This is a genomic window from Nocardiopsis sp. NPDC007018, from assembly GCF_040635075.1.
Taxonomy (GTDB): Bacteria; Actinomycetota; Actinomycetes; order Streptosporangiales; family Streptosporangiaceae; genus Nocardiopsis.
The window spans coordinates 166,726-208,493 of record NZ_JBEYHA010000001.1 but is presented as its reverse complement, the minus strand read 5'-3'; the positions used below and the strand labels follow the sequence as shown (position 1 = coordinate 208,493).

39 protein-coding genes, 3 pseudogenes and 1 riboswitch (1 of these 43 running past the window's edge) are annotated in these 41,768 nt (G+C 71.2%); of the genes and pseudogenes, 15 read left to right on the top strand and 27 right to left on the bottom strand.

All coding sequences use genetic code 11. The features are described 5' to 3' along the window. Positions 1-566, top strand: a pseudogene (locus ABZ635_RS01030) (glucose-6-phosphate dehydrogenase); the annotation flags it as partial. A 110-nt stretch (positions 567-676) separates the two neighbouring features. Here the strand turns inward: ABZ635_RS01030 and groL are convergent. From groL to thrC, 6 genes are all read right to left on the bottom strand, one after another. Then, positions 677-2,308, bottom strand: coding sequence for a chaperonin GroEL (gene groL, locus ABZ635_RS01025; protein ID WP_357756906.1), 1,632 nt, complete (start codon positions 2,306-2,308; stop codon positions 677-679). 346 nt (positions 2,309-2,654) lie between these two features. Next, the gene (locus ABZ635_RS01020) at positions 2,655-3,470 is read right to left on the bottom strand and encodes an ABC transporter permease (RefSeq protein ID WP_357756903.1); all 816 of its coding nucleotides are present in this window, start codon (positions 3,468-3,470) and stop codon (positions 2,655-2,657) included. Next, positions 3,467-4,438: an ATP-binding cassette domain-containing protein gene (locus ABZ635_RS01015; RefSeq protein WP_357756900.1), complete on the bottom strand. Its 972-nt coding sequence runs from the start codon at positions 4,436-4,438 to the stop codon at positions 3,467-3,469. The genes ABZ635_RS01020 and ABZ635_RS01015 overlap by 4 nt, the downstream gene beginning before the upstream one ends. 141 nt (positions 4,439-4,579) lie before the next feature. Further along, positions 4,580-5,173 carry a PadR family transcriptional regulator gene (locus ABZ635_RS01010; protein ID WP_357756930.1) on the bottom strand — a complete coding sequence of 198 codons (594 nt, stop codon included), beginning with the start codon at positions 5,171-5,173 and terminating at the stop codon, positions 4,580-4,582. A gap of 108 nt (positions 5,174-5,281) precedes the next feature. After that, the gene (locus ABZ635_RS01005) at positions 5,282-5,560 is read right to left on the bottom strand and encodes a ubiquitin-like small modifier protein 1 (RefSeq protein ID WP_357756897.1); all 279 of its coding nucleotides are present in this window, start codon (positions 5,558-5,560) and stop codon (positions 5,282-5,284) included. A 64-nt stretch (positions 5,561-5,624) separates the two neighbouring features. Continuing rightward, entirely contained in the window at positions 5,625-6,884 is a 1,260-nt protein-coding gene (gene thrC / locus ABZ635_RS01000; RefSeq protein ID WP_357756894.1) for a threonine synthase, read from the bottom strand. A gap of 13 nt (positions 6,885-6,897) precedes the next feature. Next, a riboswitch (SAM riboswitch) is annotated at positions 6,898-7,038 on the bottom strand. Positions 7,039-7,325: 287 nt separating this feature from the next. Between thrC and ABZ635_RS00995 the strand changes: the two genes are divergently transcribed. Beyond that, positions 7,326-8,774: a trehalose-6-phosphate synthase gene (locus ABZ635_RS00995; protein ID WP_357756891.1), complete on the top strand. Its 1,449-nt coding sequence runs from the start codon at positions 7,326-7,328 to the stop codon at positions 8,772-8,774. Between the two features lie 246 nt (positions 8,775-9,020). Here the strand turns inward: ABZ635_RS00995 and ABZ635_RS00990 are convergent, their stop codons facing one another. The 3 genes from ABZ635_RS00990 to ABZ635_RS00980 form a co-directional block, all read right to left on the bottom strand. After that, positions 9,021-9,626 (bottom strand): GrpB family protein, encoded by a 606-nt coding sequence (locus ABZ635_RS00990; protein WP_357756889.1) that lies wholly within the window; start codon positions 9,624-9,626, stop codon positions 9,021-9,023. Positions 9,627-9,739: 113 nt separating this feature from the next. After that, positions 9,740-10,531 (bottom strand): class I SAM-dependent methyltransferase, encoded by a 792-nt coding sequence (locus tag ABZ635_RS00985; protein ID WP_357756886.1) that lies wholly within the window; start codon positions 10,529-10,531, stop codon positions 9,740-9,742. Between the two features lie 231 nt (positions 10,532-10,762). Next, positions 10,763-11,983 carry a S8 family serine peptidase gene (locus ABZ635_RS00980; RefSeq protein WP_357756884.1) on the bottom strand — a complete coding sequence of 407 codons (1,221 nt, stop codon included), beginning with the start codon at positions 11,981-11,983 and terminating at the stop codon, positions 10,763-10,765. A 275-nt stretch (positions 11,984-12,258) separates the two neighbouring features. On the opposite strand from ABZ635_RS00980, the gene ABZ635_RS00975 reads away from it, so the two are divergent. Both ABZ635_RS00975 and otsB read left to right on the top strand, forming a co-directional pair. After that, positions 12,259-12,543 carry a DUF3263 domain-containing protein gene (locus ABZ635_RS00975; RefSeq protein ID WP_017544090.1) on the top strand — a complete coding sequence of 95 codons (285 nt, stop codon included), beginning with the start codon at positions 12,259-12,261 and terminating at the stop codon, positions 12,541-12,543. Between the two features lie 151 nt (positions 12,544-12,694). Next, the gene (gene otsB / locus ABZ635_RS00970; protein WP_357756880.1) at positions 12,695-13,540 is read left to right on the top strand and encodes a trehalose-phosphatase; all 846 of its coding nucleotides are present in this window, start codon (positions 12,695-12,697) and stop codon (positions 13,538-13,540) included. Here the strand turns inward: otsB and ABZ635_RS00965 are convergent. Then, positions 13,509-14,480: a serine hydrolase domain-containing protein gene (locus ABZ635_RS00965; protein WP_357756877.1), complete on the bottom strand. Its 972-nt coding sequence runs from the start codon at positions 14,478-14,480 to the stop codon at positions 13,509-13,511. The two genes, otsB and ABZ635_RS00965, sit on opposite strands and share 32 nt — an antisense overlap. 288 nt (positions 14,481-14,768) lie before the next feature. On the opposite strand from ABZ635_RS00965, the gene argJ reads away from it, so the two are divergent. Beyond that, entirely contained in the window at positions 14,769-15,929 is a 1,161-nt protein-coding gene (gene argJ, locus ABZ635_RS00960) for a bifunctional glutamate N-acetyltransferase/amino-acid acetyltransferase ArgJ (RefSeq protein ID WP_357756873.1), read from the top strand. Positions 15,930-16,004: 75 nt separating this feature from the next. Here argJ and ABZ635_RS00955 read toward each other — a convergent pair whose 3' ends face one another. Then, positions 16,005-17,612 (bottom strand): MFS transporter, encoded by a 1,608-nt coding sequence (locus ABZ635_RS00955; protein WP_357756871.1) that lies wholly within the window; start codon positions 17,610-17,612, stop codon positions 16,005-16,007. Between the two features lie 169 nt (positions 17,613-17,781). On the opposite strand from ABZ635_RS00955, the gene ABZ635_RS00950 reads away from it, so the two are divergent. After that, positions 17,782-18,414: a TetR family transcriptional regulator gene (locus tag ABZ635_RS00950; RefSeq protein WP_357756868.1), complete on the top strand. Its 633-nt coding sequence runs from the start codon at positions 17,782-17,784 to the stop codon at positions 18,412-18,414. Next, positions 18,411-18,752, top strand: coding sequence for a glyoxalase superfamily protein (locus ABZ635_RS00945; protein WP_357756866.1), 342 nt, complete (start codon positions 18,411-18,413; stop codon positions 18,750-18,752). Before ABZ635_RS00950 ends, ABZ635_RS00945 begins: the two co-directional genes overlap by 4 nt. A gap of 206 nt (positions 18,753-18,958) precedes the next feature. Here ABZ635_RS00945 and ABZ635_RS00940 read toward each other — a convergent pair whose 3' ends face one another. Together ABZ635_RS00940 and ABZ635_RS00935 are read right to left on the bottom strand one after the other, a co-directional pair. Next, positions 18,959-19,207, bottom strand: a complete 249-nt coding sequence (locus tag ABZ635_RS00940; RefSeq protein ID WP_357756863.1) for a hypothetical protein — start codon at positions 19,205-19,207, stop codon at positions 18,959-18,961. Further along, positions 19,201-19,386: pseudogene (locus tag ABZ635_RS00935) on the bottom strand (colicin E3/pyocin S6 family cytotoxin); the annotation flags it as partial. The gene ABZ635_RS00940 and the pseudogene ABZ635_RS00935, both read right to left, overlap by 7 nt. Positions 19,387-19,458: 72 nt before the next feature. On the opposite strand from ABZ635_RS00935, the pseudogene ABZ635_RS00930 reads away from it, so the two are divergent. Beyond that, positions 19,459-19,656: pseudogene (locus tag ABZ635_RS00930) on the top strand (hypothetical protein); the annotation flags it as partial. 364 nt (positions 19,657-20,020) lie between these two features. Here ABZ635_RS00930 and ABZ635_RS00925 read toward each other — a convergent pair. The 8 genes from ABZ635_RS00925 to ABZ635_RS00890 form a co-directional block, all read right to left on the bottom strand. Beyond that, a complete protein-coding gene (locus tag ABZ635_RS00925; protein WP_357756860.1) occupies positions 20,021-20,209 on the bottom strand; it encodes a DUF397 domain-containing protein in 189 nt (62 codons plus the stop codon). A gap of 10 nt (positions 20,210-20,219) precedes the next feature. Next, complete coding sequence (locus tag ABZ635_RS00920) at positions 20,220-20,426, bottom strand: Scr1 family TA system antitoxin-like transcriptional regulator (RefSeq protein WP_357756857.1); 207 nt, start codon at positions 20,424-20,426, stop codon at positions 20,220-20,222. Between the two features lie 264 nt (positions 20,427-20,690). Then, entirely contained in the window at positions 20,691-22,367 is a 1,677-nt protein-coding gene (ptsP, locus tag ABZ635_RS00915; protein ID WP_357756854.1) for a phosphoenolpyruvate--protein phosphotransferase, read from the bottom strand. A 93-nt stretch (positions 22,368-22,460) separates the two neighbouring features. Next, entirely contained in the window at positions 22,461-23,501 is a 1,041-nt protein-coding gene (locus tag ABZ635_RS00910) for a zinc-dependent dehydrogenase (protein ID WP_357756851.1), read from the bottom strand. An 80-nt stretch (positions 23,502-23,581) separates the two neighbouring features. Then, the gene (locus ABZ635_RS00905) at positions 23,582-24,016 is read right to left on the bottom strand and encodes a PTS sugar transporter subunit IIA (protein ID WP_357756849.1); all 435 of its coding nucleotides are present in this window, start codon (positions 24,014-24,016) and stop codon (positions 23,582-23,584) included. Further along, positions 24,006-24,314, bottom strand: a complete 309-nt coding sequence (locus ABZ635_RS00900) for a PTS lactose transporter subunit IIB (RefSeq protein ID WP_357756846.1) — start codon at positions 24,312-24,314, stop codon at positions 24,006-24,008. Before ABZ635_RS00900 ends, ABZ635_RS00905 begins: the two co-directional genes overlap by 11 nt. A gap of 96 nt (positions 24,315-24,410) precedes the next feature. Then, on the bottom strand, positions 24,411-25,493 hold the full coding sequence (locus ABZ635_RS00895) for a PTS mannitol transporter subunit IICB (protein ID WP_357756843.1): 1,083 nt from the start codon (positions 25,491-25,493) through the stop codon (positions 24,411-24,413). Positions 25,494-25,562: 69 nt separating this feature from the next. Continuing rightward, on the bottom strand, positions 25,563-26,324 hold the full coding sequence (locus ABZ635_RS00890) for a DeoR/GlpR family DNA-binding transcription regulator (protein ID WP_357756841.1): 762 nt from the start codon (positions 26,322-26,324) through the stop codon (positions 25,563-25,565). A 358-nt stretch (positions 26,325-26,682) separates the two neighbouring features. On the opposite strand from ABZ635_RS00890, the gene pfkB reads away from it, so the two are divergent. Both pfkB and ABZ635_RS00880 read left to right on the top strand, forming a co-directional pair. Further along, a complete protein-coding gene (gene pfkB / locus ABZ635_RS00885) occupies positions 26,683-27,624 on the top strand; it encodes a 1-phosphofructokinase (RefSeq protein WP_357756838.1) in 942 nt (313 codons plus the stop codon). Positions 27,625-27,702: 78 nt separating this feature from the next. After that, positions 27,703-27,972 carry an HPr family phosphocarrier protein gene (locus ABZ635_RS00880; protein WP_357756835.1) on the top strand — a complete coding sequence of 90 codons (270 nt, stop codon included), beginning with the start codon at positions 27,703-27,705 and terminating at the stop codon, positions 27,970-27,972. A gap of 98 nt (positions 27,973-28,070) precedes the next feature. Here ABZ635_RS00880 and ABZ635_RS00875 read toward each other — a convergent pair whose 3' ends face one another. After that, positions 28,071-29,711, bottom strand: coding sequence for an AMP-binding protein (locus ABZ635_RS00875; protein ID WP_357756832.1), 1,641 nt, complete (start codon positions 29,709-29,711; stop codon positions 28,071-28,073). A gap of 163 nt (positions 29,712-29,874) precedes the next feature. Continuing rightward, the gene (locus ABZ635_RS00870) at positions 29,875-30,630 is read right to left on the bottom strand and encodes an SDR family oxidoreductase (RefSeq protein WP_357756830.1); all 756 of its coding nucleotides are present in this window, start codon (positions 30,628-30,630) and stop codon (positions 29,875-29,877) included. Between the two features lie 459 nt (positions 30,631-31,089). Here ABZ635_RS00870 and ABZ635_RS00865 point away from each other — a divergent pair, with 459 nt between their 5' ends. The 4 genes from ABZ635_RS00865 (at position 31,090) to ABZ635_RS00850 (ending at position 37,288) form a co-directional block, all read left to right on the top strand. Further along, positions 31,090-32,280: an MFS transporter gene (locus tag ABZ635_RS00865; RefSeq protein ID WP_357756828.1), complete on the top strand. Its 1,191-nt coding sequence runs from the start codon at positions 31,090-31,092 to the stop codon at positions 32,278-32,280. 83 nt (positions 32,281-32,363) lie between these two features. Further along, positions 32,364-33,398: a nitronate monooxygenase gene (locus ABZ635_RS00860; protein ID WP_357756825.1), complete on the top strand. Its 1,035-nt coding sequence runs from the start codon at positions 32,364-32,366 to the stop codon at positions 33,396-33,398. Positions 33,399-33,514: 116 nt separating this feature from the next. Beyond that, on the top strand, positions 33,515-34,687 hold the full coding sequence (locus tag ABZ635_RS00855) for an MFS transporter (protein WP_357756822.1): 1,173 nt from the start codon (positions 33,515-33,517) through the stop codon (positions 34,685-34,687). Between the two features lie 81 nt (positions 34,688-34,768). Continuing rightward, a complete protein-coding gene (locus ABZ635_RS00850) occupies positions 34,769-37,288 on the top strand; it encodes a penicillin acylase family protein (RefSeq protein WP_357756819.1) in 2,520 nt (839 codons plus the stop codon). A 54-nt stretch (positions 37,289-37,342) separates the two neighbouring features. Here the strand turns inward: ABZ635_RS00850 and ABZ635_RS00845 are convergent, their stop codons facing one another. Beyond that, positions 37,343-38,215, bottom strand: coding sequence for an oxidoreductase (locus ABZ635_RS00845; RefSeq protein WP_357756816.1), 873 nt, complete (start codon positions 38,213-38,215; stop codon positions 37,343-37,345). Between the two features lie 79 nt (positions 38,216-38,294). Between ABZ635_RS00845 and ABZ635_RS00840 the strand changes: the two genes are divergently transcribed. Then, on the top strand, positions 38,295-38,891 hold the full coding sequence (locus ABZ635_RS00840; protein ID WP_357756813.1) for a TetR/AcrR family transcriptional regulator: 597 nt from the start codon (positions 38,295-38,297) through the stop codon (positions 38,889-38,891). 13 nt (positions 38,892-38,904) lie between these two features. Here the strand turns inward: ABZ635_RS00840 and ABZ635_RS00835 are convergent, their stop codons facing one another. From ABZ635_RS00835 to leuE, 3 genes are all read right to left on the bottom strand, one after another. Then, entirely contained in the window at positions 38,905-39,573 is a 669-nt protein-coding gene (locus tag ABZ635_RS00835; protein WP_357756811.1) for a DUF899 domain-containing protein, read from the bottom strand. A gap of 471 nt (positions 39,574-40,044) precedes the next feature. Beyond that, complete coding sequence (locus tag ABZ635_RS00830; RefSeq protein ID WP_357756808.1) at positions 40,045-41,334, bottom strand: hypothetical protein; 1,290 nt, start codon at positions 41,332-41,334, stop codon at positions 40,045-40,047. 47 nt (positions 41,335-41,381) lie between these two features. Then, positions 41,382-41,768 carry the 3' portion of a leucine efflux protein LeuE gene (gene leuE, locus ABZ635_RS00825; RefSeq protein ID WP_357756806.1) on the bottom strand. Its footprint extends 291 nt past the window's final position, so the window shows 387 of its 678 coding nt (coding positions 292-678); its start codon lies off the right edge, out of view; it ends in the stop codon at positions 41,382-41,384.

Genomic DNA, 41,768 nt, shown 5'->3' with positions numbered 1-41,768 from the left:
ACCTGGACACGGAGGGGGTGCGGCCCGACTCCACCTCGGAGACCTTCTTCGCGCTGCGCATGTGGGTGGACAACCGCCGCTGGTCGGGGGTGCCGTTCTACGTGCGCTCGGGCAAGAACATGCCGCTCACCGCGTGGGAGGTGGTGGCCGAGCTCCGGCGCCCCGCCCCCGTCCTCTACCCGGGCCCTGCCAACCTGGTCCGGTTCCAGCTGGAGCCGTGGTCCGGGGTGACCTTCGAGATGCTGCTCAACGAACCCGGGGCCGAGGGCGACTCGGCGGCCCGACTGGTGCTCGGCGCCGACGTGGAGCGCCAGTTGGGGCGGGGGCACGAGGCCTACGATCACGTGCTGCGCGACGCCGTGGCGGGCGACCCCGAGCGGTTCGTGAGCTTCGACGTGGTCGAGGAGTCGTGGCGGATCGTGGACCCGCTCCTGCGCGACACGGCGCGGCCCGAGCCCTATCCCCGGGGCTCCTACGGGCCGGAGTCGGCGCGGGTCCTTCCCGGTGACCGGGGCTGGCATCCGCTGGCCGACGCGATCCGGCCCCAGGGCGCGGCCGGGGAGTGACCCGGGACGAGCGAAACCGGGCGGCCCCGGTGGGGCCGCCCGGTCGTCGCGGGCGAGGTCGCGTATCGACCTCAGGCGCCTACGGGCTCGCGCCCGGTGTCACGGACCTGCTAGAAGTCCATGCCGCCCATGCCACCGGTCGGGTCGCCGGCGGGAGCCGCGGCCTTCTCCGGCTTGTCGGCGATGACGGCCTCGGTGGTCAGGAACAGACCAGCGATGGACGACGCGTTCTGCAGGGCGGAACGGGTGACCTTGGTCGGGTCGATGACGCCGTCCTTGAACAGGTCGGTGTACTCGCCGCTGGCGGCGTTCAGGCCGAACCCGGGCTCCAGGTTCTTGACCTTGTCCGCCACGACGCCGCCTTCGAGACCGGCGTTGACCGCGATCTGCTTGAGCGGCTCGGCGATGGCGCGCCGCACGATGTCGGCGCCGATGGCCTCGTCACCGTCGAGGTCCAGCTTCTCGAACGCGGGGACGCTGGCCTGGAGCAGCGCGACGCCGCCACCGGGCAGGATGCCCTCCTCGACCGCGGCCTTGGCGTTGCGAACGGCGTCCTCGATGCGGTGCTTGCGCTCCTTGAGCTCCACCTCGGTGGCGGCACCGGCCTTGATGACGGCCACGCCGCCGGCCAGGCGCGCGAGACGCTCCTGGAGCTTCTCGCGGTCGTAGTCGGAGTCGGTGCGCTCGATCTCGTTGCGGATCTCGTTCACGCGACCGGCGATGGCGGTGGCGTCACCGGCACCGTCGACGATGGTGGTCTCGTCCTTGGTGACGACGATCTTGCGGGCGCGGCCGAGCAGGTCGAGCTCGGTGTTCTCGAGCTTGAGGCCGACCTCCTCGGTGATGACCTGACCGCCGGTCAGCACGGCGATGTCGCCGAGCTGGGCCTTGCGGCGGTCACCGAAGCCCGGGGCCTTGACGGCGACGGACTTGAAGGTGCCGCGGATCTTGTTGACCACGAGGGTCTGGAGGGCGCCGTCGGCGACGTCCTCGGCGATGACCATCAGCGGACGGCCGGACTGGAGGACCTTCTCGACAACGGGCAGGAACTCGTTGTTGTTGGAGATCTTCGAGTTGACGATGAGGATGTAGGGGTCCTCGAGGACCGTCTCCATGCGCTCGAGGTCGGTAGCGAAGTAGGGCGAGATGTAGCCCTTGTCGAAGCGCATGCCCTCGGCGAGCTCCAGCTCGAGCCCGAAGGTCTGCCCCTCCTCGACGGTGATGACGCCTTCCTTGCCGACCTTGTCCATCGCCTCGGCGATGGTCTCGCCGATCTGGGTGTCACCAGCGGAGATGGAGGCGGTGGAGGCGATCTGCTCCTTGGTCTCGACGTCCTTCGAGAGGTTGCCGAGCTCCTCGTTGATGCGGGCCACGGCGGCCTCGATGCCGCGCTTGAGGCCGATCGGGTTGGCGCCGGCGGCGACGTTGCGCAGACCCTCGCGCACGAGCGCCTGGGCCAGGACGGTGGCGGTGGTCGTACCGTCACCGGCGACGTCGTCCGTCTTCTTGGCGACCTCCTTGACCAGCTCGGCCCCGATCTTCTCCCACGGGTCCTCGAGCTCGATCTCCTTGGCGATGGAGACACCGTCGTTGGTGATCGTGGGGGCGCCCCACTTCTTCTCCAGGACGACGTTGCGACCCTTCGGGCCGAGCGTGACCTTGACGGCGTCCGCGAGCTGGTTCATGCCGCGCTCGAGGCCGCGACGGGCCTCCTCGTCGAACGCGATCAGTTTGGCTGCCATTGAGTTCTGTCCTCCCGTAACCGGGCTGATACGCGATGGGACGAGGCGTGCGCCCGCGACGGACGACCGCTTCCGCTCCGGCAACCCTGCTGCCGGAGGTCCGCGATCTCGCAGCCTCGATCCGGTTAGCACTCGGTGAAGGTGAGTGCTAACCACTCCCTTTTTTAGCACTCGACCCTGGAGAGTGCAAACGATGTGGTCACGATTTCGACGATCGGAGAAACCACACTGACCAGGCGAAACATCCCCCGACGTGCGGGTTTGAGCGCTCGGCGAACAGAGGACGGACCCCCGGAGGAACCGGTGGCCGGGCGGTCACCGGCCCGGTGACCAGGGGTCCGCCCGTTCAGCCGTTGAGGCGGCGCATCGAGCGTGCGCCCACGGCCAACGCTACGCACGCCAGTCCGAGCGCCATCGCCCAACCGAGCAGGACCGTGCCGTCCCACGGACCGCCGTCGAAGAGCACCCGGGCGGCGTCCACCACATGCGCCACCGGGTTGAACCGCGACAGCGTGTACAGCCACCCCGGGGCCAGCTCCATCGGCAGGAGCAGACCCGAGAGGAGCATGAGGGGCACCATCACGGTCTGGACGATCGGGGCGAACACGTAGGTGTGCTTGGCGACCATCGCGGCCAGGTACGACAGTGTGGCCAGCCCGATCCCCAGCACGGCGAGCAGGGCGAATCCCGCGAGTGCGCCGGGCACGGTGGTTCGGAATCCGAACGGCAGCACCAGCACGAGGATGAGCGCCATCTGGACCAGCATGGTCGCGAGATCGCCCAGGACCCGGCCGAGCAGGAGCGCCACCCGGCTGACCGGGGTGACCAGCATCCGCTCGAATTCACCCGAGGACAGCTCCGGCAACAGGCCGAACCCGGCGAACCCGGCGGTGAAGAGGGCCAGCATCACCAACAGGCCGGGCACGAACCACTGCCACGGGTTCTCGCCCTCGGCCCCCGCCAACCCGGTGAGCAGTGGCGCGAACAGCACCAGGTACAGCAGTGGCTGGAGCATTCCGAAGACGATCATGAACGGCCGCCCCAGGACGGGTCGCGCCTGGCGCGCGAGGACGGTCCCGGTGTCGCGCAGCACCCCCGCGAATCCTCCGGCCGCCCGTGTCGGCGCATCGGGCACGGTCGCGGTCCGGTCGACGGCGGTCACTGGTCCTCCTCGCGCAGACTGCGGCCGGTCAGGGTCAGGAACACGTCGTCCAGGGTGGGCCGCTGCACCTGGACGGCACGCACGTCGAGGCCCGCGGCGTCGAGGGCGCGCAGCAGTTCGGGGAGCACCGCGTCTCCGTGTTCCACCCTGAACCGCACCTCGTGCTGGGCCCCGGGTCCGTCATGGACCCCGGCGTCGCCGTTCGGGGCGATCCGCTCGGCCACGCCCACGGCCGCGCGGGCCTGGTCCTCGTCGGCGAGGGCGAGCCCGACCAGGTCGCCGGAGACGCGCCCCTTGAGTTCCTCCGGCGTGCCGTCGGCGATCACGCGGCCGTGGTCGATGACCAGGACCCGTTCTGCCGCGGAGTCGGCCTCGTCCAGGTAGTGGGTGGTGAGCACGATCGTCGTGCCGAACTCCGCGCGCAGCCGTGCGACGTGTTCCCACAGGTTGGCCCGGCTGTGGGGGTCCAGACCCGCGGAGGGTTCGTCCAGGAAGAGCAGATCTGGGTGGTGGACCAGGCCCATGGCGATGTCGAGTCGGCGCCGTTGACCGCCGGAGAGGTTGGCGACCTCGCGCTCGGCGGCGGGGGTGAGGTCGAGCATCTCCAGCAGGGCGTCCGATCGACGTCCCGCGGCGCGGCGGTCCAGGCCGTACAGGAGGCCCTGGGTGCGGAGGTCGTCGCGGACCCGCTGGTCCTCCCCGGCGCCGTGGCCCTGCCCGACGAACCCGATCCGGCGGCGCACCTCGGCGGGTTCGGCGCGCACGTCGCGCCCGGCGACGGTGGCGCTCCCGGACGTGGGTTCGAGAAGCGTGGTGAGCATGCGCAGGGTGGTGGATTTACCCGCGCCGTTGGGTCCGAGGAGCGCGACGGCCTCGCCCTCGGCCACCTCGATGTCGACGCCGCGCACGGCTTCGACGGTCTCCTTGCCGATCCGGAAGTGCCGGGTCAGCTCCTGTGTGCGGATCATCGATCCCTCCGTATTAAAACTTGAATACGGGGACATGATGCACCACCCCGAAGGGATGTTCAAGTTTGAATACATGGGCGTGGGTCCCAGAAGGGGACCCGGTGCGGGGCAGCGCCGCAGCGGGCAGGGGTCTCGGGCAGCTCAGACCGGGAGCGGTCCCAGCCGCCGGGGACCGTCGTCGGGTCCGTCGTCGGCCATGACGTACCTCCCCGCCTCAAGGGAGGAGATCAGCTGCCGGGTCCATGCCGTGCCCGAGTCGAGCGAGTACGACCAGAACCGGAACAGCTCGCGCACGTGTGGGGGCTTGCCCCACTCGGAGTCGGGCAGGTCCATCGACGCGCGCAGCTCGGCCTCGTCCTCCTCCAACCGTGCCAACCTCTGCCGCAACAGGCCGATCGCCTCAGCGCGGGTCAGCGCGATCATCAGGGTGACACCGGCGCACAGCAGGGCCTCGTCCTCGGTCGAACTCAGCGCCTTGCGCAGGAGCCGGTGGAACTCGGCCTCACCGTCCTCGGTGACCTCGTAGGAGGTCCGGCCGGACGCCTCCCCCTCGGCCACGAACTCACGGAGCTTGCCCTGTTCGGAGAGTTTGCGCAGAGCGTGGTAGAGGGACCCCCACTTCACGTTGGCCCACTCCTCGACACCCCACCCCATGAGTTCACGGCCCACCCGGTACCCGTGCGCCCGCCCGTGAATGCGCACCACACCGAGCACCAACAACCGCGTCGCCGACATCGCCACCCTCATCCCCGGAAGAGTCCTCCTCCCAGGTTACGAGGGGACGGGCACACGGACGGGGCGGGCGCCCTCCGGCGCCCGCCCCGTCCGTGTGGTGCCTCGGGGTCAGCAGCCCCCGGCGACGGCCGGGATGATCGAGATCTGCTGGCCGTCCCGGACCTCGGTCTGGAGGCCCTGGTCGAAGCGGACGTCCTCGTCACCGACGTAGACGTTGACGAAGCGGCGGACCTTGCCGTTGTCGTCGAGCACGCGGGCGCGGATGCCCGGGTGGTTGGCCTCCAGGTCGTCGAGGACCTCGGCCAGGGTGCCGCCCTCGGCGGTCACCTCCGACACGTCGTTGGTGTAGGTGCGCAGGATGGTTGGCACGCGGACGCTGACGCTCATGGTGTTCGTACTCCTGGGACGTGGGTGCTGCGCGGGGTGGTGGGTGCGGGCGCGAGCCCGGGGATCAGGCCAGGCCCTCGGCCTTGAAGGCCTCCAGGGACGGCTTGATCGTGGCGGTGACGCCCGAGTCGACGGCGTTGAGGGTCTTGAGCCCGTCACCCGTGTTGACGATGACCGTCTCCGCCTCGGGGTCGAGCGTGCCCTCGCGCACCAGCTTGCGCAGGACTCCGGTGGTCACGCCGCCTGCGGTCTCCGCGAAGATGCCCTCCGTGCGGGCCAGCAGCTTGATGGCGTCGACGATCTCGTCGTCGCCGACGTGCTCGATCGAACCGCCGGTGCGGGTGGCGATGTCCAGCACGTACGGGCCGTCGGCGGGGTTGCCGATCGCCAGCGACTTGGCGATCGTGTCCGGCTTGACCGGCTGGATGACGTCGTGCCCCTCGGCCCACGCGCGGGCGACCGGCGAGCAACCGGTGGCCTGCGCCCCGAACACCTTGTACGGGCGGTCCTCGACCAGGCCGACCCGGATCAGCTCCTGGAAGCCCTTGTCGATCTTGGTGAGCTGGGAGCCGGACGCGATCGGGATGACGATCTGCTCGGGCAGGCGCCAGCCGAGCTGCTCGGCGATCTCGTAGGCCAGCGTCTTGGAGCCCTCGGCGTAGTAGGGCCGCAGGTTGACGTTGGTGAAGCCCCAGCTCTCCCCGGCCTCGTCGCCGATGAGCTCGGAGCAGAAGCGGTTGACGTCGTCGTAGTTGCCGTCGATGGCCACGACCTTCCCGCCGTACACGGCGGCCATCACGACCTTGCCCTCCTCCAGACCGGCGGGGATGAACACGCACGAGTCGAACCCGGCGCGCGCGGCGGCGGCGCCCACCGCACCGGCGAGGTTGCCGGTGGAGGAGCACGAGAGCGTGGTGAAGCCGAAGGTGCGGGCGGCCTCGACGGCGATCGCGACGACCCGGTCCTTGAAGGAGTGCGTGGGGTTGGCCGAGTCGTCCTTGACGTACAGGGAGCGCAGGCCGAGTTCGGCGGCGAGGCGGTCGGCCCTGACGAGGGGGGTGAGGCCGGGGTTCATGTTGGGCAGGTCGGCCACGTTGTCGGGGACCGGGAGGAGGGAGCGGTAGCGCCAGATGTTCTTGGGGCCGCTCTCGATCTGCTCGCGGGTGACGGTCCCGAAGTCGTAGGCGATCTCCAGGGGGCCGAAGCAGAACTGGCAGGCGAAGATCGGCGAGAGTTCGTAGCGCTCCCCGCACTCCCGACAGGACAGCGCGGTTCCCGGGCCGAAGGCGCGGACGGAGGTGGGTTCGGCGGCGGCAATCGCCATGGCGAGGCGTCTCCCCTCATCTTTCCTGGTGGCCACCTTGACCCCAGGCCGGAGTTGGCACCTGTCTCGACGGGTCGCGGTGATCGCGGTTCCACATGTCGAGATGGTTGCCGGGGCTTCGCAGGGCCGGTCCCTCCACCCCTCTGGATGAGCAATATGAAGTTGTGGCGGTTCTCCTTCGAGAACGCACCGTCACTGTAACCGAGGATGCGACCCGTTTTCCACGCCGGGTGATCCGGATTACACAACTTCTCCCACATGGTGAGACGGAAGTGTCCGCCAGGGGCGGGAAGCCGGTGCGTTCCGGGGGTGCGAACGGCGGCTCCTCCACGGGTGTGACGGTGTCCACCGTTGCCCCCGAGGGGGTTTGGGGTCACCGGCTCCAGGCGAGACCTAGGGGGAGCGTGAACCACGACCCATCCTTCGTCGAGAGGACGACCAGTGGACAAGGCCGAGATCCTCATCGCCTCCAACAGGGGGCCGGTCTCCTTCTCCACCGCCGACGACGGCTCCCTGGAGCACCGTCGGGGCGGGGGCGGCCTGGTCTCGGGAATGATCTCCGTGGCCTCCGAGATCGACGGGCTCTGGGTGTGCGCCGCCCTGTCCGACGCCGACCGCCGGGCGGCCGCCGAGGCACCCGGGGCCCGACTGGACCGCGCGCACGACCTCGACGGCATGCGCGTCCACATGCTGGAACTCCCTGAGACAACCTTCTCCGGCGCCTACACCGGGGTGGCCAACTCGACCCTGTGGTTCGTGCAGCACCTGCTCTACGACACCCCGAACTCGCCCTCCTTCGGCTCGGAGTTCCGACGCCTGTGGGAGGACTACACCGCCTACAACAACGCCTTCGCCGAGGCCCTCGTGGGCGGCGCCGCCGAGAACGCGCGCGTAGCCGTGCAGGACTACCACCTGGCGCTGGTGCCGCGCATCCTGCGGGCACGCCGCCCCGACCTGCGCATCGCGCACTTCTCGCACACGCCCTGGGCCCCGCCGGAGTACTTCCGCATGCTGCCCGACCAGGTGGCCCGGGAACTGCTGGAGGGGATGCTCGGCGCCGACCGGCTGGGGTTCCACAGCCCGCGGTGGGCGAACGCGTTCCTGCGCTGCTGCGCCGAGGTCCTGCGCGCCGACGTCGACCTCGAACGGGGCACCGTGGAGCACGGCGGCCGGGTCGTCCAGGTGGGCGTGCACGCGCTGGGCGCCGACGAGACCGGCCTGCGGGAGAGCGCGTCCGATCCCGCCGTGGCCGACCGCAGGCGGACTCTGGGCGAGGCGGTGGGCGACACCCGGCTCATCGTCCGGGTCGACCGCACCGAGCTCTCCAAGAACATCGTGCGCGGGTTGGAGGCGTACCGTGAGCTGCTCACGGCGCACCCGGAGTGGCGCGGCCGCGTCACCCACCTGGCCTTCGCCTACCCCAGCCGGGGCGACGTACCCGAGTACCGGGAGTACACCGACGCGGTGCTGCGGACCGCGAGGGAGATCAACGAGGAGTTCGCGACGCCGGAGTGGACCCCGCTGGTGCTGGAGGTCAACGACGACTACCCGCGATCGCTGGCGTCGTTCCAGATCGCGGACGTGCTCCTGGTGAACCCGATCCGGGACGGCATGAACCTGGTCGCCAAGGAGGGCCCGGTCCTGTCCGAGCGGGACTCGGTCCTGGTGCTCTCACGTGAGGCGGGCGCGGCGGACGAGCTGGGTGCGGACGCCCTGCTGGTCAACCCCTACGACACGGTGGAGACCGCGGAGGCGCTGCACCGGGCGCTGTCGATGCCCGCTCCGGAACGCAAGGAGCGCCGGGAGCGGCTGGCCGAGGCGGCCGTGGCGCTGCCTCCGCGCCGGTGGTTCCAGGAGCAGCTGCGGTCCCTGCGCGTGGGCGGCGCCTGAGCAGGCGGGGACGCCGGGGGCACCCGTGCCCGGGACGGGACGACGCGCCCTGACGGAACCGGGCCGGGCCCCGAAGCGGATCGGTGCCCGGCACCGCCCCGGTGGGTTCAGGACCGGTCGGGCGGTGGTCATCGGTCAGGACGTGGTCGCGGGGGACGGGCCGCCGGTCGGCGCGCCGTGTCCACGCCGTCCGGCGGTGTCGGGTCGGCACCGCCGGGGCTCACGCGGGCGCGCCCGGGGCGGGTCTCAGCCCTGGCCCGGGGTTCGCGCGCGCCATGCCTCGGCCTCGGCCAGGAGCTCCGTGACGATGTCGGACTTGGCGTCGGCGTAGTCCTGGATGCGCTTCCAGGTGCGCTCGGACAGCTCGCGTTTGACGGCGGTGTAGCGTTCGCGCGCCCCGGCGTCCGCCGCGAGGTAGTCGCGGAAGAGCCGCATCCGGTCGACCTCCTCGCACCCCGCGCCGAACACGTGGAGGTTGAGGTTGACGTTGGGCCCCTTGAGCACCCGGTGCTCGAACCAGTCGGGTTCCGCGATGACCAGCGCGTACCCGACCCTCTCCAGGTCGGGGAGGTAGGCGGACTCGTCGGCGGAGTCGGCGACCGTCATGACCAGGTCCACGCACGGTTTGGCGGCCAGGCCGGGCACCGAGGTGGAGCCGACGTGTTCCAGGGTCAGTACGCGGTCGCCGAGGGCTCCCCGGATGCGGGACTCCTCCTGGCGGAACAGGTAGGGCCACTTCGGGTCGGGGTCGGAGAGGCGCACGCGACCGTTGACCAGATTGCGTGCCATCGGGTCGGACACGACCCGCTTATCTCCTCGGGAGGGCAGAGAGGGCGTTTCGAGGGGCGACATTCCACAAAGCCTTGTCTCCCGTCGCACCCGCGTCAAGGCTTTCCGCGTGCCTTACATATGCACGCGCATTCGTGCGTCACCGAACGTCGGAACGCCCTGACCGAACGCGACGGTCACACCGCGCTGGGCCCGTCCGGAGTGGAGACCACCAGGACGAGTGAGCCCTCCCATTCGGGGAGTTCGCGGAGGTGTCCGTGGCGCGCGTCCCACGTGCCGTCGCGCAGGTCGCGGGTGAGGTGCTCGTGGAAGCGGGCGTGCGCGTCCTCGTCGACGAAGCTCCAGGCGGAGCAGGCCTGGCGGGCACCGGGGTCGAGCAACAGCTCGGGGCGTCCGTAGTAGGCCTCGTTGAACCCGTCCGAGCAGTCGAGCGGGATCGGCACGCGGGTGACCGTGGTCGTCCCGCCCAGCCCCTCCGCGAGGGCCGACGGCGCCGGGTAGCGCCGGGCCTCGGTGTCCAGGACCTCGGGGCAGTAGTCGTACAGCCAGAAGTCGCGCACCAGGGCCGGATCGCAGGTCAGCACCGCCACGGGCCCGGTGGTGACCCGGCGGACCTCGGCGAGTCCGCGGGCCGTGTCGGACCACTGGTGGACGCTGAAGGTGGTCATGGCGGCGTCGAAGGAGCCGTCGGGGAAGGGAAGCGACTCCGCGGTGCCGTCGACCGCCGGGGCCAGGTGCGCGGGGCGTCTGGCGCGCATGCTGGACGAGGGCTCCACCGGCGTGACGTCAAGGGCGGAGGGTTCGTAGGACCCGGCCCCGGCACCGACGTTGAGCACCGTCCGGGCACCGCCCAGGGCCGCGTGCACCAGCGCGGCGATCCTCGGTTCCGGTTGACGGTGGTCCGTGTACGTGCGGGAGATGACCCCGTAGTCCGCGTCGCCCGCGCTACCGTCGTGTGTTCGGACCATGGTGGCTCCCGCCGTCGAGGTGTGTGCCGAGTCAGGGTGTGTACCGGAACGAGGCGCCCGCCGACCCGGGGACTCGACTCGAGTCCCCCGGGGGGCGGGGTGGTTCCGCACGCACCCTAACCAACGAGAAGCCGTGGCGTCACGGGACTTTCGCCCGGTCTGCCACGGCCCTCCCCCACGGGTCCGGCGCCTCACCACGGGGCCGCGACGGCCCGGCGGAGGTCTCGACGGCTACGTCTTGCGGCGGCGCCCGCCCTTCTTCCTCCGGGAGGGGCGCTCCTCCGCCTTGGCCTGTTCGGCCCGCTCGGCCGCGAGGCGCTGGTCCTCCTCGCGCCGTTCGGCCTCCACCCCGTAGGGGTCCTTGGTGCTCCGGCGCACCCACAGCACCAGCAGGATGACGATCAGCGCCAGTACCACGCCGACGAGCGCGAACCACATCCACACCGGGACGGTCGGTGAGTCGTCCTGCACCAGGTCGTCGTCGACGAGCGGAATGTCCTGGGCCTCGCCGGAGGCCTGTTCGACGGCGGCGGGCAGGTAGAGGGAGGACAGTCCCTCGGTCCCCTGCTGCGCCCCCTCCACCAGCGCGGCGCGGAGCTGCTCGGAGCCGAGCTGCGGGTACTCGGAGTTGAGCAGGGCCGCCGCGCCCGCGGCCACCGCCGCCGCGTAGGGCGTTCCGGTCACGTCGACCTGGCCCATGTCGGGCCCGGCGGTGGACAGCTCCGCGCCGGGCGCGAGGAGCCCGATCGCCGAGGCGGGCGGGGAGTCGGGCAGGAGCGTCCCCTCCTCGGTCACACCGCCCACCGCGAGGACGTTGGGGTCGTCCTCGCCGCCCGCCGGGGCGACGACCAGGGTGCCGCTGCGGGTGGCCGACGCGGTGGCGGCCTGGAGGTCCTCGTCCTGGTCGACCTCGGTGGGCAGCAGGACGACCTGTGCCCCCTGCTCGACGGCGTAGCCGATGACGTCGGCGAGGTCGGCGGAGTCGGCGGCCGCCGCGGTGGCGTCGGCGCCGGGTGACTCCGTTCCCGCCGTGGCGTCGGCGTCCCCGGTGTCGGCCGAGCCGGAACCCGAGGAGTCGGTGCCGGTGGGCAGGACCAGCAGACGCGCCGCCGGGGCCACGCCCAGTACACCGCCGTCCGCGTCCATGCCGTGCCCGTGCCCGACGGCCAGGGCCCCCATGGCCGTGCCCAGGTCGGTGTCGCCGCCGTTGCCCCCGAACTCGGTGTCGACCACCAGGTTGTCCCTGAGGTCGGGGTGTTCCTCGTCGACGGAGACCCCCGGGAGGGCCACGGTGACGCCCTGCCCCTGGCTGGTCTCCCAGGCTTCCTGGGCCCCGATGGAGGCCAGGCTCCACTGGTCCGGTCGGAAGTCGGGGACGTCGTCGGCGGCGGCTGGAACCGCCGTCAGTCCCAGTACGGCGAGCGCCGCGCAGGCCCCCGCCGTGGCGCTCACAACGTGGCGCTGGTGTGTCCTGCTACGGCTGTTGCCCCCGAGCACGTCTGGCTCCCTCGAACGTTGCGGTCGGTGCTGCGCCGGGCCCTCCCCGGACCCTCGCGATTCTGTCATGTGCACAGGATTCAGGCTTGGACAAGTGGCCTGGGGGGTAGGAGACGTAACTGTATCCCTGGTGCCAGTCCTGGGTCTTCCGCTCCTCATCCGGCATGTCGAGTCGCTAGCATGAGTCGCGCCGATCCGGACAAACCAATTACCCGTCCAGGGGGTGTCCCATGCCGAATATCGGTCCGTCCGACGACGGTCAGTCGGCCCTCGCCGAGCGCGAACAGCGCATCCTCGCCTTCGAACGCCAGTGGTGGAAGTTCGAGGGCTCCAAGGAACAGGCGATCCGAGACGAGTTCGGGTTCTCCGCGACCCGTTACTACCAGCTCCTCAACGGTCTGGTGGAGCGCCCCGAGGCGCTCGCCTTCGACCCGATGACCGTCAAACGCCTGCGCCGCCTGCGCGCCGACCGCAGACGCCAACGCAACGCCCGGCAGTTGGGCATCCATCTCTAGTGCGCACCGCCGGGCCGCGCGCGAGGGTCGCGGAGCCGCCCCCTCGGGTGGGACACGCCCGGAACGGGTAGACGAGGAGTCGACGTCACCGGGAGCGCACGCGCCCGGTGCCACCACGGAGCACCGCACCCGACAGTGACAAGGTCCCCGCATGCCCTCGTCCCCAGCAGACGGTCCGACCGCGCCGACCACCGAGTCGGGGCGCGCCGCGCTCGACGCCCTGGTCCGCGCCCCCTCCCGGGCGCTGGCCGCCTTCGACTTCGACGGAACCCTGGCGCCCATCGTCGCCGACCCCCGTGACTCCGCCCCGCAACCCGGGATCGTGGCCGCCCTGACGGCCCTGGCCTCCCGGTTGGGCACCGTCGCGGTGGTCACCGGTCGTCCCGCCGCCACCGCCGTACGGCTCGGCGGGTTGGACGAGGTGCCCGGGATCGTCGTGCTCGGCCACTACGGCGCGGAGCGCTGGTCGGACGGCCGGGTGCTGGCCGCCGATCCTCCGCCCGGTGTCGCCCTGGTCAGGGCCGAGCTCCCCTCCCTGGTGGAGTCCTCCGGCGCCCCGGAGGGCACCTGGATCGAGGACAAGGGGCGGTCGCTGGCCGTGCACACGCGCCGCGCGGCCGACCCCGACGCGGCCCTGGACCTGTTGGCCGCTCCGCTCGCGGCGCTGGCCGAGCGCGCGGGTCTCAGGGTGGAGCCCGGGCGCAGGGTGATCGAGCTCCGTCCACAGGGTGTGGACAAGGGTGGGGCCCTCACCTCCCTGGTGGAGGAGAGGGCGGCCCGGAGCGTCCTCTACGCCGGCGACGACCTCGGCGACCTGCCCGCCTTCGCCGCCGTGGCCGACCTTCGCGCGCGCGGGGTCCCCGGACTCACCGTGTGCTCCTCCTCCGACGAGGTGACCGAGGTCGCCGACCGCGCCGACCTCGTCGTCGAAGGGCCCGAAGGCCTGGTCGCGCTGCTCGACCACCTCACGGAGACGATTCGTGGGCTTGGGGCGTGAGCGCCGAGCGCGCGGCCGAACGCAGGTCCACCAGACCGGTCCGGTCGCGCCCGTAGTGCACCGCGTTGGTCAGCACACCCACGTAGCGCCCGCTCTGCGGGTGCAGGAACAGGCTCGTCCCGGTGAACCCGTTGTGGTAGACCACGCCCTCCGGGGTGACCAACCAAGCCAGCCCCCGCGACAACCGCGCCCCCGCGTCGACCTGAGGTGACCAGCTCTCCCGTACGAACGACGCGGGGATCGCCCCGGACTCGCCGTCGTGCAACCGCAGCATCTCCCGGGCGAAGGCGCCCAGGTCGATCGCGGTGCTGAACACCCCCGCGTGCCCGGCGACACCGCCCATCAGGGCCGCGGCCTCGTCGTGCACCACACCCCACGCGGGGGCCGCCCCGACGAGCCTGCGCTCGGTCGGCGCCACCTCCGGGGACCTCCCCAGCGGACCGTAGGCCGTGGAGCGCAGGCCGAGATCGGTCCACAGGTCGTCGGCGAGCCGGTCCAGGCTGGCGCCGTACAGGCGTTCCAGGAGCAGGCCGAGCAGGATGAAACCCCGGTCGATGTACTCGTACCCGGGCTCCTCCAGCGGGTCCGAGAGGATCGCCTCGGCCAGGTCCTGGCCGGTGCCGACGTACCGCTCCATCCACGCGACGGGGTTGAGCCGGCTCGTGTGCGTGAGGATCTGCCTGGTCGTCACCCAGGCCCCGGGAAGGTCCTCCCCGGGAAAGTATTCGGACATGGGGGCGTTGATGTCCAAAACCCCCTCGGCGATCGCCCTGCCGACGAGCGGCCAGGTCGCCATCACCTTCGTCAGGCTCGCGACGTCGTAGGAGACGTCGGGCGCGGTGTCGTGATCTCCGCTGGTCCTGCCCACCGCCACGAACTCCCACATACCGCCGGTGCCGACCACGGCGGCCCCGCCCGGCAACCAGTCCGCGTCCACCATCACCTTCAGGACGCCACGGATTCGCGCCCCAGTCTCCGTGAGCCAGTCACCATCACGCACAACACGCCTCCCCCCGAGCGGTCTCCCCCACTTCTCGGCGGATACCCCGTTCACTCCGGCTTGTCACACCCGTGCCGTCTCCGAACAGTACGAAACCCCCGCAGGTCATGGCCGTAACCGCGCCGTTCTGGCGTGGCGCGGCCCGGGTGCCGCTCCGGCCCGGCTCCGGCCTCCTGTGGCGCGGGTCCGGCGAAGTAGGCTGGCGCACACGCAGTTCCGAGGAGGACGATGAGCAGCAAGACCCCCGTTCCCGCCGGTTTCGTCGGCGTGGCCGGAAACATCGGGATCAAGGACCCCGACGACGACTTCTTCACGGTCGTCTCCGAGGTCCCCGCGGCGGTCTCCGCCGTGTTCACCCAGTCGCGGTTCGCCGGGCCGAGCGTCCGCATCAGCCGCGAGGCCGCCGCCGACGGCCGGGCCAGGGGCGTCACCGTGATCGCGCGCAACGCCAACGTGGCCACCGGCCAGATCGGCACGGCCGACGCGCGCGAGGTGCGGGACGGGGTGGCCCGCGCCGCCGGGGTCGACCCCGACCAGATCCTCATCGCCTCCACGGGGGTCATCGGACGCCCCTACCCCATGGACCGGGTGCGCTCCTACCTCGCCGACCTCCCCGCCGAGTTCCCCCCGGCCGACCTGGACCGCTCGGCGGCGGCCATGATGACCACCGACACCCACCCCAAGGTCGCCACCGCGAAGGTCGGCGACGCCACCCTCACCGGCATCGCCAAGGGTGTCGGCATGATCGAACCCAACATGGCCACCATGCTGACCTGGTTCTTCACCGACGCGGAGGTGGACCAGCCGGTCCTGGACGCGGTGTTCCGGCGTGTGGTGGACCGGACCTTCAACGCCCTGAGCATCGACACCGACACCTCCACCAGCGACTCCGCCGCGATCTTCGCGAACGGGCTCGCCGGTCCGGTGGACGTCGACGCGTTCGAGTCCGCCCTGTACGAGGTGGCCCTGGACCTGGTCCGGATGATCGCCTCCGACGGCGAGGGCGCGGGCAAGCTGATCGAGGTCCGGGTCACCGGTGCGCGCGACGACGCCCAGGCGAAACGGATCGGCAAGGCCGTGGTGAACTCGCCGCTGGTGAAGACCGCGGTGCACGGCGCCGACCCGAACTGGGGCCGGGTCGCGATGGCCGTGGGCAAGTGCTCGGACGAGACCGACGTGCACCCGGAGAACGTGCGGATCGTCTTCGGGGACGTGGAGACCTTCCCCCGCCGGGCCACGGAGGAGACCCTGGAGCGGGCCGCCCTGCACATGAAGGGTGACGAGGTGGTGATCAGCGTCGACCTGGGGATCGCCGAGGGCGCGTTCACGGTGTACGGCTGCGACCTGACCGAGGGCTACATCAGGATCAACGCCGACTACACGACCTGAGCCGCGACGGCCGGTGAACACGGGAGGGCCCTGGTGGGCGCGCCACCAGGGCCCTCGTTCGTGACATCGCGCGGGTCAGATGTGCACCACGGGGCCGTCCGTCATCCTCCCCGCGCGCATGAACAGGGACAGCCCCGCCGCCACCAGCATCACGACGGCGGCGATCCCGAAGGCCAGGTGCAGACCGTCGAGGAAGGCGAGGTTGCTCGCCTCCGTGATCGCTGCGGTCACGCCCGCGTCCGCGCCCTCCGGAACGACCGCGCCGCCCTGGGCGACGGTGCTCTGCATGGCGGACAGCTCGTCGGCGGAGGGCTCGGCCACTCCAGCGGCCGCGTAGTGTCCGGGCAGCGTGGAGACGATGGTCGCGGACATGACCGCGCCCAGCACGGCCGTCCCCAGCGAGCCGCCCAGCTGCATGGCGGCCTGCTGGAGCGCCGAGGCCACCCCCGCGTAGCGCACCGGGGCGTTCCCGATGATCGCGGCGGTGGCGCCCGTCATGACCAGGCTCAGACCCACGCCCAACAGCACGAACGCGAGCGAGACGTAGGGCACGCCGGTGTCGGTTTCCAGCCGGGAGAGCAGGAACATCCCCGCCGAGGACGACAGCAGGCCGACGGTGGTGGGAAGGCGTGCGCCCACCCGGTCCAGGAGCCGCCCGGCGATGGGCGAGGTGATCGCCATCATCGCGGTCATGGAGATGAGCTGGAGCCCGGTCTGGGCGGGGCTCAGGCCGCGCACGCCCTGGAGGTAGAAGGTGATGAAGAACAGCGAGCCCATCAGGCCCAGCGCCATCGCCACGGTCAGCACCACGCCGATCGAGAGCGAGGGGTGGGCGAAGAGCGCGAGCGGGACGAGCGGCTGTTCCGGGCGCCGCTCCCAGATGAGGAAGGCCGCGCCGAAGAGGACCGCGGCCCCCAGCGAGACCAGGGTGACCGGGTGCGCCCAGCCGATGCTCGGGGCCTCGACCAGGGCCCAGACGAGGGCGAAGATCGCGACGCTCACCAGGACGATGCCGGGCACGTCCATGCGGCTGCCCGCGTCGGTGGGCCGGTTGGCGGCCAGGAGCCACAGGCCCAGCCCGATCGCGACCGCCCCGACGGGCACGTTGATGTAGAACACGGCCTCCCAGCTGAACGCGCCGACCAGGACACCGCCGAGGATCGGGCCTCCGGCGGTGGCCGCGCCGATCAGGCTGCCGAAGACCCCGAAGGCCCGGCCGAGCTTGGAGGGAGGGAAGCCGGCCCGCAGGAGCCCCATCGCGGAGGGGAGCAGGAGGGCGCCGAAAACTCCCTGGACGATCCGGAATCCGATGAGCATGATGACACCGGACGACAGGGCGATCGCCACCGAGGAGAGCACGAAGCCGACGACGCCGACGAGGTAGGTGTTCCGGTAGCCGAAGCGGTCACCGATCTTGCCCGCCGTGATGAGGAAGACCGCGAGTCCGAGCAGGTAGCCGTGGGTGACCCACTGGAGCTCGGCCAGGGAGGCCCCCAGACTGGCGCCGATCGCGGGGTTGGCCACGGCCACGATGGTGCCGTCGAGGGCGACCATCATGACGCCGAAGGCGATCGCGACGAGGGTGGCCCAGGGGCTCTCGGTGAAGCGGGGCCGGGCGGTCGGTGTCTGCCCGCTCGGCGGGTGCTGCGGGTCTCTCGGGCTCTGTTCGGCCTGCGTGGTCATGTGCCCCGTGTCCTCGTCCTCGGTCGTGCGTCCCCGTACCAGGGAAGATTATGGCAGTCGCTGACATTTGACAATCGCTGACATTTGTCAGTGACTGACATCACTTCGGCGCGCGTGTATCCTCCAGGGACAGGAAGCAGGCGTCTCACCCGGGAGTGGAGGCACGTCCATGAGTACGACGAGCCCCGAGAACGTCGGACTGCGCGAGCGCAAGAAGGCCGAGCTGCGCGACACCCTCATCGAGTCCGGGCTGCGCCTCTTCCACGAGAAGGGGTACGAGGCGACCACCACGGAGGAGATCGCCACCAGCGCGGGGGTCTCCCAGCGGACGTTCTTCCGGTACTTCGCCTCCAAGGAGAACGTGGTCCTGGAGGCGATCGAGGAGGTCGACGAGCTTCTCTGCGCCTTCGTGCGCGAGCGTCCCGCCGACGAGCCGCCCTTCCGCGCGCTGCGCAACGCCATGCGCGATCACTGGGAGGTGCTGGAGCGCGAGGAGCTGCACCTCCAGGGGAGCGCGGCCAACTTCATCTCGCGGAGCCCCGAGCTCATCGAGGTGAACATGCGCTACTGCGCCCGCCGCCAGTCCCGTCTCGCGCGCGTCATCGCCGAACGCGCCGGGGTGGACCCGGCCGACCACCGGCCCGCCCTGGTGGCGGCGGTCTTCTACGCCACGCTCAACAACGGTTTCCAGGTCTGGGCGGACTCCGGGTGCGGGGACAACACCGACGGCCTGCTCCGGTGCTTCCTCGAACAGCTCGACCTGGTCCCGAACGCCGTCTGCGGAAGCTGGAGCCAGGGATGAGCGCCGGGGCCGAGGCGGTCATCCCGATCCTTCGCGTGACCGACGCCGCCGCGGCCGTCCGCTGGTACGAGCGACTGGGCTTCACACTGGAGTGGGAGCACCGCTTCGAACCCGGTTTCCCCGCCTTCGTCGAGGTCGGCCGCGGTTCGGTGCGCCTCTTCCTGTCCGAGCACACCGGCGATGCCGGGCCGGACACCCTGGTGTACCTGCGGGTGCGGGACGTGGACGCGATCGCCGCCGAGTTCGGGGCGAAGGTGGAGGAGGCTCCCTGGGCGCGCGAGATCGAGCTCCGCGACCCGGACGGCAATCGTCTGAGGATCGGCACGCCGACGACCTGAGTCCGCTCGTACGCCCTCCGACGCGCGAGCGGTGGGGATCAGGTGGCGGGCGACGCACGGCCGACCCCGAACGCTCCACCCCCAGCATCCAGTGATCGAGATCAGGCCGGATGTCCCCCTGCAACCACGGCTCGTCATCTTGCGCCCATGGATGATTATCCACCCTGGACCGATGCTGCGATGGCGCGTTCCACCGGCCTACTGATTCACGCAGATCCAGAGTCTCCCGTCCCCAGCAAGTATTCTCGATGCTCCGGATACACCATCAGACCGAATCGAGCCGAGATCTCGGCCAGAGAAGTCTCGGGAATGTCGTAGACGAGCCCGATCCGCACCTCATCCACACCCAGTAGAGACCCCGCGTCCGCGTCCGATAACCCGGAAAGCCGGTAGCTCCCGATGAAACGACCCGAATCGCGATCGAATTCATCCAGCATCCACTCGACCATCAACACCCTCCCAGCGTGCGATATTGAATCGAATTGCTTGTTTGCCCAGGAATCCGACGTCCCGAATCCGGCCTGAACTCACCCATGCGCTTGGCGTTCCTCTGACCACTGACCCACCTTCCCATCGTGCCATGCGTGGAGTCCCACCCAAGGACCCGACCGTCGGGCAAGGTCCAACGGGACCGATGACCACCACCCTATTTCGGGGAACCCTGACCGGCGCAGAGGCTGCCCGTGCGCTTGGAAGGTGACGCCTGGTGGGAGTTCTTCGACGCCTTCAGCGACTACGCCCAACTAATGCTGGAACCAGAGAACATCGAAGGTGCCGAGCGGAGCCACCCGAGGTGCTTCGTCGCGTGCGCAAAAAGACCGACCCCACCGGAGAGCGGCTCGCCTCCATCTTCGGGATGAGTCAGGGTAAGGTCTCGAAGATAGAGACAGGTAAACTGGTTCCCTCTTCCATCGATGTTGAACGGATTCTTCGTGCGCTCAAGGCGACTCCAGAAGAAATAGAGAGTGAGGTCGGCGACCACCACGCAGTTCTGCGCCTGATTGCTGTAGCTGCTCTTGCGGAAGGCGAGTTCGTTGGCATGGGGGGGTGCATGAGTACAGCCCCTGCCGGGGTGGGGCACAGGCTGACGCGCTCGGTCCTTCCCACACCTGGGACTCATGCTCAGAGGAACACGTCCCCAGGAGCCGAGGCTGGCGCATCACGAGGAGCGTTTGGCGCGTACGACGACGGACACCCTGCAACAGGGCATTCAGGTGCAACAGGCCCCCCACCCGTCAGAGCGGAGGGCCTGTTTGCTTCCCGGGGCGTTACGCCTCCAGACGGGCCGTGTCGATCAGCGCCTGCCACTCCGAGGAGGGGAACGCCAACGCTCCCAGATCGCGGTGCTGGGTGTCCCGGACAGCCGACACACCGGGCACGTCAGCGACCTCGACACACTCCTGAGCAGTAGAACTGTACGACGACTTACGGAACTCCAGGTCTTGGGTCAGGTGCACGTGCGGTGTCCTAGTCGATGAGTCGGGTTAGGTGTTGCACGGACTCAGCTGGAGACAGAGCCGCGCCCTGGAGAAGGTCGAGAACATCGCGGTAGTCAATGACCTGCTCCGGGTCCTCAAGGTAGAGACCATCGCGCCGGGCCTCCAGGTACACGATCGCATCCGACAGGACTCGGAGCAGGCCGAACGCGGAGGGAGTGTGCTCATGGTCGGCCACCTCTCGTCCCGCTGGGGCCCCGGCCGGTGCTGGACTTCCCCTTCTGCCAGGGGCTGGGCACGGTCATCTGGGCCGAGTTCACCCTCCCAACCCCGGCCACCACTGGCGGCACCCGATGACGGCGCAGGTCAGCGCCCAGAAGGCTCCTCGCCGGGGACCGCACCGGGAGCTGGAACGCGACGAGGCCCCAGACATCGAACTGGGGCCTCGTCGGTGGCTCAGGGGTCCGGGCACCGTCCTCTCCGGCCCCCGACCCGTCCGCGGTCAGAGGTCGGTGACCTCCGGGTGGGCGGCCCTTCTGACGGCCTCGCGGGCGGGGCCGGGAGCGTCGAGCGCCACGCTGGCCAGGGCCCGGCACTCCTCCTCGGTGTGGCGGGCCAGGGCGTAGCGCACCGCGGGCAGGGCGGGGGGAGCCGTCGACAGGCTGGTGACCCCGAGACCGACGAGCACCAGGGCGAGCAGGGGGTCCGCCGCGGCCTCGCCGCACACGCCGACCGAGCGGCCCCGGCCCGCGTCGCCCACCCGCTGGATCAGGGCGAGCAGCGCTGGCTGCCAGGGGTCGAGCAGGTCGGGGAGCGCGCCCAGGGTGCGGTCGGCCGCCATCGTGTACTGCGCGAGGTCGTTGGTGCCGATGGACACGAAGTCCACGTGGGACAGGAGGCGGTCCGCGAGCAGGGCCGCGGCGGGCACCTCGATCATGACGCCGACCTCGGTGATTCCGGCGGCGCGGGCGAGGGCCGCGAACTCCCCCGCTTCGGCGGCTGTCGACACCATGGGCGCCATGACCCGCACCCGGGTGTCCTCGCAGGCGCGTGTGGCGGCGGCGATGGCGGTGAGCTGGTCGGCCAGCAGGTCCGGGTGGACCCGCGAGGTGCGAAAGCCCCGAACACCGAGGGCGGGGTTGTCCTCCTCGCCGGTCGCGGCGAAGGCCAGCGGCTTGTCCGAGCCCGCGTCCAGGGTGCGCACGGTGACGGTGCGGTCCTTGAAGGCCCGGAACAGCCGGGTGTAGGCCTCGGTCTGCTCGGCGACGGTGGGCGGGTCGGCCCGGTCGAGGAAGAGGAACTCGGTGCGCAGCAGGCCGATGCCCTCGCTGTCGTGCGCGGCGGCCTCCTCCGGGTCCCCCTCGCCCGCGTTGAGCAGGAGGGACACGGGAACGCCGTCCCGGGTCCGGCCCGGTCCGGAGCTCTCGGCCAGCACGGCGCGGCGACGTTCGGCCCGGGCGCGGACCCGCTCGGCCACCTCGGGGGCCGGGTCGACCTCGACGGTCCCCGCGTCGCCGTCGACCGCGACGGTGGTGCCGTCGGTCAGTTCGTCGGCCCCGGGGCAGCCCACGACGGCGGGCAGGCCCAGGGAGCGGGCGAGGATGACGGTGTGGCTGGTGGGACCGCCCAGCCGGGTGACGATGGCCTTCACCCGGCTGGTGTCGAGGCGGACGGTGTCCGCCGGGGCCAGGTCCTCGGCCACCAGCACGTGCGCGTGGCCGGGGTCGGGCAGCCCGGGCATGGGCAGGCCCAGGAGCGCGGCGATGGCGCGGTCCCGGATGTCGGCCAGGTCGGCGGCCCGTTCGGCCAGGTACCCCCCGGCCGCCAGGAGCAGGTCCTGGTAGCGGCCGCAGGCCTCCCACACCGCCCAGGCCGCCGCCCGGTCCGCGGAGATGGCCTCCTCGATCTGGCGCGACAGCTCCGGGTCGCGGGCCATCAGCGCCTGGGCGTTGAGCACTGCGGCGGCCTCGCCGTCGAGCGAGGCGGCCCGGGCCTCGAGGTCGGCGGCCACGCCCTCCAGAGCGCTCCGCGCCGTCTCCTTCTCGGCCTCGGTGTCGGCGACCTCGGGTTCGCGGTCGGGCAGGGACGGCGGCGCCGCCATCCTGGCCACCGGAGCGACGGCCCCACCCGGGCCCGCCGCGATGCCTTCCAGTACCCGGGCGGGGTTCGTCTGCTCCATGCGTGCTCTCCTGTGGGGGGTGGTCTGTTGGGTACTAGGGAACCCGGAAACGCGCTGTCGCGCCAGGGCGATTCCGGGATCTGTGGACAACCGTCAGGGCTCGATGGTCACCTTGACGGCGGTGCCCGAGGCCACGGTCTCGATCGCCTTGTGCACGTCGGACAGCGGCATCCGCTCGGTGATGAGGTCCGCGACCGGGACGGCCCCGGACGAGATCAGTTCGAGGGCGCGCTTGTTGTGCTCGGGGCTGGAGCCGTTGGCACCGAAGATCGAGATCTCCTTGTAGTGCACGACGTTCGCGTCCAGCTGGATCACCGGGGCGTCCTTGGGCAGCCCACCGAAGAAGCTGATCCGCCCGCTGCGCGCCGCCATCTGGAGGGCGTCCTCCTGGGCCCTGCCGGAGGCGGCGGCGGTGATGATCAGGTCGGCGCCGCGACCGTCGGTCAGGCGGAGCACCTCGGCGACCGCGTCGGTCTCCTCGCCGCAGATCGCGGCGTCCGGCTCCACGAGCGCGGCGGACATGTCCAGGCGGCCCCGGTTGAGGTCCACCAGGAACACCTTGGCGGCGCCCTTGGCCCGGGCGAGCCGCACGTGCAGGCAGCCGATGGGGCCGGCGCCCATGACCACGACCGTGTCTCCCTCGCCGACCCCGGCGATCTCCTGGCCGTTGAGGACGCAGGCCAGCGGCTCGGCCACGGAGGCCTCGGCGAGGTCGACGTTGTCGGGCACGCGGTTGACGCCGTCGACCGCGAGGACGGCCTCGGGGATGATCATGTACTCGGCGAAGCCGCCGTCGTAGTGGTAGCCCATGGACTCCTGGTTGGAGCAGACCGTGAACCGGCCGTCGGAGCACTCCGCGCAGGTGCCGCAGGGGATGGCAGCGATGACCTGGACCCGGTCGCCCTCGGACCAGCCGTCGACGCCCTCGCCGACCTCGACAATCCGGCCCGCGATCTCGTGGCCGATCACCCGGGGCGGGCGGATGTGGTGGTGGCCGTGCTTGGAGATCTTCACGTCGGTGCCGCAGGTGGAGCAGTTGACGACGGCGATCTTGAGCTGTCCCGGTCCGGGGGTGGGCTCGGGAGCCTGCTCCAGACGGATGTCACCGGGGGCGTAGAAGCGGGCGACGAGCATGTTCGGGCCTTTCTGGTGGGGCTGGGCCGGGGCGGGGTTCTCCGCCCCGGCCGGTGGTGCGTGGGTCGGGTGCCGCGGGGTCAGTCCGCGGCGAGGAGCTCCAGGACGTCGTCGACGCCGGTGGCCGCGCGCAGGCGCGCCGCGCGGTCGGGGTCGGTGAGGACCCCGGCGAGCGAGGACAGGACCTGGAGGTGTTCGCTGCCGGAGGCCGCGATGCCGATGGCGACGTGCACGGTGGGCCCGCCCCAGTCGACCCCCTCGGGGAACTGGATCACCGCGAGGGCGGTCCGCTTCACCATGCTGCGGGAGGCGTCGGTGCCGTGCGGGATGGCCACGCCCTCGCCCACGAAGGTGGGGATGGAGGCCTCCCGCTCGTGCATGGCGGGCACGTAACCGGGTTCGACGGCGCCGAGCTCCACGAGGAGCGCCCCGCACTGGTCGATGGCGTCGGCCCGGTCCCGGGCGGTGGCGCCCAGGCGCACGGCGTCGGCGCTGAGGGAGAGGTCAGTCGCCAAGGGTGCCACCGTCCCGGATGGCCGCCTCGACGCGGGCGAAGGCGGGGTCGCCCAGGAACATCTGGAAGCCGACGACCACGGTGTCGGTGGCGCGGTGGCGGGCCCGGTCGACCAGGCCGGTGTGACACAGGACCAGGTCGGCGTCCTCGGGGATGCGGTCGACCGGCGAGTGCTCGACGTTGACGCCGTAGGGGGACAGGCTCTTCTTGAGCTGCGAGGTGAGCAGGACGCTGCTGCCCATCCCGGCGTCGCAGGCGACGACGACCTTCTTGATGTCCGAACCTTCGATGGTGGCCATGAACGGTGCTCCGGTTCTGTTGGTGGGGTGTGGGGGCCGTTCCACGGATCGTCGCGCGCTGGCGTCGCCCGTGTGCGACGATCCGGGAACCGCGCCCTAGCTGACCTGTTCGGCCTGGGCCGCCTCGCGTTCGGCCCTGCGCTCGGCCCGGCCGAAGCCGAGGAGCAGGGAGGCGACGACGAACGACACGAGGGTGCCGACCACGACCCCGGCCAGCACTCCGAGGTGGTCACCGCGCGGGGTGACCGCGAGGAGGGCGAAGATGCTGCCGGGCGCCGGGGTGGCGACCAGGCCGACGTCGAAGAGGAGGAACACGGTGATGCCGGACATGCCGCCGGCGATCGCCGCGAGGATGAGCTTCGGCTGGGCGAGGATGTACGGGAAGTAGATCTCGTGGATGCCGCCGAAGAAGTGGATGATGATCGCGCCGGGGGCGGTGGCCCTGCTCAGCTTGGGGCCGAACAGCAGGCAGGCCAGGAGGATGCCCAGGCCGGGGCCGGGGCTGGTCTCGATGAGGAACTCGATGGCCTTGCCGTGTTCCTCGGAGCGGATGACCCCGAGGGGTCCGAGGACGCCGTGGTTGATGGCGTTGTTGAGGAACAGGACCTTGGCGGGCTCGATGATGATCGAGACCAGCGGCAGGAGCGACAGGTCGATGAGGAACTGCACGCCCCGACCGAGCCACGCGGCGATGAAGGTGACGACCGGTCCGATGGCGAACAGCCCGGCGATGGCCATGAGACCGCCGAGGATGCCCGCGCTGAAGTTGTTGACCAGCATCTCGAAGCCGCTGGGGGTGCGGGGCTGGACGACCTTGTCGAACTGCTTCATCAGGTACGCGGCGAGCGGACCGGCCACCATCGCGCCGAGGAACATCGGGATGTCGGCGGAGACGATCACACCGACGGTGGCGATGGCGCCGACCACACCGCCGCGCTTGTCGTAGATGAGGTGCCCGCCGGTGTACCCGATCAGCAGCGGCAGCAGGAAGCCGATCATCGGGTCGACGAGCTGGGCCATGTGCTCGTTGGGCCACCAGCCGTCGGGGATGAACAGCGCGGTGATGAGGCCCCAGGCGATGAACGCGCCGATGTTGGGCATCACCATGCTCGCCAGGAAGCCGCCGAAGCGCTGGACTCCCGAGCGCACGGAGACGAGTCTGCCTTGCTGGGTGGACATGGGGGAACCTCCTGGGAGGTCCGGCGGGCGTTCAGCCTCGGCCGGGAAGGATGGCTGTGGGGTGGGTGGTCAGACGGCGCGGACGGTGGGGCCGGCCGTCTCCATTTCGTCCGCGAGTCCGTCGGCGAGGCCGTTGTCGGTGATGACCAGGTCGAGGTCCTCGACTGCGGCGAAGCGGGCGAAGTGGTCGTTGCCGACCTTGGTGTGGTCGGCGAGGAGCACGGCGCGCCGTGAGGAGGCGATCATGGCCCGTTTGACCTCGGCCTCGGCCGGGTCGGGGGTGGTCAGACCGCGTTCGACGGACACACCGTTGGTGGCCATGAACGCCACGTCCACGTAGCACTCGGCGATGGCCCGCAGGGCCCAGGACTCGACACTGGCCTGGGTCCTGGTGCGCAGGCGGCCGCCGAGGAGCATGAGGTTGACGTTGGTTCGCGGGGTGAGGGTGAGGGCTATTGAGAGGGAGTTGGTGACGACGGTGAGCTCGCGGTCCGTGGGCAGCTGTTCGGCCAGGCGCCCGGTGGTCGATCCCGCGTCCAGGAGGATGGCGCCCTCGTCGGGGAGTTCGGCGAGGGCTGCCTTGGCGATCCGCTCCTTCTCCTGGGTCATGACGGAGTCGCGCACAGTGAGCGCGGGCTCGAAGCCCAGCCGCTCGACGGGGATCGCGCCGCCGTGGACCCTGCGCAGGACCCCGTGCCGTTCGAGGGCGGTGAGGTCGCGGCGCACGGTCTCGTAGGTGACGTCGAACTCCGAGGCGAGCCCCGTGACGTCGACCCGGCCGTCGTGGCGGGCGCGTTCGAGGATCACCTTCTGGCGTTCTTCCGCGTACATGTTGGATCACCTGTGTTTCGGTGTGGTTTTCGGTGAGTTTAATGGTGTTGCTTGGGACACACAAGGGGCAACCACTCCCAATATCCCAGCAACGATGACAGGAGGCCCACGGCGGGATCATCCGACCCCTCACCGCCGTGACCAGGACGCCACGACCCCCGGAGGGGCCCCGGAGACGGTCGGACACCGTCATCCGATCCGCGTCACACCATTGACACACACAGACAAACACACATAATCAAAGACAGAACCACACCAGCGATGGAGACACACCACAGCGGGACCCACCTCCTCGGGCGCGCCCTCCACCCCGAAGGCCCCCGGACCGGGCGCGTCACACCCCTCGAAGAGAGCACCCATGATCCTGACCCTCACCCCGAACCCGAGCGTCGACCACACCCTTGAGGTCGACCGCCTCGTCCGAGGCGAGGTCCTGCGCGTGCGCGCCACCCGCTCCCAGGCGGGCGGGAAGGGCGTCAACGTCTCACGGGCCCTGGCCGGGGCCGGGATCGACACCCGGGCCGTCCTCCCGATCGGCGGCGGCGGCGGGGCCGAACTCGTCGCCCTGCTCGGTGACCTGCCCCGCGTCACCGTGCCCATCGGCGGGGAGACCCGGGCGAACGTCACCGTCACCGAGGCGGACGGCACCACCACCAAGCTCAACGCCGCGGGCCCCGCCCTCGCCCCCGAGGAGATCGAGGCCCTGCTCGGCGCCCTGGACGAGGAGCTGGGCCGCTCCCCCGACTGGGTGGTGGCCAGCGGCAGCCTGCCCGCCGGAATCCCCGACGACCTCTACGTCAGGGTCGCCGGACTCGCCGCCGCCCACGGGGTGCCCCTGGCCCTGGACACCTCCGGTCCGTCCCTGGCCACGGCCGCCAAGGCCGGGTCGGTCTCCCTGCTCAAACCCAACCACGAGGAGCTCGCCGCCCTGGTGGACCGCGACCTGCCGACCCTCGGCGACGTCACCGAGGCGGCACGCGAGGTCCTCGCCTGGGGAAACGAGTCCGTTCTGGTCACCCTCGGGGGCCACGGCGCGCTGCTCGTCACCGAACGGGACGCGCGTTGGGCGCGCGGCCCCCGGGTACGGACCCGGAGTACCGTGGGCGCGGGTGACAGCGCGCTCGCGGGGTTCCTCGCCGGAGAGGGCCCCCCGCCCGAGCGCCTCCGTCAGGCCGTGGCCTGGGGGACGGCGGCCGTCGCGCTCCCCGGAACGACGGTGCCCCAGCCCGACGACGTCGCCACCGACGGTGTGAGTGCGGCGACCGAGCCCGACCCCGGATGGCGGATCGCACCGTCGTGACCGCCCGTTCCACAGCCACCGCCCGCCGTGACCGGGACCGGACACCCCGGCCCCGCCCGACACCCTCCAAGGACTGACATGCCCGAGCGCACCGTAGTCATCGGCTCCCTCCTCGGCCTGCACGCCCGGCCCGCGACCCTCTTCGTCCAGGCGGTCAACGAGACCGGCCTGCCCGTCACCGTGTCCCGCGCGGACCACAAACCGGTGGACGCCCGCAGCGTGCTCGCGGTGATGGCGATGGGGGCCTCACACGGCGAGACCGTCACGCTGACCTGCGAGGACGAGAACTCGGACGAGGCCCTGGACACGCTGGCCCAGATGCTCGGCAAGGAACTCGACCCGAGGTAACCGGGGCGGGGCGGGTGGCGCGACCGCCCGCCCCGCGCCTCAGACCGGCCCGTATCAACCAGCCCGTAGCAGACCGGCCCGTAGCAAACCGACCCGCCTCAGAGCAGCCCGTCGCGCATCAGGCGGACGGCCTCCTCGCGCATACGCACCTTGCGGACCTTGCCGGTGACCGTCATCGGGAACTCGTCCACCACGTGGACGTAGCGCGGGATCTTGAAGTGCGCGATGCGGCCCTCACAGAACGAGCGCAGCGCCTCGGCGGTGAGCGGCACGGCACCCCCGCGCATGCGCACCCACACCATGAGCTCCTCGCCGTACCTCTGGTCGGGCACCCCGATCACCTGCGCGTCCAACAGGTCGGGGTGCGTGTACAGCAGCTCCTCGATCTCCCGCGGATAGATGTTCTCACCTCCTCGGATCACCATGTCCTTGATCCGGCCGGTGATGCTCACGTAGCCGTCCTCGTCCATCACCGCGAGGTCACCGGTGTGCATCCAGCGGGCGGCGTCGATCACCTCGGCCGTCCTGTCCGGCTGATCCCAGTAGCCGAGCATCACCGAGTAGCCCCGGGTGCACAGTTCACCGGGCGTCCCGCGTGCGACGGTGATGCCGGAGTCGGGGTCGACGACCTTGACCTCCAGGTGCGGCCCGACCCTGCCGACCGTGGACACCCGGCGCTCCACCGAGTCGTCGACACGGGTCTGGGTGCTGACCGGAGAGGTCTCCGTCATGCCGTAGCAGATGGACACCTCGCGCATCCCCATCCGATCGATGACCTGGCGCATCACCTCGACCGGGCAGGGCGACCCGGCCATGATTCCGGTGCGGAGCGAGGACAGGTCGTAGGAGTCGAAGTCGGGCAGGGCGAGTTCGGCGATGAACATGGCGGGCACGCCGTACAGCGAGGTGCAGCGCTCGGCCTGGACGGCTTCCAAAGCGGCGGCCGGGTCGAATCCGGGGCCGGGGATGACCATGCACGCGCCGTGGCTGGTGGCGGCCAGGTTTCCCATCACCATGCCGAAACAGTGATAAAAGGGAACTGGCAGGACAATTCGGTCGACCTCCGTGTATCCCAGAAGCTCCCCGACGGAGAACCCGTTGTTGAGGATGTTGTGGTGCGAGAGGGTCGCGCCCTTGGGAAAACCCGTCGTGCCGGACGTGTACTGGATGTTGACCGGGTCGTCCGGGGATAGCGCGGCCTCCACCCGGACCAGCCGCTCCGGGTCGCCTGCGTCACCCGCGGCAAGCAGGGCCTCCCAGGCGGGGCCGTCGAAGAGCACCACCTCGCGCAGCCCGGGACACCTCCCCCGCACCTCCTCGATCATCGCCGCGTAGTCGGAGGTCTTGAAGGAGGGCGCGGCGATGAGCAGGCGGACGCCCGCCTGGTTGAGCACGTACTCCAGCTCGTGCGTGCGGTAGGCGGGATTGATGTTCACCAACACGGCGCCGATCCGCGCCGTCGCGTACTGCACGAGGACCCATTCGGACCGGTTGGGCGCCCAGACGCCGACCCGGTCCCCCTTGGCCACGCCCAGGCCGAGCAGCCCCAGCGCCACCCGCTCGACCTCCTCTCCGAACCGGCGGTAGGTGAGCCGGAGCCCGGAGGCCCGGTCCACCAGGGCGTCCCGGTCGGGGTGGGCGGCGACCGTGCGGGCCAGGTCGGCGCCGATGGTGTCACCCAGCAGGGGCGTGGTCGAGGTACCGGAGGCGTAGCTGGGAAGGGCGGCGTTCACACTCAAGACCAGGCTCCTAGCCGTGCGGGACAGGGGACCACACGCCCGGGGAGAGCCGTCACGCGCCCCCGGGCATGTAAGCCAGATCACACCTATCACGCGGCCGAACCCACGGGAAGGGGCACCGCGACACCCCGGGCCTGCTACGAGCGCCCCACCCCCACGGCGTTCACTCCCGGACGCGGTGCACCTTGTGCTGCGCGGCCTGGGCGCGCGGACGCACCACCAGGAGGTCGACGTTGACGTGCGGCGGCCGGGTGATCGCCCACACGATGGTGTCGGCGACGTCCTCGGCGCTCAACGGGTCCGGCACCCCCGCGTACACGGCCTCCGCCCCGGCGCTGTCCCCGCGCAGCCGGTTGAGGGAGAACTCCTCGGTCTTGACCATGCCGGGGGCCACCTCCAGCACCCGCACCGGCTCCCCGCACAGTTCCAGGCGCAGGGTGGCGGCGAGCGTGTGCGCGCCGTGCTTGGCGGCCACGTAACCGCCACCGCCCTCGTACACCCCGTGCCCGGCCACCGAGGAGACGACCAGGACGGTGCCGTCCCCGCTCGCGATGAGCGCGGGCAGCAGCGCCTGGGTCATGTTGAGCACGCCCAGCACGTTGACCTCGTACATGCTCCGCCAGTCGGCCGGGTCACCGGTGGCGATGGTCTCGGTGCCGATCGCGCCGCCCGCGTTGTTGACCAGGACGTCGCAGGCGCCCAGGTCCCCGGCGAACGCGTCGACCGCGGCCCGGTCGGTGACGTCCAGGACGTGGGCCCGCGCGGAGTGCCCCCTCGCGGTGATCTCCTCGGCCAGCCGCTCGATCCGGTCGGCGCGACGAGCGACCAGGACCACGTCGTAGCCCTCGGCGGCGAGCCCGCGCGCGGTGGCGGCACCGATCCCGCTGCTGGCTCCGGTGACGACCGCGGTCGCTGTCATGTGGTTCCTCCCAAGGTCAGGTGTCGCGCCGAGCGTATCCGGGAGGGGCCGCCGGGCGTCCCGGCGGGGCCGGGCGACGCCCCGGAGGCGGAGATCGCGGGCGCGGCCTCGGCCCTCCCCCACACCCCGCGGCAAGCACACCCCGCCCCAAGCACACCCTTCCGCGAGCCCCCCGGCACCGGCACCCGCCTGAACGCCGGGGTCTCCGAACACGCCCCGGAAGCGGCGCCACACCGACCGGGATCGCGAAAACACGTGGAGTGACAAGACGCTCCCCTGTTACCGTCGGCGAAATCCTCACCGGCCCGGCGGACGGGTCCTGACGGAAGCGGGCCGCCCATGTCCCCTGTCCCCTCCGAACACGCCCCCGAGACCGGGTCACGCCCACCCCCCGCCACGGGCCCCGCGGCCCCTCCTCCCGCGCCGCCCCCGCGCGAGCGGTTCCCGCTCCTCGCCCGAATGAGCGTGTTCACGCTGGTGGGCACCGCCGCCGACTTCGCCTTCGGGGCGGTCTTCGTCACCGTGATCATCGCGCGCGGCGCCGAACCATGGGCCGTGGGGCTCATCCTGGCCGGGGGCCACGTCATCGGCATGCTCATGGAGGCCCCCAGCGGCGCCCTCGGCGACCGCTACGGGCACCGCCGCCTCCTCACCCTGGGCCTCCTGGTGTGGGGAGCGGGCCTCGTGACCCTCGGTCTGGCGAACGGGCTCGTGTTCACCGTGGTGGGCGTGTGCCTGGGCAACGTCGGGGCTTCGCTGAAGTCCGGCACCCTCCACGCGATCCTGATCAACCGGGTCGGCTCGCACGACAGGAACGCGCGCGTCACGAGGATCGTCCGGGTCCACGCCGTCTCCACGCGCACGGGCTCCGTACTCGGCGCCGCCTCCGTGATGGTGGCCGGAACGTGGCTGTCGGCGGGAGCCCTGATCGCCGTCGGCGGCGCGCTCGTCCTCCTCCTGGGCGTGCTGGCCCCCACGTGCTTCCCGACCACTCCGGGCCAGCCGGACCGGCGGATCGGCGCCATCGTCCTGGAGTCCGTCGTGCTGGTCGCCTCCCGGCGCTTCCTCCCGCCCGTCGTACTGGCGCTCTCACTGATGGTCGCCACCATGCTGCTCGTGGTGTCCTGGCAACCGATGCTGCTGGCCGAGTACGGCGGCGGGGACGTCCGGCTGAACGGCCTGGTGCTCCTGCTCATGAGTGTGTCCCTGACCGCCGGGGCGGCCTGCGCGCGCTGGGTCCACCACGACCGCCCCCACGTGTGGGGCGGGCTCCTCTCCATGGGGATCGGACTCCCGCTGGTCCTGGCCGCCCACGGGGTCGTGCCGCTCGTGACGGGGCTGGTCGCCGCCGAGTTCCTCATCGGGCTCGGCGGGGTGCTGTCCGGCGCCTGGTGCCAGCTGATGTTCACGGACGCCAACCGCAACACCATGTTCTCGGCCGTGACGGTGGTGACGCTGCTCGGCAGCGCGTTCACCACCGGGTCGTTCGGGTGGTTGTGGGACCTGTGGGGCGTCCCCGCGGCCGTGTCCGTCCTGGCGGTGTTCGCCTTCGCGCTGGCGGCGACGGCGATGCTCCTCTCCCGGCTCCTTCCCGAGTCCACGGACTTCGCCTGGGCGGTACGGCACGGCGAGGGCGCGGACCGCCCCTGAACCGCGTCCTGTTAGCCTGCGCGCAGGTCACGCGGGGAGCCGGCCCCGCGCCGGGCCACCTCCGCTCTGGGAAGGCGAGAAGCATGAACCTGCCCGAACTCCTCGGTGCGCGCCCGATCCTCCAAGCGCCCATGGCCGGGGGCGCGACCACCCCGGCCCTGGTCCACGCGGTGGCCGTGGCGGGCGGGTTCGGCTCCCTGGCCGCCGGGTACCTGTCCGCTGCGGCGCTCTCCGAGCGGATCGACGAGGTCCGGGCCCTGGGGACCGATGTGTTCGGGGTGAACGTGTTCGTCCCCTCCGGGTCGCGCCCGCCGGACGCCGACCTCGACGACTACCGCGCGGAGCTGGCGGAGGAGGCCCTCCGGCACGGCGCCGAGATCGGCCCGGCCACCCACGACGACGATGACTGGGACGCCAAGATCGACCTCCTGGCCGAGTCCGCGGTCTCCGTCGTGAGCTTCACGTTCGGCTGCCCTCCCGCCCGGGTCCTCCACCGGCTGCGGGACGCGGGTGCGCTGACCGTCGTCACCGTCACCACCGTCGAGGAGGCCCGGACCGCCGTGGCGCGGGGCGCCGACGGGGTGTGCGCACAGGGCCTGGAGGCGGGCGGACACCGCGCCACCTTCGACCCCTCCCGCTCCGATGACCGGCCCCTGCTCGCGCTCGTGCCCGAGGTCGTCCGTGCCGTGGACGTGCCGGTGGTCGCCGCCGGTGGTGTCATGACCGCCCAGGACGTGGTCGCCGCCCTGGCGGCCGGCGCCTCCGCCGTCCAGTTGGGCACGGCCTTCCTCCGCTGCCCCGAGAGCGGCGCGCAACCCCCGCACAAGGCCGCGCTGGCCGACCCCGGCTTCGCCGCGACCTCGCTGACCCGCGCGTTCACCGGACGCCCCGCGCGAGGGCTCACCAACCGGTTCGTGCTGGAGCACCCGGACGCGCCCGCCGCCTACCCCGAGGTGCACCACATGACCAAGCCGCTGCGCGCGGCCGCGGCCCGAGCGGCCGACACCGGGGGCATGGCCCTGTGGGCGGGGACCGGGTTCCGTCAGGCCCGTGAGGTCCCCGCGGCCGACCTGGTCGCCGAACTCCGGGAGGCCGCCGTCCGTTCGGGCTCCCTCTAGGGCCGCGGCGACGCGGACCGGGGCGCCCCTCGAGGGTTCCCGCGCGGCCGGAGGAACCGGATTGTCGGCACCGGCTCCTAGGGTGGCGATCCCCCCGCGCCTACCCCCGGAGCACCATGACCGACACCCGACGGCGCCCCTCCCCCTGGCGGTTCAGCCGCGACCAACGAGCACTGGTCCTGGGGTCGCTGCTCAACTCCATGGCGTTCTTCGCCGCCCTCCCCTTCGCCGCGCTCTACCTCGCTGACCGCACGGAGCTGCCCGCCGCGGGGATCGGCGCCGTCGTGGGTGGCATCCCCCTGATCGCGGCATTCGGCGGCCTGCTCAGCGGCATGGTCGCCGACCGGCTCGGCGCGGTCCGGCTCATGCGCTGGGGCCTGCTGCTGAACGTGGCGGTGTACTCCGCCCTGGCCCTCGCCGACGCACCGGCCGCGATCGTCGCGCTCTTCCTGGCACTGGGCGTGGCACGCACGTTGGTCGAGCCGAGCATGAAGAAACTGCTGTCCCTGTCCGACACCGGTGACGGGCGGCTCTTCCGGGTCCGGTACATCACCCTGTGCATGGGCGCCATCGTCGGCCCCGCCGTGGGAGGCGTGCTGTTCCACACGGGTCCCACGGCGTTCTTCCTGGCTCCGGCGGCGTTCTTCGCCCTCTACCTCGCGGTGATGGTGGTGAGGGGCGGAGAGCTGGCCCGGCTGGAGACCTCGACCGGTGGCGGCGGCCGGGTTCCCTGGACCAGCGCCCTGCGGGACCGCCACCTGATGGCCGCGATCGGCGCGGGGGCCGTGGTCTTCCTGATCATGGCCCAGATGGACACGTCCATCCCGCTGCACATGAAGGGCTTCTACGGAGACGGCACGGAGTACCTGTTCGCCTCGTTGCTGGTGGTGAACGCCGCGCTGGCCCTGCTGGTACAACCCCCGGTGATCTGGCTGTCGGAGCGCCTCCCCCGCGGCCCGCTGGTGGCCCTGGGGTGCGTGTTCTTCGCGGTCGCCTTCGGCTGCGTGTGGCTGGGCACGACCCACGTCGCCCTGCTGTACGTGGCCATCGTGTTCTGGACCCTGGGCGAGGCGATCCTGCTGCCCCTGCCGGACATCGCCGTGCACTCCCTGGCCTCGGACGACCGCAAGGGGACCTACTTCGGCCTTTCCGAGCTGCGCTACCTGGGGTTCTTCGTCGGCCCGATCCTGGGCGGCGCCCTCCTGGACTCCTCCGCGCCCGTCTACTTCGCCTTCATGGCCGCCGCGGTCTTCCTCTGCCTGCCCCTGCTCCGAGGAGCGTCGCGGTGAGACCTACCAGTTGGTCACAATTGGATACGACCAGGCTGGCGCCCCTAGAGCACGTGACGCACGACACCTTAAGGTTCCGCCATGGGTGTATTGCGCAAGCGTGTCCTTCTACGTGTCCTTCTGGGGTTTTTGGCGGTTGTCGCGTCCCTCGCTCTGGTCGCGTCCCTGCTCGGGGTGTGGGCGGTCCGACGGTCGTTCCCGACGGTCTCCGGTGAGCTGACCCTCTCCGAACTCGGCTCCCCGGTCACCGTGTTGCGGGACGCGTACGGCGTGGCGCACGTCTACGCGGACGACGCCGAGGACCTGTTCGTCGCCCAGGGGTTCACCCACGCCCAGGACCGGTTCTGGGAGATGGACTTCCGCAGGCACGTCACGGCGGGCCGCACCGCCGAGCTGTTCGGGCCCGGCCAGGTGGAGACCGACGTCTACCTGCGCACGATGGGCTGGCGAAGGGTCGCCGAGCAGGAGTACGACCTCCTGGAGGAGGACACCCGGCGCTACCTGGACGCCTACGCGGCCGGGGTGAACGCCTGGATCGACGACAACCAGGGGCTCTCCGCCAGTCTGGAGTACGGGCTGCTCGGGATCACCGCCGACGACTACACCGTCGAGCCCTGGACCCCCACGGACAGCCTCGCCTGGCTCAAGGCCATGGCCTGGGACCTGGGCGGCAACCTCCAGGCGGAGTCCGAGCGGGCCCAGCTGCTCGCCCAGGGCCTCGCCGAGGACATGGTCGAGGAGCTCTACCCCGCCTACCCGACGGACCGGCACGCGCCCATCACCGACACCGGCGAACTCGCCGACGCGGACACCGAGGCCGACCTCGGTCGCGCCCCCGACCTGCCGGAGGAGGCCCTGGCCGCTCTGGAGGGGATGTCCGACGTCCGAGAGGCCATCCCCGACCTGCTCGGCCCCTCCACCAGCCCCGACCTGGGCTCCAACTCATGGGTGGTGTCCGGTGAGCACACCGAGACGGGTGCGCCGCTGCTCACCAACGACCCCCACCTGGGCGCGTCCATGCCGTCCACCTGGTACCAGATGGGGCTGCACTGCACCGAGCTCTCCGAGGCCTGCCCCTTCGACGTGAGCGGGTTCAGCTTCTCCGGCCTACCGGGCGTGGTGATCGGCCAGAACGAGTCCATCGCCTGGGGCTTCACCAACCTCAACCCGGACGTCATGGACCTCTACCTGGAGCAGGTGGAGGGCGACGAGTACGTGGTGGACGGCGAGCGGCGCCCGCTCGACGTCATCGAGGAGACCATCGCGGTCTCCGGCGGCGACGACCTCGAACTCACCATCCGCTCCACGCACCGCGGCCCGATCCTGTCGACGACCGCCGCCGGTTCCCACCTGCGGGAGGTCGGCGAGAACCCCCGCGAGGGCGACGACGCCCCGTACCAGGTGTCCCTGCGCTGGACCGCGCTCCAGCCCGGCACCACCGCCGACGCCGTGTTCTCCCTCAATCGGGCCCGCGACTGGGACGGCTTCCGCGAGGCCGCCAGCAAGTTCGACGTCCCCTCGCAGAACCTCGTCTACGCGGACGGAGACGGCAACATCGGCTACCAGGCGCCCGGTCTGGTCCCCGTCCGCGGCAAGGGCGACGGCCGCTGGCCCGCGCCCGGGTGGGACTCCGACTACGACTGGGAGGACTACGTCCCCTTCGACGAGCTCCCCAGCGTTTTCAACCCCTCCTCGGGGGTGATCGTGACCGCCAACCAGGCCGTGGTGGACGAGGACTACGAGCACTTCCTCACCGCTGACTGGGACTACGGGTACCGGAGCCAGCGCATCAACGACCTGCTCGACGAGGCCATCGCCGAAGGCCCGGTGGGGGTGGACGACATGGAGCGGGTGCTGATGGACTCCCAGCACGGCGCCGCCCTGGAGACCACCCCGTACCTGCTGGACGTGGAGGTCGGCGGGGTGACCGCCGAGGCGCAGGGCCTGCTCGCGGACTGGGACCACCGCAACGAACCCGACTCCGCCGGTGCGGCGTTCTACAACGCCACCTGGCGCCACCTGCTGCCGCTGCTCTTCGACGAGCTCGGCCCGGTCGACATGAACAGCAACTCGCGCGGGATGTACGTGGTCACCCGGCTCCTGGAGGACCCCGACTCCGTGTGGTGGGAGGGTACGCGGGTCAACGGCCGCGACGAGGTGCTGGCCGCCGCGATGGAGGCCGCCGCGATGGAGCTCACCGAGCTGCTCGGAGACACCCCGGCCGACTGGCGCTGGGGCGACCTGCACACCCTGACGGCCACGCACGACTCGTTCGGCACCTCCGGCATCGGGCCGGTGGAGTGGCTGTTCAACCGGGGACCGGTGGAGAGCTCGGGCGGGTCGAGCATCGTGAACGCGACCGGGTGGAACGCGGCCGAGGGCTACGGGATCACGGCGGTTCCGTCGATGCGGATGGTCGTGGACCTGGCCGACCGCGACGCCTCGACCTGGATTCACCTGACCGGCAACTCCGGCCACGCCTTCCACCCGAACTACGACGACCAGCTGGAACTGTGGGCCGAGGGCGCCACCCTTCCCTGGGCGGTCTCGGAGGAGGCGGTCCGGGAGGCCAGCACGGAAGAGCTCACCCTCGTTCCGTAGGCACCGGCCGTCACGGCCCCGAGGACTCCGCGTCCCCGGGGCCGTTCGCGTCGGTCAGAGCGGGAAGGACGTCGCGGTCATCTCCTCGGACAGGTCCCACAGGCGCCGGGCGGCGTCGGCGTCGCGCGCGGCGGCGCTGCGGCCGGAGGGCCCGGGCGCCCCGTTCACGAGCAGTCCGGTGGGCCCGGCGAAGAACGCTCCGGGGACGTCCTGCGTGGCGGCGTAGACCGTGGGCAGGGCGCCTGCGGACGCGCTCTGGGCGAGGATTCTGTTGCCGATCCGCAGCAACCCGTCGTGCAGGTGGTTCCCGCTGCGGCTCTGGAGGTTGGTGGCGGCGTAGCCGGGGTGCGCGGCGGTGGCCAGCACCGGGGAGCCGACCTCGTCGAGTCGCCGCTGGAGCTCCAGGGTGAACAGGAGGTTGGCCAGCTTGGACTGCCCGTAGGCCCGGTAGGGCGTGTAGCGGCCCTCCAGGTTCGGGTTGTCGAAGTCGATGCCGCTGACCGCTCGGTGCAGCCCGGAGGAGACGGTCACCACGCGCCCGGTGACGTGTTCCAGGAGGAGGTTGGTGAGGGCGAAGTGCCCCAGGTGGTTGACGCCGAACTGGGTCTCGAAGCCGTCCGCTGTCCTGGATTCGGGGACGGCCATGAGCCCGGCGTTGTTAACCAGCAGGGCGAGGTCGCCCTTCCAGGCGTCGGCGAACCCGCGCACCGACGCCAGGTCGGCCAGGTCGAGCGGACGGACCTCGGTCTCACCGAAGATGTGGGCCGCGGCCCGCTCTCCCTTGTCGGTGTCGCGCACGGCCAGCACCACACGGGCCCCGCGACCGGCCAGGACCTTGGCGGTCTCCAGGCCGAGTCCGCTGTTGGCTCCGGTGACGACGGCGGTGCTTCCGGTCAGGTCGGGCAGGTGCACGCTGGTTCCACTCATGCTCACAACGTAGGCACCCCACTCGAAGTTGTCAATGACAACAATGATGTCGGTGCAAACATCGGACTATGCTGGTGACATGTCCGACCGCCCCTACCACCACGGCGACCTCCGCTCCACCCTGTTGGCCAGCGCCGAACGCACCCTCGCCGAACGCGGCCCGCAGGCCCTGTCACTACGCGAACTCGCACGTGAGGCGGGTGTCAGCCACGCGGCGCCCGGCCGCCACTTCAAGGACAAGCGGGCCCTGCTCGACGCCCTCGCCCTCCACGGGTTCCAGCGGCTCCAGGCCGCCCTGGAAGAGGCCAGACGCCAGCAGGACCAGGCCGGTGCCGACACCGGCGCCTACCTCCTGGGCCTGGCCCGCGCCTATGTCGGCTTCGCCCTGGCCAGCCCCGCCCTGTTGGACCTGATGTACGCGCGCAAACACGACGACGACGCCCCCGAGCAGCTCGCCGAGGCGGTCGGCGCCATGCTCGCCACCGTCCTGGACACCATCGCCGAGGGGCAGCGGGCCGGGGAGATCGCCGAGGGGGACCCCACGGCGATCGCCTTCACCGTGGCGTCCACCCTGCACGGCTTCGCCTCGTTCTCGGCGGGTGCCAGCATCGAGGACGTCGACGAGGGGCTGGGCGACGTCGTCCGCCTGCTGCTGACGGGTCTGGGCCCCCGCTGAACCGGGGCCCCGTTCAGTCCCCGTACTCGTCGCGCAGGCGCCACCAGGCGTACGGCGACTCCTGCGGAACGCCCTCGGGGCTGTCCTCCCAGGTCTCCTGACGGCCCAGCGGGGTGAGGTCGAGCAGGCTCCAGTTCGTCCCGAGCTTCTCCACGCCCCGGCCCCGGGTGAAGTAGGTGCGGTACACGGAGGTGTCGTCACGGATGAACACGCTCAGCCCGAAGCTGTCGTTGTCGTCGACGGTCACCCCCATCTCCTCGTTGAAGCCGTCGCCGAAGGACGAGTACCACGGCACCGTCCATCCCCGCTGCTCGCGAACGGCCGCGATCTCCGGGTAGGGCGCCCTGGACACGACGGCGAGCGTGGTGTCCCTGGCGTTCAGGTGCGCCGGGTCTCCGAGGTTGTCCACGAACATGGAGCACCCGGAGCACGGGCGCTTGGAGCCGGGCGCGAACATGAAGTGGTAGGCGATGAGCTGGCGGCGCCCCTCGAAGAGGTCCACCAGAGAGAACCTGCCGCCCTCGCCCGTGAAGCCGTGCTCCGCGTCGATCCGGACCCCGGGCTGCCTCCTGCGTTCGGCGGCCAACCGGTCCTGGGCCCGGGTCAGCTCCTTCTCCTTGGCCATCAGTTCTTCGTGCGCCTTGTTCCACTCGGCCGGCGTGACGGCTTCGGGCATCCGCATGTTTCCTCCGTCGGGGGGTGGTGCGGCGGGCCACCGGTGTGGGACCCGCCCGTTCCACCCTCGTACCCGCCCACGACATTCCGTCTCCACCGCGTCGCCGAAACCTCGCGTGGCGTGACGCGGAAGGACGTGGACATGGCGCGGGGCGCCGAGGGCGCGGGGCGCGGGGACGCGCGAAGGCCCGCCGGGATCTCCCGGCGGGCCTTCGGTAGGTGTGAGGGGTCGGTGCGGCGGTCGCCTCACGGCGGGTGGCACAACAGGGCTCCCGACCACCACTGGGGTGCGGTATTCCCTGAAGGCTGTTTTTGAGCCCGGGGGACACTTAGACCGCACCGACCCGAACCGTGTAACGAGCTCACCCCTGGGGCTATTCCGCGAGGAGGGACACGAGTCCGGGAAATCTCCGGCCACACCCGGCCGGGCGCCCGACACGTCCGGAGAACACCCGTTTCCGCACCGGCGCGTGTGCGGTCACGCGTCGGATGCCCCACCGGACCGGTCGCCCGCGAGAGGGGGCCGGACGAAGGGGTCCGCGGGCGGGTCGTGGGGGATCTCCTCGTCGAGCAGCCACACCCAACCCGGCCGCCACTCGGGGGCCCTCAGGGCCATCTCCCTCTGGAGGGGCCCGATCCCCGGCCTGGACAGGAACCCGGTGCCGCGCCACCAGTCCGGGTGGTGGTCGTAGGCTCGCTCCACAGTGACCCCCTCGGGATCGGCGTGGGCCCTCAGGAAGAACCAGGAACCGCGCTCCGGGTGGTGGTCGTGCTGGTGCATCCCGAAGACGTCCAGACCGGTCATCCCCGGATCGTCCACCCGTCTCCCCGCTCCGTCGTACAGGTAGCTGCTGCTCACCTGGCCCGCGCACAGGGCGGTGTAGGTCAGCGTCCCGCCGAACCTGGCGGCGGTGTCGCGGAGCCAGGACCTGAGGTCGCGCTCCGATTCGCTCTCGGGGGGCTCGGGCCGCGCGAACTCGGGCGCGGTGCGGGCCACCGCGGTGACCATGTCCTCCCAGGCGTCGTAACTGATGGTCCAGGGGCCACGACGTGTGTCCGGACGCCCCGTTCCGGCGGGCACCTCGGGTGGGACCCGGTCCCCGGTGAGGAGTCCGGCACGCCCCAGGACCTCAAGGAGGGCCGTGCTGTCGAGCGCGCCGTTCAGGGGGGCGAGTGCCTCCCGGACACTCTCCGGACGGACCCGGCCAGCGATCACCGCCCCGGCCAGTGTCCGGATCACCGAACCGATCGTCTCCAGCTCCGGGAGCCCGTCCGGGTAGTCCGGGTCGTGTAGGGCGGTGTCCACCAGATCGCCGAGTCGGTACACCAGCTCGTCCACTGACGAGCACCGGGCCAGCTGCTCGTCGAGGCCGTCCTCGTCGACCCAGCTCGGGTAGGCGATCCTGCCCCACGTCTGGTCCCACCAGTACGCGAACCCTGGAGCGTCCACCTCCTCGGTCCGCTCCACCCACTCCCACGGCAGCCATCCCGGGGCGTCGGCGAACAGGTCGACGGGAAGCTCGTCGGACCTGAAGGTGGAGCCGTCGCGGTCCCAACCGAGTAGCAGGAAGCGGCCGCCCGCGACCCTGGTCATGCGCCACCAGCTACCACCGCCGTCCTCCAGGTGCAGTCCGTCGTCGTCGAGGCGGTGGTTCTCCGGCCAGAAGGAACCGAGACCGGAGCAGACGGCACAGGTCAGGGCGGCCAGTGCCCAGATCCGCGCGGGGTCGGGCAGGTCTTCGGGGCGGCCCGGGTGGTGGAAGGGCACGAGTCTCCTGAATGCTGGGGGGTGGACCGGCGGGAGGGGGAGCCCCCTCAGACGCCGCTGACGGACAGTTTTACCGCGAAGCCGAGGAACAGCGCGCCCGCCGCCGACGTGGCGCCCGCGGTGAGGCGCCTGCGGCGCCCGAAGGCCGCCGCCAGCCGGGTCCCGCTGAAGATGAGCACCGAGAGGTAGAGCAGGCTGACGGCCTGGAGCAGCAATCCCAGGACCAGGAAGGACAGCGCCGGGTAGGCGTAGGCGGGGTCGACGAACTGCACGAAGAAGGAGATCAGGAAGAGGATCACCTTGGGGTTGAACAGCGACACCACGAGGGCGCGGCGGAAGGGCCGCTCCCCCGGCGTCGTCTTGTCTCCCACGGCTCCGGCGTCGGCGTCCGCCGCCCGCTGCTCCTCGGCGCGCTGGTGCCGGGAGGTCCACAG

Bases quoted from the DNA above. Each gene is read 5' to 3' on its own strand.
- groL (WP_357756906.1), bottom strand. From the start codon at position 2,308: ATGGCAGCCAAACTGATCGCGTTCGACGAGGAGGCCCGTCGCGGCCTC.
- ABZ635_RS00985 (WP_357756886.1), bottom strand. From the start codon at position 10,531: ATGGTCCGAACACACGACGGTAGCGCGGGCGACGCGGACTACGGGGTC.
- ABZ635_RS00880 (WP_357756835.1), top strand. From the start codon at position 27,703: ATGCCCGAGCGCACCGTAGTCATCGGCTCCCTCCTCGGCCTGCACGCC.
- ABZ635_RS00895 (WP_357756843.1), bottom strand. From the start codon at position 25,493: ATGTCCACCCAGCAAGGCAGACTCGTCTCCGTGCGCTCGGGAGTCCAG.
- ABZ635_RS00950 (WP_357756868.1), top strand. From the start codon at position 17,782: ATGAGTACGACGAGCCCCGAGAACGTCGGACTGCGCGAGCGCAAGAAG.
- ABZ635_RS00965 (WP_357756877.1), bottom strand. From the start codon at position 14,480: ATGGTGGACGCGGACTGGTTGCCGGGCGGGGCCGCCGTGGTCGGCACC.
- thrC (WP_357756894.1), bottom strand. From the start codon at position 6,884: ATGGCGATTGCCGCCGCCGAACCCACCTCCGTCCGCGCCTTCGGCCCG.
- ABZ635_RS00850 (WP_357756819.1), top strand. From the start codon at position 34,769: ATGGGTGTATTGCGCAAGCGTGTCCTTCTACGTGTCCTTCTGGGGTTT.
- ABZ635_RS00845 (WP_357756816.1), bottom strand. From the start codon at position 38,215: ATGAGTGGAACCAGCGTGCACCTGCCCGACCTGACCGGAAGCACCGCC.
- argJ (WP_357756873.1), top strand. From the start codon at position 14,769: ATGAGCAGCAAGACCCCCGTTCCCGCCGGTTTCGTCGGCGTGGCCGGA.
- ABZ635_RS00990 (WP_357756889.1), bottom strand. From the start codon at position 9,626: ATGTCGCCCCTCGAAACGCCCTCTCTGCCCTCCCGAGGAGATAAGCGG.
- ABZ635_RS00945 (WP_357756866.1), top strand. From the start codon at position 18,411: ATGAGCGCCGGGGCCGAGGCGGTCATCCCGATCCTTCGCGTGACCGAC.
- ABZ635_RS00975 (WP_017544090.1), top strand. From the start codon at position 12,259: ATGCCGAATATCGGTCCGTCCGACGACGGTCAGTCGGCCCTCGCCGAG.
- ptsP (WP_357756854.1), bottom strand. From the start codon at position 22,367: ATGGAGCAGACGAACCCCGCCCGGGTACTGGAAGGCATCGCGGCGGGC.
- ABZ635_RS00855 (WP_357756822.1), top strand. From the start codon at position 33,515: ATGACCGACACCCGACGGCGCCCCTCCCCCTGGCGGTTCAGCCGCGAC.
- ABZ635_RS00955 (WP_357756871.1), bottom strand. From the start codon at position 17,612: ATGACCACGCAGGCCGAACAGAGCCCGAGAGACCCGCAGCACCCGCCG.
- pfkB (WP_357756838.1), top strand. From the start codon at position 26,683: ATGATCCTGACCCTCACCCCGAACCCGAGCGTCGACCACACCCTTGAG.
- otsB (WP_357756880.1), top strand. From the start codon at position 12,695: ATGCCCTCGTCCCCAGCAGACGGTCCGACCGCGCCGACCACCGAGTCG.
- ABZ635_RS01005 (WP_357756897.1), bottom strand. From the start codon at position 5,560: ATGAGCGTCAGCGTCCGCGTGCCAACCATCCTGCGCACCTACACCAAC.
- ABZ635_RS01010 (WP_357756930.1), bottom strand. From the start codon at position 5,173: ATGTCGGCGACGCGGTTGTTGGTGCTCGGTGTGGTGCGCATTCACGGG.
- ABZ635_RS01015 (WP_357756900.1), bottom strand. From the start codon at position 4,438: ATGATCCGCACACAGGAGCTGACCCGGCACTTCCGGATCGGCAAGGAG.
- ABZ635_RS00835 (WP_357756811.1), bottom strand. From the start codon at position 39,573: ATGCGGATGCCCGAAGCCGTCACGCCGGCCGAGTGGAACAAGGCGCAC.
- ABZ635_RS00865 (WP_357756828.1), top strand. From the start codon at position 31,090: ATGAGCGTGTTCACGCTGGTGGGCACCGCCGCCGACTTCGCCTTCGGG.
- ABZ635_RS00910 (WP_357756851.1), bottom strand. From the start codon at position 23,501: ATGCTCGTCGCCCGCTTCTACGCCCCCGGTGACATCCGTCTGGAGCAG.
- ABZ635_RS00860 (WP_357756825.1), top strand. From the start codon at position 32,364: ATGAACCTGCCCGAACTCCTCGGTGCGCGCCCGATCCTCCAAGCGCCC.
- ABZ635_RS00870 (WP_357756830.1), bottom strand. From the start codon at position 30,630: ATGACAGCGACCGCGGTCGTCACCGGAGCCAGCAGCGGGATCGGTGCC.
- ABZ635_RS00890 (WP_357756841.1), bottom strand. From the start codon at position 26,324: ATGTACGCGGAAGAACGCCAGAAGGTGATCCTCGAACGCGCCCGCCAC.
- ABZ635_RS00900 (WP_357756846.1), bottom strand. From the start codon at position 24,314: ATGGCCACCATCGAAGGTTCGGACATCAAGAAGGTCGTCGTCGCCTGC.
- ABZ635_RS00840 (WP_357756813.1), top strand. From the start codon at position 38,295: ATGTCCGACCGCCCCTACCACCACGGCGACCTCCGCTCCACCCTGTTG.